A 57164-nucleotide genomic window follows, 5' to 3' on the forward strand; every position below is an offset into this window, starting at 1 on the left:
ATCCGCATGTGAACAGGTATCGATTCAGAGAGGAATGGTGGGCTTAACCGATGACGTATGAAGACGATCTCTATTCGTTTTTCATTCTCAATAACTCGATAAGCAATCCGATATTCCGCATTTCCATAGTTGAAGTGGTATGATCTGATACCTTTCAAAGGCCCCTTTAGCTCCTCATACCTATAAGGATCTTCTGATAGTTTCTTTGCCTCCTCTTTAACCTTACGTTGCAAATGCGTATCGAACTTTTTATATCTCCTATGCGCAGATGGAGCCATTAAAATCTGGTATCGTTCACCACTCATCAATGGGTATACCTTTCCTTTCCTCCAGTTCCATCAGGGACTTCTTTATATCCTCACAAGCCTCTTCATCCAGGAGGAGTTCCAAGGTCTCAAGCTCTGTTGCACTTAGCCCCTTCAATATATGCGCAAGCCTTTCAAGATTAATCAGTTCAATCCTATTCATCTCTTTTAATGAAATAGACATCTAATCACCTTCTTGTTCAAATTGCTGAAATTCTTATTATTTCCCCATACCCTCTCTTGGCAGGTTCATGATGCATATCTTTTCTGTTTGATAGTGCAAGCCAAGCCCATGCATCCACAAAAATAAACTTATCCATAGACATATTTATTGTGCTTCTCCGCCAGATGGACCTTCGCAAATCCCGATTGTTTTGGATAATGGGTCTTCCTTCAATTCAATGAAATCCACAATCTCTTCGAGACTATCTTCTGGCAAAGAATTTATTCTTTTCACGATATATTCTCTTTGTAACATTTATATCATTCATAATTTGTCTGATGTTTAAATAAACTTTCTATATCCTCGTCAATAAGTTTCTGCATCGCCTCTGCTTCGTCGTGTGTCAATGTTCCAGCTATCTCACGCAGGCCTTTTTTGACAGGACGCGGGGAAAGTATCGCCACCATCCTCTCATGTTCCTTAAGACCTTCTATGGGCTCAAGAGGTTTTAAAACGTTATCTTCGTATACAACTTCTATAGCTTTTGTCATACTATCATTCATTAATAATGAATGATTTCACATTAATCTATTGGTCTAAGAATCACTCATCCAGACATCTGAGCTTCTGAAGCCCCGCATCCCTCACGGCCAGCATCTCATACACAAGCAGGATCTCAGGCTTTGATGAACCATGGTTCTCTGTCCCCCCAAACAGCGCACCATACATATGCCAAATACCGCTCAAGAGCGGCGCTTCCCCGGGTCTGGGCGAAGCCCAGCGCTGGAAAATAATGCTATTTAACCAGTATCCTCATATATCTGCACCTGCTTGTTTTATCTCCCTCACATATGATCCTCACATCATACGGCCTGACATTTTCAACAAAACCTGTGAGCTTCATTCTTCGCGCTGCACGCTCAACAACATCCCTGTAGCCTACCCTCTGTACTTCGCCTCTTGCTATTATGACCGCCCTTTTCTGCATAGCTTTTGTTTATTGCTTTAACCGATAAAAAACTTTTTCTACTAAATTTGAGAGAACCAATATAATCGTTAATGCTGTTATTTCACTTACGTAAAATACGTCTGAAGTATTTTATCGTTTCTTCTAATCCATACTCCAGCGAAACCACTGGTTCCCAGCCAAGAAGCTTACGTGCTTTTGTGATATCAGGCCTTCTCTGCTTCGGATCATCAACAGGCAGTTCTTTAAAAGTGATTTTTGAGTTACTCCCCGTAACTTTAAGTATGATCTTGGCAAACTCAAGTATGGTGTGCTCCTCAGGGTTCCCGATATTCACAGGTAGAGTATAATCCGACATCATCAGGCGGTAGATACCCTCAACTTCATCGCTCACATAGCAGAAACTTCGTGTCTGGGAGCCGTCCCCGTACACGGTGAGATCCTCGCCCCGCAGTGCCTGCCCTATGAAGTTTGGCACAACCCTGCCATCATCCAGGCGCATCCTGGATCCGTATGTATTAAAAATCCTCACTATCCTTGTATCTAATTTATGGTTCCTGTGATATGCCATTGTAATGGCTTCGGCAAACCTCTTTGCCTCGTCGTACACACCCCGTGGGCCTACTGAGTTCACATTGCCCCAGTATTCCTCGCTCTGGGGATTTACAAGCGGGTCGCCGTAGATTTCGGAGGTTGATGCCAGCAAAAATCGCGCCCCTTTCTCCTTTGCAAGCCCGAGCATGTTATGGGTTCCAAGAGCCCCCACTTTTAATGTCTGTATGGGCAGATCCAGGTAATCTATTGGACTTGCCGGGCTGGCAAGATGGAAGAGGAAATCTATCTCTTCTTCTAAATATAGCGGTTTTGTCACATTATGATTAATATATGAGAACCTATCTGCTTTTATGTGGGCGATGTTCTGCATATTTCCTGTGATGAGGTTGTCCACACAGATCACTTCGTAATCTTTTGACAATAGCAGGTCGCATAGATGAGAACCGAGAAATCCAGCGCCGCCTGTTACTAATGCCTTCATATTTGTCTTAGAACTCTATAGATGATGAGTCCCCTATATTAAGGGAATTATGTTTCCCGTGCACACTGGCATCATCTCCTACTATGGATCTCTGGAGGTTAACCTTTGATATGTGTGAGCGTGAACCTATCACACTATCAGAGATGATACTGCTCTCAATATACGAGTCCCCTGCAATAGATGCATGCGGCCCGACCACTGAATTTATAATTGTAACGTTATTCCCGATAGTAACAGGCTGAATGATCACCGAGTCCTTTATCTGGCATACCGGGTCTATATCCTCCTTCTCATCCAGAAGCACACGGTTTGTTTCAAGCAGCGACTCATGATGCCCGCAGTCATACCAGCTTGAAACAGGGAACGGTTTAAGATGGTAGCCCCTGTTCACCATCTCCTGCAGTGCGTCTGTGAGCTGGTATTCTCCACGTGTACGCATGTTGCTCCCAAGCATCTCCTCAAGTATCGACAGAAGAGAAGGTATCTCCCTTATGAAATATACGCCTGCTATCCCGAGATTGGATTTTGGATTAGCGGGCTTCTCTTCCAGGTTTTTTATATATTTTCCATCAAGTTCGACAATACCGTATTTTTTCGGATCATCCACTTCACGCACACCGATTGACCCTGAGCAATCACCATTATTTAAGTGATGCATGTAGAACTCAAGATAACCTGCTTTGAATATCATATCTCCAAGCGCTATCATTATATCAGAGTCACCAATCTCATCCCTTGCAGTATAAATAGAATGGCCAAGACCGAGCTGCTCCCTCTGATCAACATATCGTATATTGAAAATATTAGAGTAATTCTTATCCACATACGACATGATCTGTTCTTTCTTATAACCAACGACCAGTATTATCTCCTCAGGCTTTATATCTCTCATTCTATCCAGTATATGACCTATTATGGGCTTGCCTGCGATATATACCATGGGCTTGGGCTTTGTGAAGGTATGAGGAAAAAGACGTTTACCTGCACCTGCTGCTGGAATAACTATCTTCATGCTGTTCACACCCTTCCGTACTCATCATCAAACCTGATGATATCATCCTCATCTACATTATCACCAAGCTGTACCTCTATGATCTCCAGTTGTAGCTTCCCTGGATTGGATAGCCTGTGTTTTATACCAGATCTTATAAAGGTACTTTCACCCGGTCTCAAAAAGAACTCCTTACCATCCACATGCACGCATGCCATACCCTTTACAACAACCCAGTGTTCACTTCTATGGTGGTGAAGTTGAAGGCTAAGTCTCTTGTCTGGCATAACAGTGATGTTCTTTATCTTATGCCTCTGTGAGTTCTCAAGAATAGTATATGAGCCCCATGGCCTGTAGACCGTTGTGTGAAGATACGCCCTCTCATCATCCTTGTTTTTAAGTGCTGCCACGATATCCTTTACTTTCTGACTGCTGCTTCTCGGGCATACGAGCAATGCATCCGGGGTATCAACTACAACCATCTCATTGACATCAATAAATGAAACAAGCTTGTTGGGTTTTGAGTATACCAGATTACCGGCAGAACCAATAAGAACGTTATCACAACCATACACAACATTTCCATACCCGTCTTTTTCAAACTCATCGTACATCGCATCGAAGTTGCCAAGGTCGCTCCATTTCTCATCAAGCCTTACGACAGCCACACGATTTGATTTCTCCATGATTCCATAATCTATGGAAACTGCAGGCACATTATTATAAACCTCATCAATATCATCCGATGCTTGAAATGCCCCAAAGACAGAAGGCTCATGAGCCTGAAGTTCTGCAAAGAATATATCTGTATCGAACATGAACATACCGCTGTTCCAGAGGCATCCCTCCTTCACGTATTTCTTAGCATTATCAAGTGCAGGCTTTTCTATGAACTCAGATACCCTGTATCCGGGTCCAAGTGCTTGTGCGGGCTTTATATATCCATAACCTGTATGCGGGGATCTGGGTACTATTCCAAAGGTTACAAGATTATCGCAGACCAGCGCCTCTGCACCTGCGATTGTTTCCATGGCGCTTCTATCAAGTATATGGTCGGATGAGAATACACCTACGGTGGACTTACCATATCTTTTTTCGATCTCTTGCATCCCAAAACAGATTGCTGGCAGTGTGTTATTCCCTTTTGGTTCGATCAGCAGGTTCTCCCTGGGAATATCGTATCCCAGTTCCTTTATCTGTCCTGATACGAAGAATTTTTGAGATCCATTTGTCACCACGAATACATCCCGGATGTCCGATATCTCAAGACATCTTTTAAATGTATTCTGGAATAGTGAGGTTTTACCAAGCTTCAAAAACTGTTTTGGATAATGCTCACGGCTCAGCGGCCAGAGACGTGTGCCTGAGCCACCTGCAAGTATTATTGATTTTATGTTTCCATCTCCTCGATTTTCTACCAGCACAGGCCTATATATTCAACATCCTTTCCCGGGGTGAGCATATGTCGTCCATCTATTATAAGCCTGCGCTTCATAACATCAAATTCTTTACCAAGCGATTTGAACTCATCCCATTCGGTCATTATCATGCAGGCATCTGCACCGCGCAGTGCGTCTGCTGCTGAGCTGTGGTATTCGATATCGCTAAAGAGCATCTTCATATTCTCATTTGCCATTGGATCATAAGCCGAAACTCTGGCTCCATTATCGAGCAGCTCTTTGATCACAGGTGTTGATCTTGATTCCCTGATATCATCGGTATCGTTCTTGAAAGCAAGCCCAAGAACCGCGATCTTTTTTTCTCTCAGGCTGCCGAGTCTATTTTTTAGTAACTGTACCATCCTGGTCGGCTGTGTCTCATTTAATTCAATTACCGATCTGAGCAGAACAGGCTCATACCCGATTTCTGAAGCCTTGCCGATAAGAGCCCTCACATCCTTTGGAAAACATGAGCCTCCAAAGCCTGCTCCAGAATTTAGAAAGTAAGGCCCTATCCTGAAATCACGGCCTACGGCTCTCATGACCTCGTATGTATCTATTCCAAGTCCTTTGCAGATGTTCCCTATCTCATTTGCAAATGATATCTTTGTTGCAAGACATGCATTATTTGCATATTTTATCATCTCAGCAGTGCGCGGGTTTGTCCTCGTTACCTCGCATTCAAGACCACTGTAAAGAGAGGCAACAATATCGCCTGATTTTTTATCAATAGAGCCAACTACGATTTTATCAGGATGCATGAAATCATAAACCGCCTTGCCTTCGCGCAGGAACTCAGGGTTCATGGCTATCCCGAAATCCTCAGCGAGTTTGTCAGAGTGTTTCTCTATTATGGGCAGTACTACCTTTTCCGTTGTACCGGGCACAACCGTACTTTTTACTACGATAACATGGTAGCCTTCTTTCTTTTTAAGCGAGTCCCCGAGGCTTGCACCTGCAGCTTTGACAATACCCAGATCAATGTTGCCATGAGAATCCGAAGGAGTCCCTACGCAAATAAAGGATATATCCGAGTTCATTACTGCAAAATCATAATCAGAGGTCGCATTCAATCTTCTGCCTGCATACTTTTCCAGAAGTTCAGAAAGCCCCTCCTCATAGATTGGCGGTATTCCAGCATTTATTCTGTCGATTTTTGATTGGTCAACATCGACACATATCACTTCATGGCCAAGCTCTGCAAAACATGCAGCGCTAACAGCACCTACATACCCTGTCCCTATTATGGAGATTTTCATAAGTTTTTCTCCTCTCAAGCTTTTAACCTCGCTGAGGATATAAATTTTTTTGTTTGATTGATTAATTTGTATAGTCCTTAAAATTAATGGTTCTTATAGTTCTCTTTTATCATCCATTAATAACCGCATCAGGTTGTATCCTTCCACAAACCCGAAGATGCCTTCTTTTGCCGCAAACTCATCAAACCTGTCCACACCATCCGCTTTTTTAGCAGAAGAATAGATAGCAAAAGGAACAGGCTCTGCTGTATGCGTTCTCACGGAGATAGGCGTGTAGTGATCTGGCAGAACCAGTACCCTGTAATCCCCATACTCTCCGAGCTCATCCAGCATCCTTCCTACCACTTTCTTATCAAAATCCTCTATCGCCTTGATCTTGGCCTCTATACTTCCCATGTGAGCCGCCTCATCAGGTGCCTCTACATGGACAAGGACAAAATCCCGCATCTTAAGGGAATCAAGCGCATATGCTGCCTTTCCTGAGAAATTGGTATCCAGATACCCGGTTGCACCGGGAACATCTATTATATCCAGGCCTGCGTACTTTCCAATACCTTTCAGTAGATCCACTGCCGATATAACCGAGCCTGAAACAGAGTATAATTCTTTAAAAGATGGCATTGAAGGCGCTTTTCCCTGTCCCCAGGGCCATATAAGGTTTGCCGTGTTCTTTCCATCCTGTCTCCGTCTCTTATTTATACCATGGTTCTCAAGAACAGCCTTTGAGGCAATTATGAGATCTATAAGGGTATTCGAGCCATCACCATGCGGCATGACATCATTCACAGGCTGCCCGACCACATCGTGTGGTGGTGTACATACAGCTCTTTCTCCCTGCTTCATTACCAGTAGATGCCTGTAACTCACACCGGCATGGAATTTACAGTTAGCTCCAAGTTTACTATCCACGGCATCGATCAAACTGCGGGATTCCTCGCTTGAGATATGTCCTGCGCTGTAATCCACGATCAATCCATCCCTCTGTGTGATAAGGTTGCACCTGAAAGCAATATCATCCTTATCAAGAGCAACACCAATGCTTGCTGCCTCAAGGGGACCACGTCCTGAATAATACTGCGCAGGGTCGTAACCCAGAATAGAGAGATTTGCTACATCACTTCCAGGAGGCATGAAATCAGGCACCGTTTTAGCAAGGCCGCATCTGCCGTGCTCTGCAATAAAATCCATATTAGGGGTATCTGCGACCTGAAGAGGTGTCAGGTCCCCAAGTTCAGGAACGGAATAATCTGCCATCCCATCTCCAACAAGTACAATCGATTTCATACACACACTAAAGAAATACTAATACAATAAAATATCGGTCAAATAGAGTAGATAATTATGACCTGATAAATAATGCCAGTAATAAGATCAGGATAACTGCAAACTGCGGCATTATATACCACTTTACCGTCGCCTGGATCCCATCTACACGGTTATTCAACTCACATAGCTCCTCTACGAGCTTCTTCACAGGCTCATTATCCACAGGTTCATCAACCTCAGGCAAAGGAATAGATCTCTCAGGCTCGATCATGTCAGGTTTAAGGACAACCTTCACTGCCTGCGCGGTCTGCGGCTTTGCCTGCTGCTGGCCTGGCTTAGCAACATGGTTGGCAGAGCATGTTTTTTTTGGTTTGGATATTACTGGTCTCGCCTTTTCTATCGGCTTAAAATTCGGATCTCTTCCTCTCCCTAACGTCTGGAATATTTGGTCTTCTGTTACATCAAGAATCGACATAATGTACCCTCGACAATACGAATATTGTTTTACTCTTATATAATTCTTTTTACATAAAATATCTGATTAATAATGATAATTTCCATACTTTACGCTCTGGGAAGGTTTTGTAAGTATTTGGGTATTGTTTGGGAAAAACAATTTAAATAGTTAAAATAATGTAACCCTTGCAGAAAAAAAGAAAAGAGAGGGTCCTAGGTGGATTAGGGATGGTGGTGGTTTCTTCTCTTCTGCTGGGGACGGTGGAGGTTTTTTCCTGCAAGGGCTAAATCTATTTGAGATTAATGATATAAAAGCTTTTTGGATATTATCTCCTTGCTGTTTAATTCTTGATTGAACTCATTTAAGTTCGCTTCTATAGTCTTTGAAGGAAAATATACTGTGGTGTATCCATTGCTCTTCTCTTTTGTGATTATTCCATTTTTTACTAAAACATCCAGATGATGTCTGACGGTCTTATAATCCATATTCAGGGCATCTGCTAATTGATTTGCATTATGAGGTTTGTCGATAAGATGTTTCAGGATCAATGCACGGGTATTTCCTCCGCGCGTTCCTACGATCAGATACCACAGGAGCTTCAGTTGTTTATTGGATTCCTTTAATTCCTGTTTCAATCTCTTATTCTCAGTTACATCCCTCCCTGTGCCGTGGATTCCTGTTATCCTGTCGCCTTCTTTGATAAGCCGTATGGTATACTCAACCCATTTGCGCTCTCCATTTATACAGATCATTTCAATCATTGTTGGTTTTGTTATGACCTCACCTGATAATGATCTTGTTAGAATTTCCTGACATTTTTTATGGCTATCTGGAGCGATCCATTTGGAGAAATGAGATCCTGTTACTTCATCCATTGTACAGCCAATTATCTTAAGGCCGGCATTGTTCATTGTCAGTATGCGCCCTTCAAGATCCTGGGTAAATATAGCATCAATGGCGTTCTCAAAAAGTTCTCTGTATCTTGCCTCGGATTCTTTTAGACTTATCTCAAGTTTCTTTTTTTCCGATATATCCAGAATACTGGCTATAACTTTCTTCTTTCCTCTGATCTCTGTCAGTGAGGTAGATACATGTAGACATCTTATTTCACCAGATCCAGTCTTTATTTTAACCTCATGAAGTCCTCCAGGATCATTTAGATTTTGAATACTTTGCCAGTGTCCCAGTATTAATTCCTTCGTATCTTCAGGGATTACTTTCATGAAATACTGGCCAATTAGTTCATCTCTTGTCCAGCCGATAATATTAAAAAAGGAATCGTTCCCAAACTCAAATATGCCCTGGTCATTCACAACAGCTATACCATCGAGGGATGAATCGATTACCGCCCTGAGATACCTCTCAGAATCAAATAATTCCGTATGTGCCTCATGTATTTTCTCCTCAAGATGTTCTTTATATTCTTTAAGTTCCTGAATATTATTCTTTAGTCTGCAGCATATCCTGGCGTTCTGAACCACTGAGGTTGCCTGGGATGCGGCAATAGTTACAAAATCAATTTCTTCGTCTGGGAATTCATGTGTGTCCGTCCAATAAATATTTAACAGTCCAATGACCTTAAGTCCTCTTTTCATGGGGGTGAATATAATGGATGAGAATCCAAGTTCCTTTGATAGATGCAACCAGATCTTACCTTTGGGCTCTTTATAAACATCCTGTACAATGTAATATTTACCTGTCTTTAAGACTGTGCCTGAGGGACTTGATGTTAGTGGTACGCCCGCTTTTTTTGCTGCTTCATGTACTCTTTCAGCATAGTCCTGTCCCAGTCTGTATGATGCTACTATCCTGAGGTCATTACTGCTCTCATCAGCCAGCATAATGGTTCCATAATTTGCATTCATTGTTTCACATGTGATCTCCAGGATATTTTGTAGTATTTTATCAAATTCAAGAGTAATATCTATCGATGCGATATCCGATAATGCCCTGAGTTTTGATCTTTCACTCTTATGCATCTTAAACCCCTACCTTAAAATACTGAATAATAGACATTTTTCAAAGCGAAAACTCGCTATCCTAATATAAAACCATTCATTTTACAATCTCTCTTTATGTAAGCAGCCTGAAAGGAATGCTTAAATTATATTAAAACCAATTACTGTGTATGATTCATATCCTGGAAGATATCGATAGGTGGACGTGTGAATATAAAGAGTGCAAAGCAAAATGCTGCACTCCTGGTATACCGCTTACAATCGCTGATATAAAAAGGATAACAGCGCTTGGATATTCACTGGATGATTTCTTAGAATTGGATGAAATAAATAAGGCATTCAGGATAAAAGGAAGAGAAGGTAGATGTTTTTTCCTGGGTAATGAGCTTGAATGTACGATACGTGAAAACGAGCCTCTTGTCTGCCGTCTATTGCCTTTTAAGATTGCAGATGTCTCATATTCAGATGAGCCCATACTGAGGCTAAAACCTGTAGTGAACTGCCCCGGTGAAGGCCGAGGGAAAAAAATCGATAATAGAAGGATTGAAACCGATGCAATCTCATTCCTTCATGAAAATCAAAAACTTATCAGAGATATCAAGAAAAAAGGCACAAAGGGCCTGCTTGAGGAGTTCTCAGGTTAATCCTTAAACCTCACATCCTTTACAGCCCTTGTATTCACCAGATCCTCTTTCTCAATCCAGGCGCGCCTTGCCACATTAATCCCGAACTCCATAAATCCAAGCTGCTCTGTGCTGTGGGAATCTGTGTCTATCGTTAACCTTACTCCTCTACTTTTTGCCTTCCTTGCGTTAACATCGCTCAGATCCAGCCTGCTTGGATAAGCGTTGATCTCAAGAACTGTATCTGTATTAGCTGCTGTGGTTAGCAGTGCATCCATGTCCACGTCATAGCCCTCTCGCTCCCCGATTATTCTTCCTGTGGGATGTGCTATTATATCAACATGCTCGTTCTCCATGGCAGCTATCAGTCTTCCCGTGATCTCTCTTCGTGTCTGCCTCTGTCCAACATGCAGCGCTGCTACAACAACATCACACTGCCTGAGAATACTGTCTGGAAAATCAATGCTTGCATCAGCTTTTATATCCACTTCAGTGCCAGAAAAGATATGAAAGTCCTCAAGCTTACCATTTAATCTTTCTATCTCCTCCATTTGCTTGCGCAATCTCTCCTCGTTCAGGCCATGGGCAACACCCAGGGATTTGGAGTGATCTGTTATTGCAATATACTCATACCCCATATATTTTGCAGCCAGGGCCATATCCTCAAGCGTATTTGTGCCTTCGCTCCAGTTTGTGTGGGTGTGAAAATCACCTTTTATTTCCCCGAGTTCAACCAGCTCTGGAAGCTTTCCCTGAAGTGCAGCCTCTATCTCGCCTGTATCCTCTCTTATCTCAGCAGGAATCGGAGGAAGTCCAAGCTTGATATAGACCTCATCATCACTGCTACAGTATATCTTCTTACCCGTCAGGACATCTTCCAGATTATACTCTGAGAGCTTAAGTCCCTTCTGCCTTGCAAGATCTCGCAGTTTTATATTATGTTCTTTTGAGCCCGTGAAGTACTGAAGGGATGTCCCGAAGGATCTATCCTCCACTATTCTCAGGTCGATCTGTATAGCATCTCTTGTAACAATAGTGGCCTTTGTTGAGCCCTTTCCGAGTATAGTTTTCACTACAGGTAAGTGCACAAAGGCCTCTATAGCAGTCAGAGGGTCCTTTGAAGTTGCCTGCAGATCGATATCACCCACGGTCTCCTTTTTCCTGCGCAGGCTTCCTGCAGGTTCTATCCTGTCTGTAACCCCGTATTTTTTCAATGTCTCTATTATCCCCCTGGCAAGGGGAAGTGCTGTACCTAAAGGAATCCTGGTACTCCTCTGCCTGTATCTCTCAATCGCCCTTATTATATTCTCTTCCTTTTTTGCTCCGAATCCTTCAAGTCTTCTCACCCTGTGCTGCCTTGCAGCCTTTTCAAGTTCATCTATGCTTTTTACCCCGAGTTTTTTATAAAGTACCTGTGCAGTTTTAGGCCCTATGCCAGGGATTCTCATCAGATCATGAAGTTGCGCTGGTACCTGCTTCAATAAGTCCCCATAAAGCTCGATTTTGCCAGTGATCAGGTACTCCTCGATCTTTTCTGCAATGGATGCTCCTACTCCAGGGATCTCCCTCAGTCTTTTCTGGGCTGCCATCTCTTCGATATCCTCGGTCATGCCTTCAATGGCCCTTGCAGCCTTTACATATGCCCTTACTTTAAATGGATTCTCCCCTTTAAGTTCAAGAAGCTCACTGATGCTGTACAAAAGTGCAGCTATCTCAGAATTTCTCATCAATTTATAATTGGGGCAGGGAATTAAAAGACTTTGCAGCTTATATGGATATCCGTCACGGTAATTATCTGCACGATACCGTAACGGTAATTTAGCCCAATAATACCGTTACGGTAAGTTAGTATTCAGATACCGTAACGGAAATACTATACCCGGCCCTAAAATATGTATTCTCTAGCATAATGATTTAATTTACAGCGTATCCAGCGGGCTCTTTATCTTCTTTATCTCCTCAGAGGAGACCTGTGTATATATCTGGGTGGTCTGCAGATTAGAATGCCCAAGAAGCTTCTGTATTTTTCTTATATCCACGCCATTTTCAAGCAGATGCGTGGCGAAAGAATGCCTCAGTGTATGCACATGCACGTCTTTCTCTATGCCTGCGCGCTCTGCTGAGATTTTTATAGCGTGCTGGATGCCGCGTGTGGACATTCTCCTGCCATTCACTGAGAATATATTTTCTTTTCCATTGCAGTTGTTCTTTTCTTTGTATTCCAGTAGATCCTTTTTAAACATCTCCGAAATAATAAAAATCCTGTCCTTAGAACCCTTCCCCATCCGCACCCAGCCTATGCCTTCGTTTAGGTCAAGATCTGAGTATTTTAGATTAATGCATTCAGAAAGCCGCAAGCCCGTAGAATAAAGAAGTTCAATAATGAGCTTATGTTTGATGTTTTCTGTTTTATCTAATAGGCTCTTTATCTCGTTACGAGTAAGGATGATAGGAAGCTTTTTTGATTTTCTTGGGGTTTTTATTTGTGATATATTTTTTCCAAGTATCTCAGTATAAAAGAACTTCAGAGCAGCTTTTATAAGTGCTATTGAAGCATTTGAGAGTGATTTATCTGAGAATTTATAAGCTAGAAAATCCTTTATATCATCTTCAGTAATATCTTCTGGTTTCTTTTTTGTATAATCGAGCAATTTCTGATTGTAAAACAAATACATTTTTGCAGTATGGGGTGAGAAGCCTCTTAATTTTATCTCGGTGGAAAGTTTTTTGAGATGCTCATTAATTATCATAAAATCAACTTGTATTCACTATTTTTATTAAAAGCATATAAAACTACTTATAATTATAACCTGCAAAGAAATAATAAATATTTTAGTTAATATATTAAACTTGTGTTTATTATGTCCACTGTATTGTATTAGGCATGATTAAGCCTTCTTCTTCCACATCGACTGCACGTTATGTAATTCTTTCTTATGTATTTTTTATTGTTCATGTTTGTTAAAATAGAGATTGAATAGTATATAGATTATGATATAATGTGATACAAAACTGCGTATAACAAATATTATACGCAGTTTTTTCGCTTGTTTTAACACGTTGTAATGTTGCTTGCAGGATAGAAGACCAGGGGAAGGTATTGAAGTCGTCTCATAAATTAAAATAAGAGTTTCAAATAAAAATAATCCTGCTTTATTCATAATCAGCACTGAACTGGTATGATTTAGTACTATAGCATGATTCCTGAATTCCATAATATACGACCGCAGATGGTTGTTATATTCGCTGTTAGTCCGTTGTTAATTCCTCCTGCACTTCGCTGACACATAAAGTAATATCGCAGCGCGCCGGGTTTGCAGAAAGCGCTGGAAATTAATTTAGTAAAATTTATAAATAAGTTCAGTTAATTCCGTTACGGATTTAATTATTTAAAATTCCGTCACGGGATTGGTTGCTATAAATTTGCTATAATCCCGTAACGCAAATTGGCATTGCTCTCAGTACTCTAAAAAATCCCCTCAGATGCAGTCATCCGCTGCTGAAAAACTGTAATCGTCCCTTTATTACCGATATTTTCATATCCAACCTCTGCTTTTATTACTCAAAAATGACAGCACGTTCGATTGATATTGCACTCACGCAGGCCGAGGCTGGTGATGGCATAGAGGTGGTTTATGATAATATGTGTACATTATCAACAGAACCTGAGCTGTGTTTTAATTATGCGACAACGGCTGATCTGAAGAGATGGGGCTTCTCTGAAGGATGTTTTAGCTGTTTTTTGCAGGATAAAAGAGATGTAATAATACAGGCAATTACAACATACGAGAACAGAGAAGGTGCATATCGTGCATACCATGCAGATATTGACTATCTAAAAAAGAACGGTTACGGAAGACCAATAGAAGCAAAAAATTTAGGCGAGTCATCTATTCTATTTAAGAAAAAACAGAGTGATGGGATTACCTATAATCTGCTATTTCTAAAATGCACTGTTTTTGCTACAATTAGCGCCAAATACAAAAAAGATAGACCCGACAATGTACATCATATTATTGGACTTGCCGAAAAAATAGAGAAGAAGATCACGAGATAGCTTAGTCTGGCTTATAAAAGAAGCAGATCTGGCATATGGTGCGTCCTTCTACTCGGATAATTCAACGTAGTCAATTGCATGCTTTAACACTACTACAGGTTTATGGGATACAGTGATCACCAATTCGTATGTTGATACTGATTCCAACCTGCCTGTAAGCTTAGTCCCGTTCCTGAGTGAAAGATTTACCTCCTTACCCAAAAAAGCACTCAGCATATCCTTTGTACCTTTAAATTCGGGATTTTGTTCCGGTTTATATGATTTCATAAGCACCTCCTTTTTTAATTAATAAGGAAAGCCAATGAAATTAATTTATCTATTCTCTTCGACCCGCGCCGGGCATCGGGTAAGGGGCAGGCGGCAGGAGCGCGCTGAGAGCGAGAGGGGCGCAGGATTAGAGTACGAAGGCAGCCGGGATTTTAAGATCTCTCCATCTCTCGGAATTGATGAGACTGTAGAATTTCTTGTTGGTATTTTTCACGAGAAGCAGCCCAGTAAAAGATATAATTTTATATTTGATAGAGTTAGTATAAACAATATTATGAATTCAACCGTCTGCATACCTCAAAGTGAATATAATGAATTATTACAAAAAGCAAGCCTTCTGGATAGTATCATAGATTCGGAGAGCCTGACAACCGAGGAGCTTGAAAGACTAAAAAAAGCACGGATGGGTCCCAGTATAACCGAACAAGAGTTTTTAAACAGGCATCCAGAGCTTAAATAATAGACATAAATGTACGAACTTATAATAAAAGAACAGTTCGACAAATCTTTCTCTGAAATAAAGGATGTTAAAACCAAAAGACAGGTCTGGAACAAGATACTTGAACTCAAAACAAGGGCACCGATAGATAAAAAATTAGTAGGAAATCCTTACTGGTCGATTCATATTGGAAAATTTAGAGTGATTTATGTTTTTCACAAGCATATCCAGGAGATTGAAATTGTCGATATATTGAACCGAAAGCATGGTTACAGGGAGATTTAATCGGAATTTCGGCTGATTTGGGGAAGGTATCTTAGGGATGACACAAATCTCATTTACTTGATCTGCTCGACCAGCGCCGGGCATCGGGTGATGGGCAGGCGGCGGGAGCGCGGGGAAGGGGCATGGGGTTGGCGGAGGGAGGCAGCCGAGGTTTAGTTTATCGGAGATTGATAAATCGGAAACTATGGATTGGTGGAGTTGGTTGAAATTGTATTTAATAGAACCTAAGCTCCCATAGTTTTAGGCACTTAAATTCACTTTACAAAAATTCCTTTTGGACTTAGTTTCTTCTTTTCACTATCGGTAGTAACGTTTATATTGCCTAATTCTCATATAGTAGATCCACTTAGGTTAGGGATTAGCTGTGCCTATTTAGGCACATAGAAATTTAACATATTAGGACAATATAACTATTGGTTACGAAAAGTAAGAACTGTGAATTAACCAACAGAATCAAGTTGCACCGACACTAATTCAACAATCAATCTATGATTACGGAAAGACTTCCTACAGAACAATTCTAAATCTAATGGGATACATGTGCCTATAAGAATGGGAGGTCAGGATAGAACACTCCACTATAGTTTTATTCATTCTTATTATTGTATTAAGCTTAATTTTAATTTATATTAGAAAGTTCATATGGTGAGTAGGAGATAACCACTATTTGTATTTTTAATATTATATAATGATTATAATATTAACGTGGCCTTTGCCTTAAAACAAACTGTACTAAGATAACAACTATTGCACCTATAATTCCACTTGCAAGCGCTTGGTACGACGTTATCCATTTATATATACTTGAAAACAAACTAAAATAATACATAGCTAAAAGCATCAATGTAAAAAAAATTGTACCTAATACATATTTGTTAGTTAACCACTCAACTTTTTCAATCCTACTTCCACGCCTTTTACCAAATAGTTCATTATCAAACGATCGAAAAACCGTATTCATTTCTTCAAAATTATCTAATTTAACTTCTTTTATGTTTTTACAAACATTGGAAAGGCAATACCTAAGTAATATATTTTTTTTAATTGTTTCATCATTAATAAGCAATCGATCAAAATATTTCTGAAAAAATCCAAAAGTTAGCGTAGCGTTTTCAACATTGATATGTGTGAAAAGATAATATCTTACGAGTTTATTGTACATTGGTGGTTCGATAGGCTCAAAATCATAGGATGAAAAAATTATTGATTTATGCTTCTCAGATTTTTCTCTATCATAAAAATTTAAGTTGAAAAATTGATTTAACATATGTAATATATATTCATACATTACATTATTTTTTATATCAGCATCCAACTTAAATGTAATAGTATTTTCTTCACTAAACTTGATGGTATTAAATCTAGAAAAAAGATACCCAATCATTTTATCCGCTACACTATTAAAAACAACGAAAACCAGTAAGTTATAAAAGAGATAAAAAAATACCAATACGAATAAGGACGTTATTGCATTCACATTTAAACTAAACAAACCTTTCTGAAAGATCATACTAGAAATCATAACGAAAGTGGGAGAAAAAAGAGAAAAAATTATATGCTCTTTTCTATAACTGGTAAACTCAGAATTTATAAAAAGAACAAATCCTAAACCGAAACTATTAAATAAAGTTAGGAACCCAAAAGAAATTGATTTTTCAAGAGGTGAATCACCTACCAGTAATGTAAAAATGAGAAATTCGATTATAGTGATTATAACTAAAGCTGGTCTCAGATTTGCCATAATACCAGCAGAAATTTTCTTTTTACCACCAATTTTATTTCCAATTTTTTTATAATCATCTATTGAAATTTTATCAAACTCTTGGTTGGTTATGTATTGACCAATTTTGGATAGGGTGTCTTTATCGAGTTCGTTATCGATCATCTAAGCTTACATTATGAACATTAATATTAAAATATTTTGGTTAATAATAACATTCATTCTCCACACTACATACCTACACATATCGATTGGTTTTCAATTTTTGGAAAAAAAATCAATTTGCGCTAAAGGGGTATGCAAAATGTGGATAACATATCATTTTGGCTAAATATGTTAACCCACCCCCATCTCCCCCAGCCTCTGCGGCAAATACGTATCCGTCACAAAATCCAGCCCCTTCCCCGCAAACGCCTGCTGCTCTGACTTCTTCCCCATCTTCAGCATCAGGTTTATCTGGTCCTTCCAGTACTCTGTATCAAACCTGGGATCAGTAAGTTCGCTATGCAGCGCCTTGATATCCTGATCATTGAGCTTATCAGTAGAGAGCTGGTACTCAATGATATCCGATGACTGAACACCAATGAACTTTGCAGCAGGTGTGGCCATGAACTCCGAGAGATGCGCGCTCTTGATCGCGCCGTAGGCCACGCTTGCGAATATACGGAAGCTCCAGGGGTCGCCGTCCGTGAACACCACCACAGGGAGCTTGAGTTCATCGTTCATGCGCTTGATGATGCGGCGCGTGCTGCGTGCGGGCTGGCCTTTCAGGTGCACCAGGATGGCACCAAAATCCTCATCAAACCCGTTCTCGATTAACCGATCATACATACCGCCTGTCTCTACTGCTATAATGAACTTCGCATCGTGCTCCAGGAACTTTACCGTCTCCACGTTATAGGGTATCTGGTATCCTGCCTCGCCAACATCCTCCTGGCAGTGCATCGTGCGCTCTCCGCGCTTGGTGGTCTCCTTGATCCTGATAGGCCCGAAAAGCGTGGCGCCGTTCTCCTCAGGGCGCACATGGAAATCCTCGCGCTGCAGTCCTGTAATGATCTCAAGGTCTTCAACTAGCCTGTCGCTCTCGGACTGCTCATGGAACCTGGCTATATCCCAGTTCTCGCTGATGTAATACAGTTCTCTTAAGGTCGAGCTCTTGTCCTGGTCAAGATGGCCTTTGATCAAAAGCTCAACAACATATGCTGTCTTAAGGAGCTGGGTTGCGCCTTTTACAGTTTTTGCACTTCGAAGGCTCTCGCTGTCGCCATATACCCATACATCGCTATCTTCCTTGAGCTCGATGTTTTTCTTGGTGCGTGAAGGCAGCACGATATGCGGGATGGTCTCGCTCTCGAACTGCTCATAAAAATCCTGTATGAGTTTCTTAAGAGTTGTCTTTGCCTGTGAATCATGAATCTCTTTATTGCTCCCCTCAATCATACATTCACAACCTTTGCCCCTGTAATAAGCTCTTCATCAATGCCTTCCACCACCAGTTGCGGAAGTTTTGAGGCTTCCTCAGGTTCGATATCCAGCCTGTAGATAATTGCCTTCTGCTCACCAGGCTTCAGGGAGATCCTCCAGAGGTAATCGCTCTGCTTCCCGAGCGGGATCTTTCTGGGTTCAGGACTTGGCGATTTAATATCATAGGGTATTGTCTCATGAAGAGAGAAATGATGCACTGAATCACCGTGGTTTTTGAGCTGTATCTCCACATCGCATCCTTCTCCGTTCTGCTTTACCACCCTGTGGACAAAGACATTGCCCATGATCCTGGCAACAATAGGGGTGATATCAGGCGTCGGTCTCTCAAGTATCTCACCCACTTTCTTTGCAATACGCGGGAGTATCTTCTGTATTATCTCTTCCTTCTCCCTTCTTCGCAAAAGGTTATTCTTCCTGGATAGATAGAGGTTGAGCCTGCGTCCCACATCTTTTAGCGCAAGCCCTATCTCTTCAACTATTTCAGGAACATCTGCTATTGCCTCTTTTGATTCGGATGTGAAGGGGATATGCGTTGATGCCACATGAACCAGAATGATAGCAGGACCTGTGGGGACTCCTCCGCCTGGCTGATCGAGCGAATAATTTCTCCATTTAATATTCTCGATAGCATGTGTTATAGCACATGCGCCCTGCTGGTAGAGAAGTGGTACCCTGTTCGCAAACCGCAGTATCTCCACCTTATCTTCCTTCGGGAGATTCCCCCCGTAGGCTATACCAGCTTCCACCTGGAAAGGATGCCCGTTATGTACCGATGGCGGGCGAGTGGTGGTCTCAATAAAATCAATGGTATGCTCTTTCTCAAGCCCTTTGCGGATAAGCTCCTCGGTTATAGGGGAGAGGCAATCCGTAGGCGGGGACGATATCTTTACCTTTCCAAATGCCTCGTGCAGCCTCCTTGCTTCATCCAGCGTCAGCGCCTTCGGGTCTTTCTCAGGATCAGCACCTGCTCTTTTGCATATTTCCCCGGCAATCTGAGGACCTATCCGTGAGAATGAGTGGCGTAAAAAAGAGGCAAGTTTATTCTCCTCAGAATACCTCAGCATCTTCATCAGGGTACCGAGCTCAATGCCTGCAGGATGAGGCAGTATCTCAGATGGCTGTACAGGCAGTTTATCTGTCGCCCTTTCGAATATGACCTGGTTATTATCAGGTTCAACCAGGGTTATACGCGCATGTGGATTTACGATTGCAGTATCCTTCATGTATTCGTACACCGACTGTCTCCTGCCCTTGATATACGATGCTTCCATCTCAAGTTCGATACGCGTTCCCCGCAGTCTGTCCCAGTCGATCACCCTGTCCACAAGGATCTCAGGTTCGTTGTTCTGGGTATTAATAAGCAGCTCAAAATAATGTGCAGGAGCGTTCTTATCTATTTTAGATATGATCTTCGCCGGGGAGCCTGATGTGAGCTGTGAATACAGGACGGCTGCTGAGATCCCGATACCCTGCTGGCCCCTGCTTTGCTTCATTGAATGAAAGCGTGAGCCATACAGAAGTTTTGCAAAGACCTTCGGGATTTGCTCTTTTACGATACCCGGCCCGTTGTCCTCTGCAATAAGAGTGAGGTTATTTTTAGATCTTGTTTCGATCTTAATAAATAGATCAGGCAATATACCTGCTTCCTCACATGCATCCAGAGAATTATCTACTGCCTCTTTTACAGAAGTTAAGAGGCTGCGGGGGATTGAATCAAAACCCAGTATTTGCCTGTTCTTCTCAAAAAATTCAGCGATACTGATTGCTTTTTGCTTTTTCGCAAGCTCTTCGGCGATTGCCATTGGATCCGGTATCCTTTTAATCCTCTTAAAGCTCAGCTCCCACTATTGTCTGTGTAGATGTAACATATTCGCTCTCTCGAATTGTATCCACAAGCTTATTCAGGGCGCTTAAGCCCTCAACATTACTTATCACTACAAAATCAAATTCTCCAAAAACATGGTATACATCTTTAATTCCTTTTACATTAAGAAGCTCATTATATGCTGCTTTTTCCTGTCCTGGCACTACATTCACAAGTGTAACTCCGATTACCAAGGTTAAATCACCAGCCTTATATCTGTTATGTCCATACTTGACCCATCATAGGTCTTAGGTAACGATATACTTTAATACTAATAAACTTCGCCTTTTTGGACTGCACCCCCAAAAGTGGACAGGTAGTTAAGAAACATTCTTAACAAGGCGCAAAGGTAAATTTTTAAATTATGGTAACAGGATATGTTTATGGTTAATATGAGCGCTCTTAAGGTTATAGTGGTTTTGATTTCTCTGATTTTTACAGCATTTTTTTTATTGATCATCCTGTTTAGAGGTGAAATTAACGAAACTGCTACCGCAACTACTGAAAGGTATGGTCTTGTGGCTATATTTTTGGGAGTTTTTTTGCTTGAATTAGTTCCTCAATACATCTCTCCGCATCTGCTGGTTATAAACGCGATAATTTTGGGTTTCCAGATAGTTCCAATTATTTTGATATCTATTTTAGGCCACATTTTTGCCTCATTGCTGGGTTTTCATCTTGGAAAAGTTTATGGATTCAAATTAGTCAAAAAACTTTATAGTGATAAGACTGTTTCAAAAATAAGTTCCGGAATGGACAGATACGGGCGTTGGGTTGTTCTTTTGTCGGCTTTTCTTCCTTTCCCATATATCCCTATTATCTTTGGTTCACTTGACCTTACCTGGAAAAATTTCTGGATTTTTGGAATCATCCCAAGAGCGATTAGTTTTGCCTTGTTGGGATTCGGGCTTTCTTTTTTCTAAACTCCCAAATGCTCGAGTGTATTGAGCACCTCTTCTTCGTTCCCAAAAACAACTCTTTTTTCAATACTAACAATCTCATTAAAAAAATAATGATGTAATTTTTGTTAAAGCTTTGAAGCAAATAGTTTTATACTAAAAAAGCTTTGTTAACATGGTGGGAGATTGAGATTTCAATAGAATCCGATAGAGCGTCAAAATGAAAGTATTCTTAGCAAGCTTAAGGAAAATCTCATATATAATAAATGCATTGTTCGTTAAAAAAATAATAATGGGTTATGGTTATGGTTATGAAGTCAACGAAATCGTTGTGCCCTGAATGTCTCGCTGTAATAGATGCCTCTATATTTGAGGAGAACGGGAGAATCATGATCGAAAAGACATGCAGCGAGCATGGGTCTTTCAAGGATATCTACTGGTCGAGCGCAGAGCAGTTTAAGCGGTTTGATCACTACTGGCATGATGGAGATGGAGTAACTAATCCCAATGTACAGGCTGCTGGAGACTGCCCTAACCTGTGCGGATTATGCCCATCCCATAGAACAACTACCATTCTGGCGAATATCGATGTGACAAATAGATGTAACCAGGCGTGTCCGGTGTGCTTTGCGAATGCATCATCTACTGGCTACCTCTACGAGCCATCAATAGAGCAGATCAGGGCAATGATGAAGATGCTCAGAGATGAGAAGCCTGTACCCTGCCCTGCTATTCAGTTCGCTGGCGGTGAACCCACGATGCGCGAGGATATAGTCCAGATTGTTAAAATGGCCAGTGAGTTTGAATTCACCCAGGTTCAGATGGCAACCAATGGTATTAAACTTGCTAAAAGTTTGAAGCTCTGCAAGGATCTTGTTGATGCTGGCCTCCATACTGTTTATTTGCAGTTTGACGGGGTAATAGAGGAACCCTACAAGACTACAAGAGGATACAATGCCCTCAAGTTAAAACTCCAGGCCATAGAGAACTGCAGAACAACAGGCTTAAGGAGTGTTTCTCTTGTACCCACGCTTGCAAAAGGCGTAAACGACAGCCAGGTAGGGGACATAATAAGGTTTGCAGTTAATAATATTGATACAGTCAAAGGCATTAATTTTCAGCCTGTTTCTTTTACAGGGAGGATAAATAAAGAAGAGAGGATGGAAAAGAGAGTAACTATTCCCTATCTATTTGATTTGATCCAGGAACAGACAGGCGGGGCTATTACAGCAGAGGACTTCTATCCCGTACCTTTTGTCGTGCCCATTTCCCATTTTGTTAATGCAGAAGAGGGAATTCCTAATGTCGAATTCACAGTTCACCCGCACTGCGGTACAGGGACGTATATCTATGTAGAGAACGGCAAGATGATACCAATAACCCGGTTTATCGATGTAGAGGGACTCCTTGAGCATATCAACGAACTGGCGTCTGAGGATAATAAATGGATCGGCAAATCCCTGGGTAAAATAAAAAGAATCGGCAGTCTTATTTCTGCTCTGCCCCAGTATATCGATACAGCAAAAGCGCCAAAATCTGTAGATGTGAAAAAACTTTTCATTGATGTCCTGAAGGACGGGACAGGGGAGGCTATTAAAGAATTCCACCGTCACACACTTTTCGTAGGGGCAATGCATTTTATGGATCTTTATAATATAGATCTTAATAGAATACAGCGATGCGGAGTCCACTATGCTACCCCTGATGGCAGGATTATACCTTTCTGCACGTATAACACGATACACAGGGCTGAGATAGAAAGAAAGTTCGCAACACCTCTGATAAAGGCGAAGGTACAGATCTGAAATAATTTTAATAGATATGTTTTTCTAGTATCAGTCTGAATTTAATAGAGGAGTGTTTAAACAGAACATGCATATTCAATCCAGAGAACCGGTTTATCTCTCAAGATATCTTGATGTAACCAGGGATAAACTTCCTTCGCAATTTTTGATATCTCAGTCGGTGAACGTTGAATTTAGCAATGATTCATCCATAGATGAACTCTGGGATTTACACGATAGAGCGATGAAGTCTTACCGAGAGAAACTGGATAGAGTAAAATCGATAGAAGAACTACCCCGACGTGCAGGGTCTTCTCTTCTTGACCTGAAAGCCACAATTGCTGATAGAATACTCGAAGCATGCCATTTCTGTGAGAGGCGATGCGGAGCAAACCGCAGAAGAAGAGAGACAGGCTACTGCAGATGCGATGCGGTCTCACACTATTCTGCCGAGTTCCTTCATTACGGCGAAGAGCCTGAGCTTGTGCCATCGCATACGGTATTCTTTACAGGGTGTAATTTCTCCTGCGTGTACTGCCAGAACTGGGAGATCTCCACGGCCCCACAGAGGGGTACCTCCATACTGCCGCAAGAATTTGCAAGGATAATCGCACTGCGCCGCGCATACGGCTCCAGAAATGTGAATTTTGTGACGCCAACCCCGCATACCCATATCATCCTGAAGATCCTGAATGCGCTGAAGATGAATATACCGGTCGTGTGGAACTCGAATATGTATTATTCACATGAGATTGCAAGATTGCTTGAGGGAGTTGTTGATGTGTATCTCGGGGATTTCAGGTATGGAAATGATGAGTGCGCAAAGAAATATTCAAACGTGCGTAATTACTGGTCGGTTGTGACCAGGAATTTCATGTTAGCCTACACAGGTGGGGAAATTCTCCTGCGGCATCTCGTTCTTCCGGGGCATCTTGAGTGCTGCACAAAGCCGATAGTACAGTGGACAAAGGAGAATATCCCAAAGGTAAGGTTTAACCTGATGTTCCAGTACAATCCTGCCTACAGGGCTTATGAGTATCCGGATATAAACCGTACCCTTACGCCGGAGGAAATTCAGAGGGCGCTTCAGATTGTAAAAGAGGCCGGGCTTGAGGATGTACTGGTCTAAAGCTTATGCTTTGCAAGATTGAATAGAACCATGCTCAGAATAATGCATATAGAGAGTGCATAGACCCATGTATCTGAACTCAGGAGCTGGAAGCCATTATTCGAGATGAAGCGCATTCCGCCAATAGCTGCCGTGATTATAAATGAGAAAATAGCTGATGCTATCGCGCCGCCCAAAAGTGACCATGGGTAGATCGCACCTCTTTCTTTTTCAAAGAACACCGAGAATAGAACGAACCCGATAGAGAATATAAAAAGGATGTAGTATGGCTCAATCGGAAATATAATAGAATCATCTTCAAACATGTAAGTGATCCCGTATGCAACCGAGACCATTATGAAAGCCATTCCTGCAACTATTGCCAGTACTTTTACAAAGTCATTGGATTTAAGTTTAATACCCATGTCTCTCTGATCAAAATACAAGTAAAAGTATTTAAATTTTTGCAATATATACTTGTGAGTTTCTGAGGGTTGCACACAAAAACCAGAAGATAATAAAAAGTTTCTGATTTGATGCACAGGGTTCTATTTTTCTTATTGAGTATGCTGTTCCAGGAACTTAACGATCTCCGATCTGATCATTTCATGTTGTCCCATGAGTATATGACCACCACTTTCCAGCGTGATTACTTTTGCATCAGGAATGTTCCGGGCAGCGTACTGACTGTGAGATGGATTAACCAGGGTATCATCTCTGGCATGGACTACCAGTGTCGGCACAGTAATTTGATCTAAAGGGTAATCAAGGGATGCGGAGTTAGTCCTATCGTTAACCATACCTGGTTGCCGCTGGCTAATTGGATGCATCGCCGGAATAATGGTATTAGAAATCCAGTATTTCTCCTCTGGAGTTAGTTTTGCCTGTACTTCTGGAGTCACGCCCAAAAATGAAATCAGGTCAGACTCAAAATACTTTGTAATTAACCAGAAGATGAAATCCGAATTAAATATCACATAATGGACTATTTTATCCATGAAATTCATCGGTTCTTCCCTGTGGACAACCGCTGAGACCAAAACCATGGATGAAATCCGATCAGGATAGCGCAGGGCAAACTCAAGAGAGGAAGGCCCTCCAGCAGAGATTCCCACGACAGCTACCTCACTAACATTCAGATCATTCAGCAGATCTGCGAACGCATCGGCCTGAGCAGCAGGTGAAGCATTGGCTGGCAGTGGAGTGCGCAAAAAACCAAACCGTGAGGGAGCTATCACGCGGAAATCATCATTCAAGAATATTTCAGATAGAATAAGACCCTGATCATAACCACCTCCGGCTCCATGTATCACCAGCACGGGATAACCATCCCCGATGTCGGCATATTCGATCGGGCCAGATGCAGTCTCGATGACCTGGCTGCCGATTAATAACCGCTCTCGTGTAGATTGCATTTCATGTTGAAAGCGCATGTATGTCTGTGTTGTGAGTACTACAGCTATGATAAATTTCAATATAACCATTTATTATATTCGAGCACATCGGCGGCAATGCGCGAACTTGATATACTTATATACTTTCTATGAATATTGAAGCATGAGATGTTCCTATGCAAAAAACAAAGATACTTTTAGATGAAAATGATATCCCGAAGAGATGGTACAACATACTTCCTGATATGCCTACGCCTCTTTCTCCTCCTTTGAACCCTCAAACCAGAGAACCTGTGGAGCCCAAAGACCTCTCACCCATTTTCCCCATAGAATTGATAAAGCAGGAAGTCAGCCAGGAAAAATTTATACCAATACCTGATGAAGTTCGGGATATCTACGCATTATGGCGCCCCTCTCCCCTATACAGGGCGCATCGTCTAGAAGCCGAGTTGAAAACACCTGCAAGGATTTATTATAAGTACGAAGGTGTAAGCCCTGCAGGCAGTCATAAACCCAATACAGCCATTGCTCAGGCGTATTATAATATGAAAGAGGGTATGGAGCGGCTGACCACAGAGACCGGTGCCGGACAGTGGGGAAGCGCTCTGTCACTTGCAACCAGCTATTTCGATCTCAAGTGCACGGTATATATGGTAAAGATAAGCTACCAGCAAAAGCCATACCGCAAATCACTGATGCAATTGTGGGGAGCGGATGTCATCCCTTCTCCGAGTAACACGACAAACGCAGGAAAGAAGATATTATCCAGTAACCCTGATTCGCCTGGCAGTCTTGGAATTGCGATAAGCGAGGCAATCGAAGATGCAGCAACCCATGATAACGCGCACTATTCTCTCGGGAGCGTGCTGAATCATGTAATGCTTCACCAGACCGTGATAGGTCAGGAGGCGAAGGAGCAGCTTGCCCAGGACGATGAATACCCTGACTATATTATCGGCTGCGTTGGAGGAGGGAGCAATTTCTCAGGAATAAGCTTCCCTTTCATTATGGACAAGCTAACTGGCTCAAAGGATGTGAATGTGATTGCTGTTGAACCAACAGCATGTCTCAGCCTGACCAGAGGCGAGTTCAGGTATGATTTTGGCGATACCATTGGATTAACGCCTCTTTTGAAGATGTACACCATGGGGCATGAATATATCCCGCCTGCAATCCACGCAGGAGGACTTCGATATCATGGCGATTCACCTATCGTAAGCCAGTTGTATGCTGATAAAGTGATAGATGCGGTCGCTTATAACCAGACTGAGGTATTTAAAGCCGGAGTGACATTCGCAAGAACAGAAGGGATAGTTCCTGCGCCAGAATCTGCGCATGCCATAAAATGTGCGATTGATAAAGCGCTTGAATGCAGGAAGAGCGATGAGAAGAAGACAATTCTCTTTAACCTGAGCGGACACGGGCACTTTGACATGAGCGCATACGACAGTTATTTTAGCGGAAACATGACGGATATTAAATGAGCCTGATTGGCTAACTCTTTGTCCTGCCATACCACCCTCAAACCTTCCATTTCTAACTGTTGATAGAAATCTTAAAAAATGAGGGAATAGAAAAGGATATAATAGAAGTCATAAATAATGAGGTAAAAAACGAAAATTACGATTATATGAACCTTGAGTATCTCGGAGCGTTCAGGTTCTTTGGACCTCCAAACGCCCTCCCGACTTTTGTATTGGGAGGGCACTTCTAATCACAAGAACTGCTGAATATGTATGAATTAAGTGTATAAAATAGGTTAAAATGAAAACACTATGGATTACTAACGTCGGTTCCCACGCATGGTTAATGAACAGACCTGATAGTGACATCGATATTTTTACAGCGTTCATAGTTCCATCAAGAGATATATTGAGTGGAAGAAATCATGGTGGAGTTTCTCATTGTTCAGGTAACACTATCAACAGAGTACTTCTATTCGGAATAAATCTTTTAAATGGAAATGGTTATGAATTTAAACCTGTAACGAATCAGACTCCTGATGATGTTAAGGCTTTGTTAGAAGAATTCGATAAATCCACAGCAACGAGTAAATTACCAGAAAAAACCAATCCAGAACCATTCAGAGAATATTTGTTAGACCTAAGAATGAGAGAACTCAATGAGACTTTATGACGACTTGTAAGAGATGTTAAAGCCTCTTTTTATATGTGATTCGATGAGACATATGATAAATACCAAAATAAAACCTGTACAGGGTTATCAGATTTGCCCTTTTTGCGGTGGAGGTGTAGAATACTCCGGCATCAGCAGCGGTCATATATTCCCCGCTATACACACAGGACAGATGTACGTATGCAGGGAATGCGGTTATCAGGGGAGTTTCATAATCGAAGTTGATGATCCTGATGAAGTAGATAAGATAAAGGAGGCTTTAAACACATACGATGAAAATATTAAAGCTCCTGCATTCAATTTTCCTGATAAGTGGCGGTGGTTCTGGAGGATAATGCTGGTTCTGATAGTAGCTGGATTGGTGTTTGAGGTTATTGGAATGATCTCAGGCTACTGAGCCCTTTTCAATTCTCTTCTTTATCATGTACATCTGCACTTTCTTGGCTTTCGCCAGGTTCAAAACCCTTTCAAGTTTCATCATTTTCTCATCTGAGCCAGTATCTGCTCCAGTGCCGCCTGGTCAGGAGCAACAAATGGTTCGGATGCAGGGACGGCCGCAAGCAGCTTCAGGAACTGTTCCATCTTGCTTCGAGCTGGCGGCAGGTGTGTTGATAATATACTCCTCGGGGCCATTTGACGAATTCTGTCAAGCTCCTGGTTAAACTTGCTCGGTTCCACCGTATGAACCCACGGGGAATCCACGCTGGCCCAGCCGATCATGCCCTGAGCCAGATCTACCTCTTGGACTTCATCGGCATCCTGCACCGGGGATGATATGATAGCACCAAAGCAATCGGAAGAGAAGAAGGTTTCAGATTTCTCGTCGTAGATGCCGATCGTGGTTGGATTATCGAACAATGGCGGCCTGACGGCGGTCAGCTTACGGTCACCCACGCTGATGCTATCGCCAGAATTTAGCCAGCAGGCCCTATCCATGGGCACCTGCCATGTCGTGCTCATCCTCAGCATCGCCAGGGCGTTCACTGCAAGACGAGCCGTCGGTGCTGCCTCCAGAACCTTCCGAATACTGCCAGTATGGTCTGCGTCATCATGGGTGAGCCACACCCACTTCAAATCCTGAGGGTCGATGACCGACTCGAGCGCCTTCATGAACTCCTCACTGTCCATTCCCATTCCTGTATCAACGAGGACCGGCTCTGCGGCCTTAATAACGAAGGCATTGACCGGAAGAAATCCCATGTCAAGGATCGGAAAGTGTGCAGGAAGGACGTCAATGTCCGGCGCCACCTGATGAGGCTTATCCATTGAAAGCACCTCCTTTTTCAAACACAATTTGCGGTGGTTCCTGTGCTATCGCAGGTTTCTTAGTCTGCTCGAAAAAAATAATTATCACGGCTATGATGGAGACTAACAACATCGATTTTATATACATATAGTAACCCCATTTTATAGTGGTTGAACATAACACATAAAGCTACCTATTCAAAACGTGCGGCTTTAGCCAGCTCCATCACTACACTCTTTATCTCCTCCATCCCTGCATCAGTTTTGAAAGATACCCCTGAGAAATGCGTGCGTGAAGCCTGAAAGCCCCTCTCTCTCAAAGCTAAAACAAGCTCATCCGTCGGCATTGCAGTAATGCCAAGGGATTTGCAGATTTTATGGTAATCGTAATGCATTGGGATATCAAGTTCATCCCTGCATGCTGTAACAAGCTTCTCGCCCTCCCTGAACCCGCGTTCCCTGCTCTCAAGTATTACTCCATCACAGAAATTCCGGTCGTGCAGCCTGCCGAGCCAGAGCGGCCCTGCAAGTGATGTGGTGTGCCCGCACAGGGGGCATTTCTCTTCAATATGGACTGCCAGCCCGTATCTCCATTCCCTTGCACCGCAATTAAAGCAGTGCGACAGGAAGCCCATGTTCTTTAAGCAATCATCCGCTGCTTCAACACTCTTTTTCACGGCTGCAAATACCCTGAAATAATGCTGTGATGCATAGGAGAGCAAAGGAAACATGGCTTTATCGTATTTTGCAAGCGTCCTGGCAATCGCGCCTATGAGAACCCTGACCCCCATCTCAGGGTAATATTCGGTCTTTAAGGGCACGGCTGCATATCTCCTGATGCCCGCTTTTTTATGCGCGCCGCACAGCGGTGCTGTGTCAGTTGCAGTGATGCACAGAAGTCGCTTTGTTGATAAAGATGCGGCATCAAGAAAAGGCGCCGGGCTTCCGAAAGGGTCAAGATCAATTATATCAAAGCTGCTATCCAGCATCGCAACATTGGCGTTCCTTTTTATCGCTGTGCAGTTTGAGAGATTATTGAGCGCTATATTTTTCTTTATCAGAGTAAAAGCGGTCTCGTCCCAGTCGCTCATTGTGGTGCTGAGGCCGACCTCTTTTGCGATTCTTAGACCACGTATTCCTGATGCTGATAGTGCATCAAGGTACGTGTAATCAGGATTGGCTTTTGCAAAACATGCGATTACCGCCACGGAAACATCCCTGTTAATTCGCATGGCAGGATTATAGAAGACTGCTGCCGCTGATGGAGGAAAAGTTGAGCGTTCATCCAGGACAGGTACTTCCACCCGTGTCGTTCCTTCGGTGATGATCTGTGTAAGCATCGAGTGCACTATTTAACTGTAATAGTTTTTAATGTATCTGTTTTACCCGCTATCTCATAGACCAGCCTCTCCCTGTTCTCCCGCGTCGCAGTATAAACCCGAAACTCCCTCCGTATCCTCTCTGCAAGTGGATGGCTGGACTTCTGGTGCAGCACAACAAGCATATTCTTATCTGAATCAAGCGCCTCTTCAACCGCTCTAATAAATTCTGGTGATTTGAACTCCATCGGCGCTATCTCATCGATGACCACCAGCTCAGAGTTCAGCGCATTTCTGATAGCAGCCACCCCGATATTGTTCAGGTCAGCAAGATTGACATGATAACTGCCCACGCGCGGTCCTGTGCCCTCCTTATGGGCAAGTATCCCCTGCCTTCCTGTGGCGATATCCCTTATCTCAAACCCCACACGCTCTCCTTTTACCCTGATATCTGCGCTCACCATTCCACCGTAAGTGCAGGTTAACTGTTTTAGAACATTGCGGCAGACGGTGGATTTGCCCACGCCCGGACTGCCTGTTATTGCTATCCTTAACATGATGAAAAATAATCATGCAAAGACTTAAAGCTATATGGGATTAAATCGATTTTAAAGCATGAACTTCCAGATTCTTGACGCAGATTACACATACAGCAGCGATAGGCCGGTGGTAAGGCTCTATGGGAGAGATGAATCTGGGAACAGTATCTGCTGCCTGGTACCCGGTTTTGAGCCGTATTTTTATGTAAAGGCAGGGCCCGAGAGCAAGGAGACCTTAAAGAAAGAGTTCAGGGAGCATATAAAAGATATCGAGGTAGTTTCGCGGTTTGAACCTATCGGGTATTTTAAAAACCCGATCCCCATGCTTAAGATCATTCTTTATGACCCCAAAGGTGTACCTGTTATCCGTGATGATGTCAGGGAGATGGTGGATGAGATATACGAGTCGGATATACTGTTTCGGAACAGGTACCTCATAGATAACGGGCTTGGGGGAATGGGCTGGGCCAGGGCAGAGCCGGTCCAGGACTCAATTGAGACACATGTTACAAGCGATATCAGAATAACAGCACGAAAAGTAGAGCCCCTTGATATCCTGCTAAATGCGCCTCTTCGGCATCTTGCATTTGATATAGAGTGCCTTCCCTTAAACGGCGCCATGCCTGTGCCCGATACATCGCCCATTATTCTTATAAGTCTTGCTTTTGCTCCTGATTTTAAAGATAAAAAGACACTCGTCCTTGTAGGTAAACATACGGATATGGACGGGAACATCGAGAGCTGCGGCAGCGAAGAGGCAATGCTCAGGCGGTTTTTTGAGATCATAAGGGAGTACGATCCAGATATTCTGGTGGGCTATAACTCAAACAGTTTTGATATCCCTTATATCGTGGACAGGATAAAGGCCCTTAATAAGAAAGGGGCCAGGATAGACCCGGTTATGGGCAGGGATGGGAAACCTGTTTATTACAGGAAAATGGGCAATGTAACGCGAATAAGCGCGGTCGGGCGTGTCGTTGCTGATGCGCTCCCTCTGGTGCGCAGAGGATTCAGCCTGAAACAGTACACGCTTAAAAACGCAGCTAAGGAACTGCTTGGTGTAGAGAAGCTTGATATCCCATTCCTTGAGATGGAAACATACTGGAGGGATGATGGGGAAAAACTTACAAAATTCATAGAGTATGCAAGGCGAGATGCGGAGCTGGCGCTGGGATTCGTTCTGAAACTCAGGCTTATTGATAAATATATCGCTCTTGCCAGGACAAGCGGTACCCTGCTTCAGGATATCCTTGACGGCGGCCAGACCCAGATGGTAGAGAACCTCCTTCTTCGTGAGTACAGAAGACACGAGCGGGTGATGCCTGCAAAGCCCTCAGAAGAGACGTCTGATGAGCGGTTTGATGAAGGTGAGGAACTCGCAGGTGGCGAGGTGCTTGAGCCTAAAAAGGGGCTTCTTGAGAATATCGTGATACTCGATTACAAATCACTCTACCCTACTATCATGATGGCCCATAACCTGTGCTATACAACGGTTGTAGTAAAGGACAGGCCTGATGATGTAATAAAAACCCCCTCAGGCGGTGTTTTTGCCTCTCATAAGATTGTAAAAGGCACAGTGCCCTCTATACTTGAGGAACTCCTTGACCGCAGGCAGGCAACACGAGAAAAAATGAAGACTGCGGATGACGAAGAATACAGGGTGCTTGATGCTACGCAGCTTGCGCTCAAAATTCTCCTCAATAGCTTTTATGGCTATTCAGGATATGCAAGAGCGCGGCTCTACAGCTTAACCCTTGCCAGCGCTGTCACAAGTTTCGGACGCCAGAATATCCTGCGTACAAAGACCCTTATCGAGGATGAGATAAAGGAAATAATACTAAAGGACGGGGAGGCATTCACAAAAGATGAGGCAAAAGAGGGAAGGATCATTGGTCTATCAGTGGTATACGGGGATACTGACAGCGTTTTTGTGAATCTCATTGGTGAGGGGATCACTCATAATGATGCTGAACTTATCGGGCGCAAGATAGCTAAAACAGTAACTTCCTCACTTGAGAAGCCGATGGAGCTTGTTTTTGACTCATTTGCCAGACGCGCCATATTCATAGCTAAAAAGCGGTACGCAGTCCTGCTGTGGGAAAAATCCCCCGAAGGGATAAAACAGAAGATCAAGGTCAAGGGTATGGAGACCGTTCGACGCGACTGGTGCGAGCTTACCACGAAGACTGTAGAGCGGGTTCTTGAACTTGTGCTGAAAGAGGGGAAGGTAGATGATGCGATCGAGCTTGTAGAGAATACCATAGACAGCATCAGGGAAGTAGATGCCAGGAAAAACCCCGAATTATTTGATGAGCTGATCTTAACAAGGCAATATACAAAAAAAGTAGAGAACTACAAGAGCAGGCAGCCGCATATAACGGTCGTGGAGAAATTAAAAAGCCGGGGGATAGTCCCTAACGTTGGGGATAGAATACCTTTTATCATCCTTGCAGGGAACGGTCTGTTCGTGGAGCGGGCAGAGGACCCTGAGTATGCAAGGGAGAAAAATCTACCTCTGGATGTTGATTATTATGTCAATAAACAGATACTTCCACCTGTTGAGCGCATCCTGGCAGATCTGGGGGAGCATGGGGAAAAGTTAAGAATGATGAGGGAAAAAAAGACTCAAAAAGGGCAGCGCTCATTATTTGATTTTTAGAAAAAAAGGAGAGAGAAGATTGAAGATACATCCAAGATGTGCACCGTGTTTATTATCAAGAGTCCAGTTTGAGGCAGAGCTATCAACAAAAGACCTATCTTTACAAAATAAAGCTGTGCTTGCAGGGATTGAGGTGCTCAGGAAATACCTGGTTGATGGTACGCCTGCGACGCATCTTTCCACGAAGATCCACAGGGAAGCGTACAGGGTACTGGGCGATATCGACCCATATAGAGTGAAAAAACAGCAGAGCAACGAGGCTGCGAAAAAGCTCCTGCCCATTGCAAGGGATTTTGTATCCGAGAAGGATTCATTCAGGCGCGCTGTGCTTGTATCGATCGCGGGCAATTCATTTGATTTCGGGGTACTGGGATTTGATGCAGATAAAGAAATAGCAAAAGAAACGATAATTAGACAATTCCAGCATGGGCTTGATGTGGATGATTCAGACAGGATGAAGGCGATGCTTGAGAACGTGGTGTACCTTGCTGATAACTGCGGTGAGATCATATTTGATACACTGCTGTTTGAGGAGATACGAAAGTCTGGAGGTAGAATCACCCTGGTAGTAAGGGGCGCGCCCATACTCAACGATGTCACCATGAAAGAGGTAAAAGAGCTTGGTCTTGATAAAAAGGTGGACAGGGTGCTCACGACAGGCTCAAACGCCATAGGGTTATGCCTTAAGGAAGCTCCTCCTGAGCTTGTTGAGGCGCTCGGGAGCGCATCGCTAATAATCAGCAAGGGCATGGCGAACTACGAGACCATGTCTGAATATAATTTCAGGCCCATAGCATATCTTCTGAAGACCAAATGCGAATCTGTGGCAGAGGCGATGGGTCTTCAGAAGAACATGAATGTGGCAAGGATAGAGGAATAAGGTCAGCCCGAGGGCTGATCTGCTTTAGATGCGAGGGATGGGATTTGAACCCACGAACTCCTGCGAGAATAGGCCCTGAACCTATCGCCTTTGACCGAACTTGGCAACCCTCGCAAAATATATGCTGAATTTACAGACTTATTTCTGTGCCTTTTTCATATTCTGATATTATAAATCTTGTGCTGTGCTTCGATATAACTCAGAAGTTATCGCCTATTTATGTTACAACACTATAAGGCTTATGCCACACTGCTATGAATTAGTATGATGGACAGGTTGGGAGGGGGGAGTTAAGCTATTTAAAAAAGAATGGCCTGCCCATCGGTTCGGAGTTAACATAACCATTGTATTTAAAATTAACGAAATTTTTCCACTCCCATTTCGATTCCTCTCGATCCCTCTCAATCAAGCTCAAACTCTTCAAGATATCTTCCTAAGAATCGCTCTCCTCTGTATCCACTTCTCTTTGCGAGCTTCTCAAGTGCCGAATAGATCCCGCTGCTGTACTGTGCCGCTCTTTTTTCTTTCAAGACAAGCTCATCAGGAAGGAGCTTCCCGGCAGATAATCTGAGTATGTATTTCCTCTGATTATTATGTATTTTAAGCTCCGGGGCAATAGCAAGGGCCAGTTCCACAACTTCCCTGTCAAGGTACGGCACCCGAAGCTCAACTGCATTTACCATAGTAGCAGCATCATCCCTTTCAAGGTTATTCTCTGCTATTTTATCAAGATCGCACCTTAGCGCATCTTCAAGTTCATCATGGCTCATTGATTCATATCGTTTATATCCGGCAAACAGCTCATCCGCACCCTGGCCTGAGAGCATGACACGAATGCCGTTATCGTGTGCATCTTTTGATGCTAAGAACAGCGGCATGGCAATACTTACTTTTAATGGATCTGCCGACTCAACCGCTCTTATTACATAAGGGATCGCAGACTCTACCTCTTCTATCGTGAGTTCATGCAGGTGCAGTTTATCCTCAGAGCCAAGGAGCTGTGCTGCTTTTTTTGCCTGTCGTATATCGTGCGAGCCTGCCACTCCCACTGAATACAATTCTGCCTCAGGACACAGCGCAGCAATCAGAGAGCTATCAAGGCCGCCTGAGAATGCGATCGCTGATGGTGTGTAGCTGCGCTTTTTCACCGCCCGCTCTATTGTATGGAATAGCTTTTCTGATGCTATGTTCTCATCGGTAATCCTCTCACCCTGTACGAATCCGGTCACTTTTTCCTTTACGAGCTTGCCGCTGCTGTAAGAGAGCATGTGTCCTGGCCTGAGTGTATGAATCTCTCTCATTCCGATTGCAGATAATGCTTTTTTCTCTGAGGCAAAGGCAAATAATGCACCAGTGCTGCTATAATAAAGCGGCTTCACACCCGCAGGGTCGCGCGCAAGCTGTAGTCTCTCATCAGATACACAGGCGAATGCGTAGTCACCATCCAGTTCTTTGATTGCAGCCTCAACACCAATCGATTCGATTAAGTTAAAAAGCGCCTCAGTATCTGAGTCTGTTATCATGCGAAGCTTTTCTGCTATCTCTGTGAAATTATAGATCTCCCCGTTATATGTGAGCGCGCCCTTGTTGTGGATTGGCTGGCCTCTGCTACCTGTAATTTTGAGCAGGACGTTGCCGAGTGTTATATCATCAAAAGAATATGTACCGCAGCCATCTGGTCCCCTGTGCTTTATTGCTTCTAGCATTTTACTGGTCAATACTCCTGAGTCATCTCCTGCCGAACCTGCTATGCCGCACATGGTGGCTCTAATTTTCACTGGCACTAACACTGACTGTGAGCACGCTGGGTACTGTCCTTAAACTGGGCCTTGTCAGAGCTAAACGGTAATTACCTGTTGTAGTGAAAGTATAGTTTGCTCTAGAAGTTAGGGTAATATTGCCTATTTTATTATCTAATTCAACAAGAGTGTATATTTCGTCCTCTCGATTGAGCCAGACGATCTCATCACCTGCGTTTATTTGTACCTGATTAACACCGAATTTATCGGGAGAAACTATTCTAACATCTACATATACCCCGGTTGGAGTGGCTACTACAACTGGTTCAGGTGTGGGAGTAGGAGCCGGTGTGTGGGTTACAATTGGAGTTATGGTTAGTGCAGGTGTTAGAGCAGGAGTCGGGGTGGGTGTGAATTCCCTGGGCTCACCTGAGTGAAGTGTTAACTTAAGTGCCTTTGCATCTACCTTCTGGTCATTGACTGATAAGATGATAGTGATCTCATATGTGCCTGCAAGTCCTCTTCCCTGCATCTCCTTCTGTGTCCGGAAGACAGCACTTATTGGTTTAGCGGTGCCAGGCTGGATCTCCTCATTGAAGTCCATTGTAAAAGTCCTTGTTTTCTCTTCATCACTCATGATCTTCAGGTAAAGATTTGTAAGGAAACTCTCCAGTGATTTTACTTTAGCTTTTATCTCAATAGTCTCGCTATTAATTACTTCTGTACCTGTATTTACTATAATAAGTTCTGCAGTGATTGTTTCACCTGCTATCATATAATCCCTGTCAAATTTCACATCAGCGATCCGTCCATCAAGGTCGGGATTCGCACGTTCGAATTTTTGTACTTCCATCAGAGCGTTATCGGTCGAGGAATCAGAGCCTATACAGCCGGATAGGGCTGTAATTAGGATTAATAAGATAAGAGGAGTTTTATACATCAGGTCACCTGTACTATGTACGGTAATCATTGCTTAAAATACTTATTGTCTTATAGTAATAATTATTATGATATAGTTATAGAAATAAGAATTATATACTTAAACAGTTAATATGCTGTAGGGCTGAATGTGCGTTTTCCAAAAATAAATTACTGTTTGGAAGACTTTATAAATGAATAAGCCCTAACACGGGGGCGAAAGGAAGTATATTGATGGAATTCCACAGACCCAGAGGTACGCGTGATTTCCTGCCTGATGAGATGGCAAAGCGAAAGTATGTTGAGAACAGGTTACGTGAGGTTGCCATACGATGGGGATACGGGGAGATAAAGACACCTACCTTTGAGCATATAGAGCTTTTTACAATAAAATCGGGTGAGGGAATCCTGGGTGAGATCTATAACTTTAAAGATAAGGGAGGCCGTGAGATCACGCTGCGCCCTGAACTCACAGCACCGGTCGTAAGGATGTATATTGAGGAGCTCCAGAGGTCTCCAAAACCCCTGAAATTCTATTATTTTGATAATTGTTTCAGGTACGAGCGCCCCCAGAAAGGGCGCTTTCGGGAATTTTTCCAGTTCGGCATAGAGATCATAGGAAGCGCCCGCCCTGAATCAGATGCCGAGGTTATCGCACTGTCGGTTGAAATGCTAAACAGCGTTGGTGTCAGGGGGGATCTGCATGTGGGGCATCTCGGGATCGTGCGCGCCCTGCTGAAGGATATCCCGCCAGGGCATCAGAGCAAGATCATGCGGCTGGTTGATAAAAAGGATGATAAAGGGCTTGAGGATTTTCTTGATGAAATCAGAGCGCCTGATGAGATCAAGGGTAAGCTGTTCCGCCTGATCGGGCTCAGGGGCATCAATGCAATGCCAGAGGCGCGGGAGCTGGTGGGGAATATTGAGGTAATCTCACAATTCGAGACCCTGCTTTCGCTTCTGGATGTTTACGGGCTTGAGTACCAGGTGGATCTTGGGATCGCAAGGGGTCTTGATTATTATACCGGCATGGTGTTTGAGATATACTGTGAGGGCCTTGGAGCGCAGAACCAGGTATGCGGCGGAGGCTCATACCGACTTGCCCAGTTGTTCGGAGGAGAGGATACGCCCTCAACAGGTTATGCTATCGGGTTTGACAGGATCATGGAGATATGCGAGGTAAAACCCGCAGAGGCAAAACGCATTGTGGTAGTCTCTTTTGAGGACACGCGCAAAGAGGCGATTGTCATCGCAAAAAGGCTCAGGGAGCATGTGGCGACGTATGTTGATGTTATGGGGCGGAAGTTCAAAGACCAGATGTCGTATGCCAATACAATAGGTGCCAGCCATGTTGTGATCGTGGGAAGGAATGAGCTTGAAGCTGGAAAGGTTGCACTTAAGGATATGAAGACCGGGGAGCAGGTGCTGCTTACTGTAGAGGAAGTGGCAGGAAAAATGTGAAAACTACAGACACTGTACCCCCCCAATTTAAGTTAAATAATCTAAATAAAAAAGATATTATGGAGATTATGGTGGTCACAAAAGAGAATATGGCACATATAGTTAAAATTGCACTGGGGTTAAAATGGGATAAAAATTTTGAAAAGAAATACCTGGACAAATTACTATTAACCGGGGTTGTTAAAACTATTTACGATGACAATAAGTTTATGGGCTATCTCTGGTTCGATGAGAGAGAAGATAAAAATGACATCTTCATCAATTCAATGCAGTTGAAAAAAGAATATCAGGGTAAAGGAATAGGGACGCAAGTTTTGAAATGGTTAGAGAGTTTTGCCCTGAAACGTAACAAACAATATCTAAGTCTGTTGGTCCAAGTAAATAATCATAGAGCCATTAGTATCTATAAACGATTCGGATTCTGTGAGATAACAAGAGAGCAAGGATCAATATATATGGTAAAAAATCTAATTATATAAAAACCTGGCTATATGATTGAGGATTGGAGAGAAATAGCAACAGCTGTTGCTATTTCTCCCCGATAATGTCCCACTCCTTTGGTTAAATAGGATTTTACTAATTCTCAGAGATCAACGATACAACCCTTTCCTCATTGACCTTGTATGCCCAGCCACTGAAACTGTTTATATATAATATATTTTCATCATGTCTCTCCTCGACAATTTGGACTTCCCCTTCCTGTATCTCATCCGATCCAACTTTGAATCTTACAATGTCTCCTATGGAGTATGTCATACACTCACCGCCTTTCTCTTTACTATAGATCTTCTACCTTGTGTAGAAAAACCTGTCTATTTTTAGACAAGTTTTATTACTATAATTATTAATACTTAAACCTTTCTATAATTAGAGAAACTGATAAAAAATAAAATAGGGTTTACGGTTATAGAACAATAGTTAGAAAATTTAGACAGCATAGAAAACCGACAGGCTCAATAGGGTAACCATGCGAACTACTTGCGCTTTTCGGGCTGGAGCTTCCTGCTTAATCATATAATGTCAGGCTACTTCTCATCCTGCAGTGCACTCAGATTATTATAAAATTCTATAATTAGCTTCGCCACAGGGTTTTCTTCGTTTATGGTAAATGTCCTGATCTGTTTACCCATTCTCTTTTCAATTACAAGATCACTTTCAACAAGTGGCTCTATTACTCTTGCTACACTTGAGTGAGAGAGCCCTGTCTCCCTGGCAATCCCTGATAAATAGGTGAACTCACCTTTTTTATTTATGAGATTCTCAAGTACAAGCGTCTGGGCACTTCTTCCAAATATTTTTTCAAGATAGCTCATTTCCTTATTATTCATATCATTGTAATATTATTATTATTCTTCTTAATTATGTATAACCTTTTCTTTTTTTATACGAGTTTCACTAAAAATTAACTGTGTTATATATAGATAACTTTAACCCCGGCGCAAATCAATAGTAAATGCTAAGTAGAAGTTAGTTTAAACTGGAAATGTGGCAATGCAAGGTTTAGATGTGGTAAGGCAAAGTTTAATTGATAATCAGATACTTGAACTTATTAAACAGAGGCCAGATATCACTGATACTGAGATTGCATCGCAACTCGGTTTAAAGATAGACGAGGTAATCGACAGGATAGAAAGTTTATCAGATACGCGGGTCAAAATATTGATTGTTGATGATGAGAAAGATGTAGTTGTCCCGCTTAAGATGTCCCTTGAAGCAGATAACTACAGTGTAATCGAAGCTTATGCTGGCTACGGGGCAATAGAAAAAGCACGCTCTGAGATTCCAGATTTAATCATATTAGATCTCATGCTTCCAGATATGGATGGCTATGAGGTATGTAACAGGCTGAGAGAAGATCCACTGACCGAATTGATCCCGATTATTATGCTGACAGGGAAGGACGATATAAGCAATAAAATAGAAGGTCTGGAGAGGGGAGCAGATGACTATATTACAAAGCCATTTAACCTCAGTGAGCTCAAGGCAAGGATTCGTACTGTCCTGAGGCGCTCCAGGGTTTAATCAGGTGACATAGTGATGGAAATAGCCAGGACATATGGAGAACTTCTGCTTGAAATCCAGAAACTTCGCTCCCGGCTTCTTGAGGCAGAAGAAACGTTGCACGCAATCGGAAGTGGCGAAGTAGATGCACTGGTGATCTCAGGTAACCAGGGAGAGCAGGTTTTTACGCTCAAAGGTGCTGATCAGACCTACCGTATCCTTATTGAGGAAATGAAGGAGGGAGCTGTTACGCTGGCAGCAGATGATACAGTACTCTATTGCAATCGTGGCTTTGCCAGGATGCTTGGAATGCCGCTTGAGAGAGTGATGGGTACAAGGATTCAGAAACTCATCCTGCCAGATGATCAGGCTATGTTCGATGAGATGCTTCGGCAGGGCCGGGCCGGGTGCAGCAGGGGAGAGAGCACTTTTCTGACAGGGGATGGGGCACACGTGCCTGCATATCTCTCCATAAACACATTGCAGATGGATGAAGTATCGGCTCTCTATATAGTTGTTATGGATCTGACCGAGCGCAAGCGGGCTGAGGAACAGATACGAGAACAAGCTGCCCTTCTGGACAGAGCACATGATGCTATCGGAGCCCGGGATTTAGAACACAGAATCACATACTGGAATAAAGGAGCAGAGCACCTGTATGGCTGGACAGCAGAAGAGGCTACAGGCAAAAAAGCTGATGAGCTTCTTTATACAGAAGAATCACCATATCTCACTGAAGCAAAGCAGGAAGTTATCAAGGAGGGTGAGTGGGCAGGTGAGCTGCAGCAGGTAACAAAAGATGGAAGGGAAATCACAGTAGAGAGCCGCTGGACCCTGGTACGCGATAGTGAAGGGAATCCAAAATCTATACTGGTCATCAATACTGATATCACTGAGAAAAAGAGGCTTGAGGTTCAGTTCCTTCGGGCTCAGCGAATGGAAAGTATAGGCACGCTCGCGGGAGGTATAGCGCACGATCTCAATAATATGCTGACGCCAATAATGATGTCAGTGCAAATATTGCGGGAAAAATTCAAGGATGAAGAGAGCCAGAGGCTGCTTAATATACTTGAGAGAAGTACAATGCGCGGAGCTAATTTAATAAACCAGGTCCTATCATTTGCGCGAGGGATTGAAGGTGAACGAAAACCTATCCAGGTAGCATATATCATATCTGAAATTAAGAAGATCGCAGAGGAGACATTCCCAAGATCTATCTATGTTAGGGCTAATACACCAAAAGACCTCTGGACCATATCTGGAGATGCAACACAACTGCATCAGGTCATGATGAACCTGTGCGTGAATGCCAGGGATGCAATGCCATCCGGCGGTACCCTGAGCATCCGTGCTGAGAATATTCTCATTGATGAAAACTACGTTCGTATGAATATCGAGGCCAGAGTTGGCCCTTATGTAATGATTTCGGTCTCTGATACAGGAGTGGGCATTCCACCCGAGATAATGGGCAGGATCTTTGAGCCATTTTTCACTACAAAAGAGCACGGCAAAGGCACAGGTCTTGGTCTTTCGACATCACTTACAGTCATCAGAAGTCACGGTGGATTCACAAATGTGTACAGTAAGGCTGGGAAAGGGACAACATTTGAATTCTATATACCTGCTGTTATAACAAACGAAACGCAAAAAGCAGAGGATCAGCCTCTATCGCCCAGGGGGCAGGGGGAAGTAATTCTAGTTGTCGATGATGAGGCCCCAATCCGTGAGATTACCAGTGCCACACTGGAAACAAATGGGTACAGAGTGCTAACAGCCAGTAACGGGGCTGAAGCAGTAGTATTATACGCGCAAAAAAAAGATGATATAAAAGTCGTTCTTATGGATATGATGATGCCAGTTATGGAAGGCCCGGAGTGTATCCGAACGCTGCGTAAGGTTAATCCTGGTGTCAGGGTCATCGCTATCAGTGGATTAACTGATAGGAATGATCTTGAGGTGTTCGCAGATAATGTATGTGCTTTTTTGCCAAAGCCTTACACTGCACAGAGATTGCTCCTGACCGTATATGAGGTCATAAGCGCAAAATAGAGCGGTTCATATTTCGTATCTCTTTGCCTTTCCTCTGTAGTACTCAAATAATTCATAGCCCCAGCGAACTGACATATCATCAGTACCGATCAGGTCATACGTTGTATCGTATACCCCGCTGGTTGTAAATAGCCCGAGTGAAATATGAGTATCGGTTACTGTAAGGGCAACTTTTAATTTTTCATCGGTGATCAATACCTCCAGGCGGTGGTTAGAGATTGCATTTTTAATATCTTCCAGGCCTATAATATTTTTCAGTTTATTAAATATATCCATATTTAATATAAGACAGGTATCAATGCTATTCTCAACCAGCACTTTGAATATAACCGTATAGTCCGGGGAATACACAGGAGAGACTCTTTTGATCCACTTTGCTGTTTTAATATAACCTGTATAAACATCACGCATTTTAATAATATCCAGTGGATCTATCTGTACCACATTTGAATCTTTCAACCATCCGATCTTTTCCATAAGATGCTCTGGAATCCCGCTCAGGTCGTGCCCGAGCCAGAATTTTTCGTGCTTTTTCAAAGCTTCTGCCGCATTGTTAAAATCTATTAGTTTCAGGGTTATAATCCTGCCAGTATTTGTAAGCATATAGTTTCTAAACCTATCCTGAAAAATAAGGTGGTTCCTCTCAAGCTCTCTTAATGCATGTATGATTGTTGAAGAGCTTGTTTTTAGATTATCTCTCAGATTGCCTGTAGATTTTTTTCCATCGATCAGGCTTATGAGTATATTTTTTCGCAAATTAGAGCAGATGGCCAGGTTGAGAACGTTTTTATTATCTGTGTTCATCTATGTTACATCCCTTCTTTCTTGCCTATATGTCTCATTATAATTATAATAACTTTACATATATGGTTTCAAGCTCTTTATATTGCTAAATTCAGGCAACTTTGCTTATATATGGGAAAACTTGATATATCTTCAAATCTTAACACAGAGTAGTAGGTCGAGCACAATTATTGCCTGCCAGTATGGAACAGGTGATGTTTTGTGCAGTATAAAGAGGGATTCAAGTCCGAACCTGCACTATGGCAGGGATTATAATTATGCAAACTGCTATTAAAAGAGGTGGATAGAATGAAAAACAGGAATACGGCTAGAGAACAACAAGCGGATAGATTAGCAGAGCCACACCAGAGAGCTGCTGAACTGGAGACATGCTATCGAAGTGTTGTTGAAAGCGCTCGGGATATTATTTTTACGATCTCCAGGGACAATATTGTTACATTCCTGAACCCGGCATTTGAGAGGATCACCGGCTGGCCGCGCATGCAGTGGCTTGACAAGAACTATGAGTCCCTCATTCATCCTGATGATCTGTCCTTTTTGATGGAGATGTATCAGTGCGTCCTGAATGGAGAACTACCTCCAGGCTTTGAATCGCGCATTCTTTCAAGATCAGGTGAATACGTAACTATGGAACTCTTAATAACACCGCAGCTTCACCATGGAGAAGTTATCGGAATCCTGAACATTGGCCGCAACATCACAGAGCGCAGGCAGGTTCTGGAGAAGACAATAGAGAGTGCAGGCACTGGAGGAACAGCACATGAACTCAACAATATACTGACGCCAATAATCCTATCTGTGCAAATATTAAAAGAGAAGTTCAAAGATGAAGAGAGCCAGAGACTGCTTGGTATACTTGAGAGAAACGCCAACCGAGGAGCAGATCTGGTAAAACAGATTAGATCATTTGCACGTGGACGTGCAGATAAAGTCTATCTATCATCTATTGCAATAACAGAAATGCAAAAATCAGAAGGACATTTTGAGCCTCCTGAAGGTCGTGGAGAATCGATTCTCATTGTTGACGATGAGACACCGATCCGTGAGATTACCAGTGCTACACTGAAGACAAGCGGGTACAGAGTGCTAACAGCCAGTGACGGGGCAGAGGCCTCAACACTGTATGCACAGAACAGAGAAGATATCATGGTTGTTCTTATGGATATGGCGATGCCTGTTATGGAAGGCCCGGAATGCATCCGGATATTGCATAAGGTTAATCCTGCTGTTAAGATCATCGCAGTCAGTGGATCAACTGATACGAGTGAGCTTGAAGACATAGCAGACTATGTACATGCCTTTCTGCCAAAGCCTTACACTGCACAGAGATTGCTGCACACCATACATGAGGTCATAAACCGATAATCCATAGATTTATTAAACTCTCCCACGTTTCGTACAGGCATGGAAATACTCGCAGATATAGGAGGAAGACCAGGGCTTGATTGCCGTGGTTTTTGCAGGTACTGTTATTTTAGAGGTGTAAAAGAAAAAGAAGTCCCTGCTTTTGGGTGCAAGTACTGTCTTCCGTTTCAGAGGGGCTGTAGTTACTGCACGAAGAATGTCAGGGAGGGCTATTCTGGTTTTAAGCCAGTCTCTGTTGTAGCACAGGAGATAAACCAGGCGCTTATTTTTAACAGGAACGTATCAAAATTTAATATAAGCGGGGGGGGTGATGTGAGCTGCTATCCTGAGCTTAGATCCCTTGTGAAATTCCTCTCCGGGTACAAAAGGCCGATACATATAGGTTATACAAGCGGGAAAGGTCTGAATAGAGAGGATGCACTGTTTTTCATCAACCACGGTGTGAGCGAGGTAACATTCACAGTTTTTGCTACAGATCCGGAACTGCGGCAAAGGTACATGAATGATAAGACACCGCAGGATTCATTAGAGGCGCTTCGCACCCTGGCAGGAGAGTGCGATGTATATGCTGCCACCGTACTTATTCCCGGTATTAATGATGGCGATGTACTTTTAAAAACATGCTCGGATCTTGAAGAGATGGGTATAAGAGGATTGATACTGATGCGTTTTGCTAATGCATCTGATCAGGGTCTGATCCTCGGGAATGCACCTATAATTGAAGGCGTTGTACCTCACACGCTCTCTGAATTCAAATCTATAGTTGATAATATAAACGAGAGATTCGAATTCCGTGTTTCTGGAACACCGTTATATGACCCGGAGACAGGCTCACCGTTTGCAATTCGAAACGAAAGCGAGGCACTCTCAAAACTGCCTGAGATCACAAAAGAAGCTACGATAATCACAGGTGAGGCTGCATCTTCGCCCCTGAGAGAGATCTTTGATAGACTCGGGGGGCTGGTGAACATCGTGTCTGTAAAAAAGGATATAGGCTGCCTGATCACCATTGAGGATATAAAGGCACTGTACCTGAGCCAGGTAAAAGAGACGGTCTTCTTTCCGGGCAGATCATTTGTTCATGATCCTGAGGTCAAGAAGATACTGTCAGGCGATGGGATAGACAGGCTGGTTCGCAGAGGGCCTGATATGCTGACTGTTGATGGAGAGATGAGCATTTCGATGACCAGGGATGAGGTTCTGGCTAAAGAAGTGGAGGCCTTCACTGAATTCATACAGATGATAAATTTACTTGGAACAAGGCCGATCTGACGATATATTTATATGATTTAAGATAACGTCTATTGATTGGTAATATCTATGGAAAATGCCAATATTGATCTTATTTTAAGAGAGATTAAGAAAATCAGGGAGGATCTAGATTACCTGAAACAGATTGTAGAAGCTGGTGCAGAAGATATAACTTTAACGGAAGATGAGGAAAAATTAATAAAAGATACTTTATCTCAGAAGAAAAGAGGAGAGCTTTTGACTTTAGAAGAAGTTTTCGGTGAATAGATGGCTTATTCCATCTTTTTTATAGTTTCACCCTTCTTCTCTCTCCTCAGGAATCCCGCATACCTCGCATTCATCTTTAAGCTTCTCAGAATCGATAGCCCTTGTACCTTCAGCAAGGACTGCTGCATTGGACAGAGAGCCTGCAATCAGTATGGCATCAAAGATCTCTTCCTTCGTTACGCCCAGCCGCCGGGCAACACGGATATGCATCTTCAGGCAGTGCTCACATCTCAGTGCAGCAGATACCCCGATTGATATCAATTCTATGGTTTTGAGGTCTAACCGTTTAAATTCCCGGAATATTGCATTATCATAAAGAATCTTGGTAACAAGTAATTCAGGCGATTGTTTCATAAAGTCAAGGATATACGGTATTTCACCGTAAGCTTTCTCTACTTCCTTCAATAGCTCTTCAGCAGCTTCATCAGGCTCTTTTTTTAAAATCTTTTCAATCCTCTGTAGATCCATGTTAATGGATTCTTCAATCCTATACTAATAAATATTTGTATTTTGCTTAAGATTCAAGATTTTACTCGATCCTCTCCCCGAAAGCAAAATGGGGTTTAACATCGCGGATCCTGATATTAAGCCTCTCTCCTTTTTTTGCATCTTTAACGAATATGACAAAATCGTTGATCCTGGCAATCCCGTCCCCGCTTGCCCCTATATCCTCTATGGTAACAGTGTACTCCTGATTTATTTTTATAAGACCTGGCAACAATCGCTTTCCAATAACATATATCTCAGCACTTTGCTTTCGAGTAGCCTGTGGAGAAAAAGCCTGGACTTTTACGAAATGATCACGCACTTTGTTCAGGAAATCAGGGAACATATCTCCCTGGAAAACCTTTACCACAAATCTTCCATCTGGTTTCAGTAGCTTCCTTGCGCACTCAAGAGCGGATTCGGCAAGATCTATAGAGCGGGCATGGTCATAACTCCAGCTCCCTGAAAGACTGGGCGCAGCATCGCAGATGACCACATCAGCACCTTCTTTTATCTTCTTTTTGATCTTCTCTACAGTGCTGTCAAGCCGGATATCACCTTTTATCGTCTCCACGCCCTCTATTTCCTCTATCGGCAGTATATCCACGCCAACTACCTTGGCACCAGAGAGTTCATGAGCTACCTGCAGCCATCCACCAGGTGCTGCGCCAAGATCAACAACAGTATCTCCTTTTCTAATGATGTTAAACCTCTCATTGATCTGCTTGAGCTTAAAAGCTGCACGGGAGCGGTACCCCTTCTCTTTAGCCTTCCTGTAATAATAATCTCTGCGGTCGCGTGGCATGGTAATACTGGTAATGTTAACTAATTTGACGATTTACTCCCCACATATACCCACTGATCATATATGCCTTTTCCATCTGTATTATCTATTATACTCCCTGTTATCCTGTTCATCTCAAGAGCGCACTTAAGTACCTCGATCTCTTCTCTTTTGTTCACTGTTAACAATATCATCCCGCCTGGTTTTAATACTTTTACTGCTTCGCTCATCATTCCCTCCCATATGCCTCTGTTAAAGGGATAGATCGTACCGAGCATAAAACCAGACACTGTATCGAATGTATTCTCATGGAAGAACTGAGAGAGGCTGGTGGCATCAAGAACAATCGTCCTCTCAGGCTCAAGCACACTGTGCTCAAGCCCCTGGCATACCTGGCACTTATCAAAGTCGATTGCTACAGGAGCGTATCCCATCTCATGGAGCGGCAGGGTGGACATGCCGTTTCCGCAGCATATCTCAAGCATATCTCCCCTGAGCTTATATCTATCCAGCAGTTCCTTAAGCCTGGATCTTCTACTCTCGATATAGATCATATCGTATGGCTCTTTTGATATATGGCAGTTCTCGCATAATTGCCTGTTTACCAGCGCCAGGGAGTAATACTCAATCACTGCGCGATTAAACTCCTTACAGGTAGTTCTGTGCAACCTGCTCAATCTCAAATTCCCTGCAATGTTAGAGAACCTCCTGCTGCTCTCATTTGGTGCGGGTTTTGATGACACGATATCTGTAAAGATAGACCAGAATCCAGGTGTATCCTCTGTCTCTGGATTGTAAATAACAAGCCCGATTACGCTCCCATTCTCATCCTCGATCCCGTAAATCTCATCTGGCGGGTCTTTGCTTATATTCTCTAAATAGTGTAATGATAGCGTATTATTCTTTAAGGATGCATAGCTATCCTCAACAAAATATATATTCTCCCTGTTCCCAAGACCCAGGATACCGTGAATAAGCATTATTCTCTAATCGCCTTCATCAGGTTCATCCTCACGGTAGCTTGTGTCACCGATCATGGCAGCACTGATTGAATCAATGCCATCAAGCCACTCAGCTACAAGCCCTTCAGGAACATCATCAAGAGCTTTTTCACTGATCTTCCCACCAGCAAGGATATTTGCACCGATCTCTGCTATATAACCAAGGGCAGCCCCCATATTATCCTCCTCTTCTGCCTTCACAGCGCTCTTTATCAGTTTATCAAGGGATTTCTTTTTCTCAAATGCCCCTTCTACATAGCATTCGCATGATGCAAAAACACCAATCAGTGATAACTGCACGGATTCTATCATCATGTCAATATCCTCGTTTATAGGATCAACCTTTTTTAGGACTATTTCCTTTACTTCGTTGAGGTATTTCAGTGCATCTTCACTGGAGAGCAGTTTATTATCATATTTTGCTATTATCTTCAGGCATGCCAGAACCACATCATCTTCCATATATACAAAAATCGCCCCTTTGTCCTGATCATCAAGCTTAAATCCGCTCTCTTTTACTTTATTTATCCAGTTCTGCCATCGTTCTTCAGTATAGAACGGGATTGTATACTTTGATTCCTGCATTGTCTCTCCATCTCTAATTTGTGTTTTGATTTTCGATCGTTTTAAACTCTGTTAGACCTGTTAATTTTCTCACTCTGTCTATTAATTCGTTCTTACCAAATGGTTTTGTTATGTAGTCATCCGCCTTCAATACATGTAACCCAAGCAGTTTATCTATATTCTGTGTTTTCGCAGTTAGAATAGCAACAGGGATGTCTGGATATTTATCTTTGATTCTCCTGAAGATCTCCCATCCATCCATATCAGGCATCATGATATCAAGAAGCACAAGATCGGGCTTTGAAGCTTCGATCATAACCAGTGCTTCTGTTCCACTTGTAGCCAGTAATGCTTTAAAGCCTCCGTTCTCAAGAACTAACTTAACAAGCTCAAGCGTGTCAGGCTCGTCATCCACTATAAGCACTTCTTTGGCAGGTATATCCTTATCCATTGTATCCCCTTTTAGGTAATAAAATATGAAAGGTGCTTCCTATATTTTTACTTTCCGCCCAGATTTTGCCCGAATGGGCTTCCACTATGTTTTTTGAGATCCAGAGACCCAATCCTGTTCCTCCATGGTTTGGTACATATGCTGATATTGAATCAAGCTGATAGAATCTGTCAAAGATCATATCAAGCTTATCCCGAGGGATGCCGATACCTGTGTCGTCTATTCTTATATGTATCCATTTATCCTCTTCTTCTGCTGTTATCTTTATTCTTCCTTTTATTGTATATTTGATTGCGTTATCCACTATACTTGAGAACACCTGTATCAACCTGTCCCTATCACCCTCAACTGCCAGATGCTGAGGAATATCGATATCTATGGGTATATCCTTGATTAATGCCATTGTTTTTATATCCTCTGGAACCTGGGTTATCAGGTCATAGATCGATAATGTCTGTATATCCAGTTGAAAGTCACTGGACTCGATGAGCGATGTATCGAGAAGTCCTCTTATTAATCTCGATAGGCGTTTTGAGTTTCTCAGGATTATCTCAAGCTTATGCTTCTGATCTGAGGTTATATCTTCCTCAAGCAAAAGCTCTGTAAATCCTATAATGGATGTAAGTGGTGTTCTGAGTTCATGCGACATATTTGAGAGAAAACTATCTTTTATCTTATAAAGCTCTTTGAGCTTTGAATAGGTTAACCTGAGTTCCTCATAGGAATCTTTAAGTTCTTCTTCAAGCCTTCTCTGATCTGATACGTCTCTCATTACTGTAATGATCTTCTCAACGTTCCCGTTTTTATCCTTGATTGGAATCCTGGATGTACTGGTATAGATTATGTCCCCGTTGTACTCTGTTTTATCCTCACTCTGGATGGTCTCTCCTGTGTTAATGATATACTCATATTCTTTGTCGATATGTTTTTCCCTGAGTTGCGGAAATACCTCAAAAAGATCTCTGTTCAGCATATCCTCCTCTTTGAGCCTTCCCCTGTTAAGATTAAGTAATTCCTTATTAACAGCAAGTATTTTCATATCTCTATCCACTACATGGATTGCAAGATTGATATTGTTGAGTATCTCTTCTTCAAGCATCTTTTGCAGCGTTATATCTCTTAGACTAATATTATATTTGTCCCTTGTCCTGATCTGGTTCTTTTCCTCATTTCTCTGATAGGATCACATAATCATTTATATTCTCTGATTAGCCATCCCCAGTATTTTACTGTTGCAATAAGGCTGAGAGTAAGTCCTGCTGCAAATAGCGCATACCCCAGAAGATACGAATATTCAAACTCTGCCAGTGATAATGCCCTTACAATGGAACCCGATAATACAAAGGAGATACCTGCATAATAAAGATAGTAATACCTCTTCATCCCCATAACTTCGCCCAATCGTCTGCTGAGAATGCTTAGAATATAAAGAATCAATGCAAATAAAAGATATGATACTGAATCAAGCAATTCCATACCTGTGTTCATTTTTCACCTACCATTATTCTATACAGGTAATAACTTGCTGTAAAAGAAGCTACAGAGCCCAGAAATCCTATCAATTCAGAGAAAGATGTACGATAAGAGATTATATGTAATGCAGCAGCGAGAAGAATGATTATAGGGATAGTATAGAAATAATAGAAGGTTCTTACACCGAATTTCTTCTGGTAGAATTCAGCTATTGAAGCTATAAAGATTACTATGAGAACAGCTACAATCCAGGCATATATTTCAATGATCCTCTGTATCAATATAGTGTCCCACATATTTATTATTTTTTAAAAGCCTCTACGAAAGCCTCAGGGAGCGTCTTTACCGGGCTGCCTGATAATAATCCTGAATATTCGCTGAATGGTAGTTTTATTTCAACTCCCTCTTTATTGATAATAATTTCCCTTATCTCCTTGTCATGATCGCTGCCTCTCATTTTAAGTACTGATATGGCTTTTCGCATCTCGCTTCTTATTTCCACGTATCTGAGTAATATTACAGTGTCCATAGTAGGGGAAATGCCTGTACCTGTAATCTGTGCTGTTCCTGTCAGGTTAGAAGCCTCGTTTGTATAGATGGCTGTAACATTTTTATTTTTCATATTGCTGATAATACCTGCCATATACTCCGGGAACTGGATATATCCCGGCATCATCCGATAAAGCTTTCCTGTGCCATCAAACAGCATGCGTCTGGCATTTATTTTACCGATTATCTCATTAATCTGGATCGCAAGCTCGTTGGCATCAAACTCAAGAGGGGATATTATTTTGAGCAGATTCTTATCCTCATATCCTTTTAAATTCCAGCCGAACATTTTATAATTCTCGCGTATCTGCATCGCATCCTCTTCAAATGAGACGATCACTCCAGGTTCGGCTCTTAATAGGCCGTTCATAATAAACTGTGTTCCGATTGTTGTTTTACCGGTTCCGCTTGAGCCTGAGATCAATATTGATGAGCCTCGAATGAAGCCTCCACCTGTCATCTGGTCAAATCCTTTTACTCCGGTGGATATACGCTCTTTTAAGATAGATGTCCTGTCTGTCAGAGGCAATCGCGGAAATATCGTGAATCCGTCTTTTGTAATTTTACATGAATGTTTTCCACTACAGAAATCCTGTCCCCTCATTTTGAGAATACTAACATGGCGTACGCTTCTCTCTAAAAAAGGCTCGTTGCTGATATAGATAATACCATCAACAAGATAACTAAGAGTGCTTTTAATAAGTGTGTCAGAAGTAAACTCACCTGTTAATAGAACAAGGGAATTCCATCCCTTCATAGCTGTAAAGAAATCATAGTAGAACTGACGCTGGGATTCCTCATCCAGCCCAAAAACAAGCACATTTGCAGGATCAATGACGATCCGATCAGGCTTGACCAGCTCTATGTTCCTCTCCATCTCATTTATAACAGCTTTTGAGCCTTTGCGGATTATATTGATATCAATAGGCACATACTTGACATTACCTTTTCCAAGTAATGAAATATTATAAAAAGAGAACTTGGACATGAAATTATTGATCATGGCTATAGGCTCAGAGAGCGCGGTGATATACATGCAAACCTCTTCATTCTTTGCTGCGTTAAAGAGAGATTGCATAACGAAAGTTGTTTTTCCAGTTCCCGCTGTGCCTGCTATCAATACTGCTGATGGTCTGAGAAAACCTCCGTCCAGCACATTATCAAGACCATTTACCCCTGTAGCAACCTGTTTCATATTATTACTCCAAAATCTCTTTTATCTTCTGGGATGCTTTGGCTACTTCAACCAGGATTAATCCAAGGCCTGCATTCGGTCTGGCCATAACCAGAAGCAATGCCTTTGATCCCGCTCCGGTTGCGATTAATTTTCCGTTTTTTGATTCCACTATAATCCTGTCTGGAACGCCTTTTCCAAGCTCTGCGGTTGCGGTTTCTGCCGCTCCCAGCATCGTAGCCGACATTGCTGCAAACGTCTCTGCCTGGAGTTTTCGGGATACATTTGAGCATATAAGTAAACCATCCCTGCTTGCCACAGCCGAGGCTTCAATACCTCCGATATGTTTTAGGTCGTCCAGAATCTCCTCAAGCATCTCTATTGTCGTCATGTTTATCTGTACTATATTGAATGTTTACTATCATTATAAACATAATACTTACCATTTCTAAGACATTTGTCTTAGTCATTCCCCAGATATAAATATGTATAGGCTATTTAATGTTACCTTGATCCGGGATAACCGGGAGGTCTGGATGATACTTCCCCGGTCAAAAACCTGTTAATTTATCCTTTACTCAATATATATTGCAGGCCTCATTGGAGATGCTAAACGGCTCTTTCCCTGTGGATCATATACAGGAGCATCTGCATTGTATATATCTATATCACATTCCACGGCACGGCTCAGGAATTCCCTGGCTTCGTTTAAAGCAGAGGTCTCATCAAAATCAACCTCGATCAGGGATCTCATCAATTCAGCATCCATTCCCTGTATATCAGTTATTATCTTTTGTGCAAATTTTGGGATCTCCCTGGCATGCACCCTCATAGCAGGATCAGCCATAGCTTCACTCATAATGGTTTTCATATCAAGGGCATCCTCTTTCTTCAGTAACAGGGCTTTTTTCAGGATCATCTTCTTCCATGATGCTGCAGTATACAGGATTATCCGCCTGGGTTTTATTTTTATCAATCTGATTATTTCCTCTATATCCCGAAGTGTACTTCCTATTATTTCTTCTGCAAGTTCAGCGCCTCTATCTATAAGAGCCGGGTCTGCTCCTGGGTATTGAGCCAGAGAAACGAAATCCCTGCCCATTTCTTCCCAGATCTCTTCGCAGATATGCGGTATAAATGGAGCCATTAACCGAACCCATGTGTCCAGGATTCGCTCCCGTACCGCGCTTCCACCCCGCCGCTCATACCATCTCATATCGTTCATGAGAAGATAGAAGGCATTCTGAACCGCCCTTCTTGTCTGTATTCTATCAAGTGCATCAGTAGTCTCCTGTATCCTGTACTGAAGCCTGCTTAATATCCATTTATCAATTAATTTTAATTCGCCCGTATCATCTGACCTGATTATGTCATACGCCATTCTATAGAATCTCTCAACCTGTTTTCCTGTGGCTTCGGCATCTGCAGCTCGCCAATCTGCATCCTGGGTATGCTCAGCCGCGCTCAGGATGTAGAGACGGGTCACATCAGCCCCGTGCTCTGCTATGGCTGATTTTAATGTGAGCAGAGGCCCTTTTGACTTGCTCATCTTCTCACCTTCCAGTGATACAAAGCCATTGATGGCTATAGCGCCGGGCCAGTATATCTGAGGGAATATTGCAACATGGTGGAAAAGGAAGAACAGGAGATGGTTGGGTATAAGATCCTTACCGGAGGAGCGAAGATCCACCGGGTACCAGTACGTAAAATCGCTGCGGACTTCATTAATCATATCAGGAGCTATCCCGGTCCCGTCTACGGTGTTCTCAGTCGTGCCCTGCCCGAGCAGTACATGGTTGAAGAACTCTTCTTTTAATTGCTCAGGTTCAATTCCAGGAAGATATTTTGCAATAATATAATAACTCATGTATATTGTTGAATCTCCAAGTGATTCGATTATCCATTCAGGGTCCCAGGGAAGCTTTGTACCGAGTCCTTTTCGTCGTGCGCATGCTTTATCTTTCAGCCAGTCGACCTTATTCTCAAAATCAACCCTGAGTTCAGGCGGTATGATCTTCATGTCGCCAAGGGATTTGTAGACCTGCTCTTTCCAGACAGGATCTGAGTAATTTAAGAACCACTGGTTCTCAACGATCTTTACAACGATGACAGAACCGCATCTGCATATCACAGGCTGTTCACTGAACTCATAGAACACATCGGCAATCCCCTGGTTGATGAGGTCATGCGTCAGGATGTCCTTTATCCTTGAGACCGCCATGCCTGCATATTTTCCTGTTGTCTCTGTCAGCACTCCGCTGTGGAATTCACGCCTGTACACAAGTTTTGTGGCCTCTTCTGCTTTTGGATCGCTCTGGTCCTTCACTTTCAGCTCATTGACCGCATCGACCGCGGGATGTTCTCCGTACCCCGGTACCCTGATCAAAGGAATAGGCGGTATAGAGGAAACATCCTCTGTTATGCCGTATCCTGTTAGATCAGCGCCCCTGAGATCACGAAGCGCAAGATAATCATAGGGCGCATGTGCGGGAACGCTCATCACTACACCACTACCGTTTCCAGGATCTACAAATGGTGCGGGCAATATCAATACATGAGAGCCTGTCAGGGGGTTTTCCACTTCTTTACCTATCAATTCCTCACCAGTGATCTCTCCCAGGAGTTCCAGTTTTTTATCTGTGAATATGAGTTTTTCATAGGCTTCTTCGCTCACGATCCATGTCTCGTCATTGACTTTAGTCCTTACATAATGTACCTTCGGGTTTACCCAGATGTTTGTAACACCGAACACTGTCTCAGGGCGCAGTGTGGCGCACGGCAGTATCTCGTTACCCAGTTTGAATTTGATCAGGGTGTACTCTATTATAGTGGCATCCTCACCACGCAGGATATCGTGATCCTCAACAGGATTCTCATCATTCGGGCACCATCTCACAGGATGTGCGCCTTTTACTACCTTGCTTTTTTCATGGAGAAGGTTGTACTGCCAGGTAATGAACTTTTTATAATGCGGGTCTGTGGTAGTGAATTTTCTTCTCCAGTCGATCGAGTATCCTATGCTCTTCATGGCAGCTTCAGCTTCTTTGCTAAAATACTCCACGATCTGCTCAGGAGTTTGAATAGAATACAGGATATCAAGCGGTACCCCGTGAAGCCTGTGGTAGACCCTTATTGTCTCAGGGTCCTTTTTCTGGATCAGTTCTGCCAGCCCGACTATCGGCGTTCCTGTGACATGGAAGCCCATGGGGAACAGCACATTGTAGCCCAGCATCCGTTTATACCTCGCGACCACGTCCCCGATGGTGAACGTCCTGGTATGGCCTGCATGAAGGTTGCCGTTTAAGTATGGATACGGGATCGTAATGAAGTATTTCTCTCGGTCATCCGGCTCAGCCTCGTATATCCTGGCCTCTGCCCATCTGCTCTGCCACTTTTCCTCTATTTCATGCGGGTTGTACCTTTCTTTCATTCTCACGTTTGCACTACCTATTAGCCTCTTAACAGATTGTTCTACTACTAAGTTCATCTATAATATGGTTGACGATTGTATGGAATCCACACCTAACAATAAATTCATTGATGATAAGTTTTACGAAACGTGGACAAAAAGCCTCCTGAGAGCAGTGGATGAAGGAAAAACCAGTCTATTTGCCAGATACGCCTTATTCTCAAATCAATAAAGTATATATTACTATCATTCATATTCTGACCAAGGTGATACTATGCAGGCTGAGGTTTCAACATTATTTGGACTGAACATTTACACAGAAAGAGGAATATATATAGGAAAAGTAAATGATGTGGTGCTTGAAGTGAATGAGAGAAAAGTGACGGGTCTTGCGGTCACACGATTAAATCATGATATGTTTGATACATCCAAATCAGGAGTTGTCATCCCGTACAGATGGGTTACTGCTGTCGCAGATATCGTTCTTATCAGGCATATCAAAGACCAGTTCAAGAAGCCTGAGGAAATCCCCGAGGATTATAATATATCCAATGAGGATTAACAGTACATCGTGAATAATGCTTTTCTAGAAAAAGAGATGAAGGACAGGGAGATCTATGCTGATCTCAGGGTATTCCCTCCCTTTGCTCTCAGGATCGATGGTAGAGGGTTCAGGCGTGTACTTGAACTACTTGGGTTTAAAAAACCATATGATGAGGTATTCGCACGGGCTATGGCGAATTCTACCGAATCTCTCTTTAAGGAGAGCGGCTTAAATCCTTTATTTGCCTTCACATTCTCAGATGAGATCAGCTTTTTTTTCTATGAAATCCCTTATAATAGCAGGATTGAAAAAATCAATTCAATAATCCCA

Annotated in this window: 64 protein-coding genes and 1 tRNA gene (1 of these 65 cut by a window edge); 22 read left to right on the plus strand and 43 right to left on the minus strand. The window is 42.7% G+C overall.

Features of this window, described 5'->3' with window-relative positions:
• The 14 genes from ANME2D_RS07120 to ANME2D_RS17330 form a co-directional block, all read right to left on the minus strand.
• A partial coding sequence (locus ANME2D_RS07120; protein WP_048090099.1) for a type II toxin-antitoxin system RelE family toxin occupies positions 1–305 on the minus strand: 305 nt, incomplete at its 3' end.
• Positions 295–489, minus strand: a complete 195-nt coding sequence (locus ANME2D_RS07125) for a hypothetical protein (RefSeq protein WP_048090100.1) — start codon at positions 487–489, stop codon at positions 295–297. The genes ANME2D_RS07125 and ANME2D_RS07120, both read right to left, overlap by 11 nt.
• A 16-nt stretch (positions 490–505) precedes the next feature.
• The gene (locus ANME2D_RS18820; RefSeq protein WP_277812912.1) at positions 506–631 is read right to left on the minus strand and encodes a hypothetical protein; all 126 of its coding nucleotides are present in this window, start codon (positions 629–631) and stop codon (positions 506–508) included.
• 2 nt (positions 632–633) lie between these two features.
• On the minus strand, positions 634–783 hold the full coding sequence (locus ANME2D_RS17920) for a hypothetical protein (protein WP_157834003.1): 150 nt from the start codon (positions 781–783) through the stop codon (positions 634–636).
• Between the two features lie 5 nt (positions 784–788).
• Complete coding sequence (locus ANME2D_RS07130) at positions 789–1019, minus strand: antitoxin family protein (protein ID WP_206741769.1); 231 nt, start codon at positions 1017–1019, stop codon at positions 789–791.
• 52 nt (positions 1020–1071) lie between these two features.
• Positions 1072–1215: a hypothetical protein gene (locus ANME2D_RS17925; protein WP_157834004.1), complete on the minus strand. Its 144-nt coding sequence runs from the start codon at positions 1213–1215 to the stop codon at positions 1072–1074.
• Between the two features lie 49 nt (positions 1216–1264).
• Positions 1265–1456, minus strand: coding sequence for an acylphosphatase (locus ANME2D_RS07135; protein WP_048090102.1), 192 nt, complete (start codon positions 1454–1456; stop codon positions 1265–1267).
• An 82-nt stretch (positions 1457–1538) separates the two neighbouring features.
• Positions 1539–2471 (minus strand): UDP-glucuronic acid decarboxylase family protein, encoded by a 933-nt coding sequence (locus ANME2D_RS07140; protein ID WP_048090103.1) that lies wholly within the window; start codon positions 2469–2471, stop codon positions 1539–1541.
• Positions 2472–2478: 7 nt separating this feature from the next.
• Positions 2479–3483, minus strand: a complete 1005-nt coding sequence (locus ANME2D_RS07145) for a sugar phosphate nucleotidyltransferase (RefSeq protein WP_048090104.1) — start codon at positions 3481–3483, stop codon at positions 2479–2481.
• Positions 3484–3488: 5 nt separating this feature from the next.
• Positions 3489–4886, minus strand: coding sequence for a mannose-1-phosphate guanylyltransferase/mannose-6-phosphate isomerase (locus ANME2D_RS07150; RefSeq protein ID WP_241763327.1), 1398 nt, complete (start codon positions 4884–4886; stop codon positions 3489–3491).
• Entirely contained in the window at positions 4877–6160 is a 1284-nt protein-coding gene (locus tag ANME2D_RS07155; RefSeq protein WP_048090105.1) for a UDP-glucose dehydrogenase family protein, read from the minus strand. Before ANME2D_RS07155 ends, ANME2D_RS07150 begins: the two co-directional genes overlap by 10 nt.
• A gap of 93 nt (positions 6161–6253) precedes the next feature.
• Positions 6254–7444 (minus strand): cofactor-independent phosphoglycerate mutase, encoded by a 1191-nt coding sequence (locus ANME2D_RS07160; protein ID WP_048090106.1) that lies wholly within the window; start codon positions 7442–7444, stop codon positions 6254–6256.
• A 55-nt stretch (positions 7445–7499) separates the two neighbouring features.
• Entirely contained in the window at positions 7500–7901 is a 402-nt protein-coding gene (locus ANME2D_RS07165; RefSeq protein WP_048090107.1) for a hypothetical protein, read from the minus strand.
• A gap of 281 nt (positions 7902–8182) precedes the next feature.
• The gene (locus ANME2D_RS17330; protein ID WP_081810183.1) at positions 8183–9862 is read right to left on the minus strand and encodes a PAS domain S-box protein; all 1680 of its coding nucleotides are present in this window, start codon (positions 9860–9862) and stop codon (positions 8183–8185) included.
• Positions 9863–10011: 149 nt separating this feature from the next.
• Between ANME2D_RS17330 and ANME2D_RS16820 the strand changes: the two genes are divergently transcribed.
• Positions 10012–10485 (plus strand): YkgJ family cysteine cluster protein, encoded by a 474-nt coding sequence (locus ANME2D_RS16820; RefSeq protein ID WP_052368640.1) that lies wholly within the window; start codon positions 10012–10014, stop codon positions 10483–10485.
• Here ANME2D_RS16820 and polX read toward each other — a convergent pair.
• Entirely contained in the window at positions 10482–12191 is a 1710-nt protein-coding gene (gene polX, locus ANME2D_RS07180; protein ID WP_048090108.1) for a DNA polymerase/3'-5' exonuclease PolX, read from the minus strand. The two genes, ANME2D_RS16820 and polX, sit on opposite strands and share 4 nt — an antisense overlap.
• Before the next feature lie 192 nt (positions 12192–12383).
• The gene (gene xerA / locus ANME2D_RS07185) at positions 12384–13214 is read right to left on the minus strand and encodes a site-specific tyrosine recombinase/integron integrase (protein WP_048090109.1); all 831 of its coding nucleotides are present in this window, start codon (positions 13212–13214) and stop codon (positions 12384–12386) included.
• A gap of 818 nt (positions 13215–14032) precedes the next feature.
• On the opposite strand from xerA, the gene ANME2D_RS07190 reads away from it, so the two are divergent.
• Positions 14033–14521 carry a hypothetical protein gene (locus ANME2D_RS07190; RefSeq protein ID WP_048090110.1) on the plus strand — a complete coding sequence of 163 codons (489 nt, stop codon included), beginning with the start codon at positions 14033–14035 and terminating at the stop codon, positions 14519–14521.
• 48 nt (positions 14522–14569) lie between these two features.
• Here ANME2D_RS07190 and ANME2D_RS07195 read toward each other — a convergent pair whose 3' ends face one another.
• Entirely contained in the window at positions 14570–14788 is a 219-nt protein-coding gene (locus ANME2D_RS07195; RefSeq protein ID WP_048090111.1) for an RNA chaperone Hfq, read from the minus strand.
• Between the two features lie 34 nt (positions 14789–14822).
• Between ANME2D_RS07195 and ANME2D_RS07200 the strand changes: the two genes are divergently transcribed.
• Positions 14823–15248 (plus strand): hypothetical protein, encoded by a 426-nt coding sequence (locus tag ANME2D_RS07200; protein ID WP_048090112.1) that lies wholly within the window; start codon positions 14823–14825, stop codon positions 15246–15248.
• A gap of 9 nt (positions 15249–15257) precedes the next feature.
• A complete protein-coding gene (locus ANME2D_RS07205) occupies positions 15258–15512 on the plus strand; it encodes a type II toxin-antitoxin system RelE family toxin (RefSeq protein WP_048090113.1) in 255 nt (84 codons plus the stop codon).
• A 700-nt stretch (positions 15513–16212) separates the two neighbouring features.
• Here ANME2D_RS07205 and ANME2D_RS07210 read toward each other — a convergent pair.
• The 4 genes from ANME2D_RS07210 to ANME2D_RS07225 form a co-directional block, all read right to left on the minus strand.
• Positions 16213–17397 (minus strand): hypothetical protein, encoded by a 1185-nt coding sequence (locus ANME2D_RS07210; protein WP_048090114.1) that lies wholly within the window; start codon positions 17395–17397, stop codon positions 16213–16215.
• 171 nt (positions 17398–17568) lie between these two features.
• The gene (locus ANME2D_RS07215; protein ID WP_048090115.1) at positions 17569–18672 is read right to left on the minus strand and encodes a DNA topoisomerase IV subunit A; all 1104 of its coding nucleotides are present in this window, start codon (positions 18670–18672) and stop codon (positions 17569–17571) included.
• Complete coding sequence (locus ANME2D_RS07220; protein WP_048090116.1) at positions 18669–20519, minus strand: DNA topoisomerase VI subunit B; 1851 nt, start codon at positions 20517–20519, stop codon at positions 18669–18671. Before ANME2D_RS07220 ends, ANME2D_RS07215 begins: the two co-directional genes overlap by 4 nt.
• A 25-nt stretch (positions 20520–20544) precedes the next feature.
• Positions 20545–20775 carry an Lrp/AsnC ligand binding domain-containing protein gene (locus ANME2D_RS07225; protein ID WP_048090117.1) on the minus strand — a complete coding sequence of 77 codons (231 nt, stop codon included), beginning with the start codon at positions 20773–20775 and terminating at the stop codon, positions 20545–20547.
• A 189-nt stretch (positions 20776–20964) separates the two neighbouring features.
• On the opposite strand from ANME2D_RS07225, the gene ANME2D_RS07230 reads away from it, so the two are divergent.
• The 3 genes from ANME2D_RS07230 (at position 20965) to ANME2D_RS07240 (ending at position 24393) form a co-directional block, all read left to right on the plus strand.
• The gene (locus tag ANME2D_RS07230; RefSeq protein ID WP_048090118.1) at positions 20965–21504 is read left to right on the plus strand and encodes a VTT domain-containing protein; all 540 of its coding nucleotides are present in this window, start codon (positions 20965–20967) and stop codon (positions 21502–21504) included.
• A 287-nt stretch (positions 21505–21791) separates the two neighbouring features.
• Entirely contained in the window at positions 21792–23285 is a 1494-nt protein-coding gene (gene tes / locus ANME2D_RS07235; protein ID WP_048090546.1) for a tetraether lipid synthase Tes, read from the plus strand.
• Between the two features lie 67 nt (positions 23286–23352).
• Positions 23353–24393, plus strand: a complete 1041-nt coding sequence (locus ANME2D_RS07240) for a radical SAM protein (protein WP_048090119.1) — start codon at positions 23353–23355, stop codon at positions 24391–24393.
• Here ANME2D_RS07240 and ANME2D_RS07245 read toward each other — a convergent pair.
• Together ANME2D_RS07245 and ANME2D_RS07250 are read right to left on the minus strand one after the other, a co-directional pair.
• Complete coding sequence (locus ANME2D_RS07245) at positions 24390–24797, minus strand: hypothetical protein (protein ID WP_048090120.1); 408 nt, start codon at positions 24795–24797, stop codon at positions 24390–24392. The genes ANME2D_RS07240 and ANME2D_RS07245 overlap by 4 nt on opposite strands.
• Before the next feature lie 132 nt (positions 24798–24929).
• Positions 24930–25856 carry an alpha/beta fold hydrolase gene (locus tag ANME2D_RS07250; protein WP_048090121.1) on the minus strand — a complete coding sequence of 309 codons (927 nt, stop codon included), beginning with the start codon at positions 25854–25856 and terminating at the stop codon, positions 24930–24932.
• Positions 25857–25942: 86 nt separating this feature from the next.
• Between ANME2D_RS07250 and ANME2D_RS07255 the strand changes: the two genes are divergently transcribed.
• The 4 genes from ANME2D_RS07255 to ANME2D_RS07265 all read left to right on the plus strand — a co-directional run bounded on the left by ANME2D_RS07255 (position 25943) and on the right by ANME2D_RS07265 (position 28299).
• Positions 25943–27250 carry a TrpB-like pyridoxal phosphate-dependent enzyme gene (locus tag ANME2D_RS07255; RefSeq protein ID WP_048090122.1) on the plus strand — a complete coding sequence of 436 codons (1308 nt, stop codon included), beginning with the start codon at positions 25943–25945 and terminating at the stop codon, positions 27248–27250.
• Positions 27251–27309: 59 nt separating this feature from the next.
• Entirely contained in the window at positions 27310–27480 is a 171-nt protein-coding gene (locus tag ANME2D_RS18545; protein ID WP_206741770.1) for a hypothetical protein, read from the plus strand.
• A 95-nt stretch (positions 27481–27575) separates the two neighbouring features.
• Entirely contained in the window at positions 27576–27902 is a 327-nt protein-coding gene (locus ANME2D_RS07260; RefSeq protein WP_157834006.1) for a hypothetical protein, read from the plus strand.
• Positions 27903–27954: 52 nt separating this feature from the next.
• On the plus strand, positions 27955–28299 hold the full coding sequence (locus ANME2D_RS07265; RefSeq protein WP_206741771.1) for a hypothetical protein: 345 nt from the start codon (positions 27955–27957) through the stop codon (positions 28297–28299).
• An 80-nt stretch (positions 28300–28379) separates the two neighbouring features.
• On the opposite strand, the gene ANME2D_RS07270 is transcribed toward ANME2D_RS07265, so the two are convergent.
• The 3 genes from ANME2D_RS07270 to ANME2D_RS07280 all read right to left on the minus strand — a co-directional run bounded on the left by ANME2D_RS07270 (position 28380) and on the right by ANME2D_RS07280 (position 31023).
• Positions 28380–29168 (minus strand): oxygen-binding di-iron domain-containing protein, encoded by a 789-nt coding sequence (locus tag ANME2D_RS07270; protein WP_048090125.1) that lies wholly within the window; start codon positions 29166–29168, stop codon positions 28380–28382.
• A 173-nt stretch (positions 29169–29341) separates the two neighbouring features.
• The gene (locus ANME2D_RS07275; RefSeq protein WP_048090126.1) at positions 29342–30487 is read right to left on the minus strand and encodes a tRNA (guanine(10)-N(2))-dimethyltransferase; all 1146 of its coding nucleotides are present in this window, start codon (positions 30485–30487) and stop codon (positions 29342–29344) included.
• Between the two features lie 8 nt (positions 30488–30495).
• Positions 30496–31023: an NTPase gene (locus ANME2D_RS07280; protein ID WP_048090128.1), complete on the minus strand. Its 528-nt coding sequence runs from the start codon at positions 31021–31023 to the stop codon at positions 30496–30498.
• A 58-nt stretch (positions 31024–31081) separates the two neighbouring features.
• Between ANME2D_RS07280 and ANME2D_RS07285 the strand changes: the two genes are divergently transcribed.
• Both ANME2D_RS07285 and ANME2D_RS07290 read left to right on the plus strand, forming a co-directional pair.
• Complete coding sequence (locus tag ANME2D_RS07285; protein WP_048090130.1) at positions 31082–33664, plus strand: DNA-directed DNA polymerase; 2583 nt, start codon at positions 31082–31084, stop codon at positions 33662–33664.
• Between the two features lie 19 nt (positions 33665–33683).
• Positions 33684–34544, plus strand: coding sequence for a damage-control phosphatase ARMT1 family protein (locus ANME2D_RS07290; RefSeq protein ID WP_048090548.1), 861 nt, complete (start codon positions 33684–33686; stop codon positions 34542–34544).
• Between the two features lie 29 nt (positions 34545–34573).
• Here ANME2D_RS07290 and ANME2D_RS07295 read toward each other — a convergent pair.
• The 3 genes from ANME2D_RS07295 to ANME2D_RS17930 form a co-directional block, all read right to left on the minus strand.
• Positions 34574–34658, minus strand: a tRNA-Leu gene (locus tag ANME2D_RS07295).
• A 287-nt stretch (positions 34659–34945) separates the two neighbouring features.
• Positions 34946–36322, minus strand: coding sequence for an asparagine synthetase B family protein (locus ANME2D_RS07300; RefSeq protein ID WP_157834008.1), 1377 nt, complete (start codon positions 36320–36322; stop codon positions 34946–34948).
• The gene (locus ANME2D_RS17930; RefSeq protein WP_198527369.1) at positions 36312–37253 is read right to left on the minus strand and encodes a cupredoxin domain-containing protein; all 942 of its coding nucleotides are present in this window, start codon (positions 37251–37253) and stop codon (positions 36312–36314) included. Before ANME2D_RS17930 ends, ANME2D_RS07300 begins: the two co-directional genes overlap by 11 nt.
• 182 nt (positions 37254–37435) lie before the next feature.
• Between ANME2D_RS17930 and hisS the strand changes: the two genes are divergently transcribed.
• Both hisS and ANME2D_RS16825 read left to right on the plus strand, forming a co-directional pair.
• A complete protein-coding gene (gene hisS, locus ANME2D_RS07310; RefSeq protein ID WP_048090140.1) occupies positions 37436–38662 on the plus strand; it encodes a histidine--tRNA ligase in 1227 nt (408 codons plus the stop codon).
• Positions 38659–39141, plus strand: coding sequence for a GNAT family N-acetyltransferase (locus ANME2D_RS16825; protein ID WP_052368642.1), 483 nt, complete (start codon positions 38659–38661; stop codon positions 39139–39141). The genes hisS and ANME2D_RS16825 overlap by 4 nt, the downstream gene beginning before the upstream one ends.
• A gap of 97 nt (positions 39142–39238) precedes the next feature.
• Here ANME2D_RS16825 and ANME2D_RS07320 read toward each other — a convergent pair whose 3' ends face one another.
• Together ANME2D_RS07320 and ANME2D_RS07325 are read right to left on the minus strand one after the other, a co-directional pair.
• On the minus strand, positions 39239–39418 hold the full coding sequence (locus tag ANME2D_RS07320) for a hypothetical protein (RefSeq protein ID WP_048090142.1): 180 nt from the start codon (positions 39416–39418) through the stop codon (positions 39239–39241).
• Positions 39419–39687: 269 nt separating this feature from the next.
• Positions 39688–39975, minus strand: coding sequence for a MarR family transcriptional regulator (locus ANME2D_RS07325; RefSeq protein ID WP_048090552.1), 288 nt, complete (start codon positions 39973–39975; stop codon positions 39688–39690).
• Positions 39976–40153: 178 nt separating this feature from the next.
• Between ANME2D_RS07325 and ANME2D_RS07330 the strand changes: the two genes are divergently transcribed.
• Positions 40154–40684: a response regulator gene (locus tag ANME2D_RS07330; protein ID WP_048090145.1), complete on the plus strand. Its 531-nt coding sequence runs from the start codon at positions 40154–40156 to the stop codon at positions 40682–40684.
• A gap of 15 nt (positions 40685–40699) precedes the next feature.
• Complete coding sequence (locus tag ANME2D_RS07335; protein ID WP_052368644.1) at positions 40700–42712, plus strand: hybrid sensor histidine kinase/response regulator; 2013 nt, start codon at positions 40700–40702, stop codon at positions 42710–42712.
• Positions 42713–42718: 6 nt separating this feature from the next.
• Here the strand turns inward: ANME2D_RS07335 and ANME2D_RS07340 are convergent, their stop codons facing one another.
• A complete protein-coding gene (locus tag ANME2D_RS07340) occupies positions 42719–43516 on the minus strand; it encodes a helix-turn-helix transcriptional regulator (RefSeq protein ID WP_048090146.1) in 798 nt (265 codons plus the stop codon).
• A 288-nt stretch (positions 43517–43804) separates the two neighbouring features.
• Between ANME2D_RS07340 and ANME2D_RS07345 the strand changes: the two genes are divergently transcribed.
• Genes ANME2D_RS07345 through ANME2D_RS07355 form a run of 3 tightly spaced genes read left to right on the plus strand, consistent with a single transcriptional unit; the run spans position 43805 to position 46399 of the window.
• Positions 43805–44881: an ATP-binding response regulator gene (locus ANME2D_RS07345; RefSeq protein ID WP_048090148.1), complete on the plus strand. Its 1077-nt coding sequence runs from the start codon at positions 43805–43807 to the stop codon at positions 44879–44881.
• Between the two features lie 39 nt (positions 44882–44920).
• Positions 44921–46153, plus strand: coding sequence for a methyl coenzyme M reductase-arginine methyltransferase Mmp10 (gene mmp10 / locus ANME2D_RS07350; RefSeq protein ID WP_048090150.1), 1233 nt, complete (start codon positions 44921–44923; stop codon positions 46151–46153).
• Positions 46154–46201: 48 nt separating this feature from the next.
• Complete coding sequence (locus ANME2D_RS07355) at positions 46202–46399, plus strand: hypothetical protein (RefSeq protein WP_048090157.1); 198 nt, start codon at positions 46202–46204, stop codon at positions 46397–46399.
• A gap of 27 nt (positions 46400–46426) precedes the next feature.
• On the opposite strand, the gene ANME2D_RS07360 is transcribed toward ANME2D_RS07355, so the two are convergent.
• The 11 genes from ANME2D_RS07360 to leuS form a co-directional block, all read right to left on the minus strand.
• Complete coding sequence (locus ANME2D_RS07360) at positions 46427–46867, minus strand: carboxymuconolactone decarboxylase family protein (RefSeq protein WP_048090159.1); 441 nt, start codon at positions 46865–46867, stop codon at positions 46427–46429.
• Positions 46868–46928: 61 nt separating this feature from the next.
• Positions 46929–47690 carry a 23S rRNA (uridine(2552)-2'-O)-methyltransferase gene (locus ANME2D_RS07365; RefSeq protein WP_048090161.1) on the minus strand — a complete coding sequence of 254 codons (762 nt, stop codon included), beginning with the start codon at positions 47688–47690 and terminating at the stop codon, positions 46929–46931.
• Between the two features lie 20 nt (positions 47691–47710).
• Positions 47711–48649, minus strand: coding sequence for a class I SAM-dependent methyltransferase (locus tag ANME2D_RS07370; protein ID WP_048090163.1), 939 nt, complete (start codon positions 48647–48649; stop codon positions 47711–47713).
• A 6-nt stretch (positions 48650–48655) separates the two neighbouring features.
• Positions 48656–49255 carry a DUF2150 family protein gene (locus ANME2D_RS07375; RefSeq protein WP_048090165.1) on the minus strand — a complete coding sequence of 200 codons (600 nt, stop codon included), beginning with the start codon at positions 49253–49255 and terminating at the stop codon, positions 48656–48658.
• A gap of 13 nt (positions 49256–49268) precedes the next feature.
• On the minus strand, positions 49269–49685 hold the full coding sequence (locus ANME2D_RS07380; protein ID WP_048090167.1) for a response regulator transcription factor: 417 nt from the start codon (positions 49683–49685) through the stop codon (positions 49269–49271).
• Positions 49678–50784: a PAS domain-containing sensor histidine kinase gene (locus tag ANME2D_RS07385; protein WP_052368646.1), complete on the minus strand. Its 1107-nt coding sequence runs from the start codon at positions 50782–50784 to the stop codon at positions 49678–49680. Before ANME2D_RS07385 ends, ANME2D_RS07380 begins: the two co-directional genes overlap by 8 nt.
• A gap of 92 nt (positions 50785–50876) precedes the next feature.
• Positions 50877–51173: a hypothetical protein gene (locus ANME2D_RS07390; RefSeq protein ID WP_048090169.1), complete on the minus strand. Its 297-nt coding sequence runs from the start codon at positions 51171–51173 to the stop codon at positions 50877–50879.
• Positions 51170–51454, minus strand: coding sequence for a hypothetical protein (locus tag ANME2D_RS07395; RefSeq protein WP_048090171.1), 285 nt, complete (start codon positions 51452–51454; stop codon positions 51170–51172). The genes ANME2D_RS07390 and ANME2D_RS07395 overlap by 4 nt, the downstream gene beginning before the upstream one ends.
• 5 nt (positions 51455–51459) lie before the next feature.
• Positions 51460–52902, minus strand: a complete 1443-nt coding sequence (locus ANME2D_RS07400) for an ATPase domain-containing protein (RefSeq protein WP_048090173.1) — start codon at positions 52900–52902, stop codon at positions 51460–51462.
• Between the two features lie 4 nt (positions 52903–52906).
• On the minus strand, positions 52907–53272 hold the full coding sequence (locus ANME2D_RS07405) for a roadblock/LC7 domain-containing protein (RefSeq protein WP_048090175.1): 366 nt from the start codon (positions 53270–53272) through the stop codon (positions 52907–52909).
• Positions 53273–53455: 183 nt separating this feature from the next.
• Positions 53456–56311, minus strand: coding sequence for a leucine--tRNA ligase (gene leuS / locus ANME2D_RS07410; protein ID WP_048090176.1), 2856 nt, complete (start codon positions 56309–56311; stop codon positions 53456–53458).
• Positions 56312–56564: 253 nt separating this feature from the next.
• On the opposite strand from leuS, the gene ANME2D_RS07415 reads away from it, so the two are divergent.
• Together ANME2D_RS07415 and ANME2D_RS07420 are read left to right on the plus strand one after the other, a co-directional pair.
• Entirely contained in the window at positions 56565–56852 is a 288-nt protein-coding gene (locus ANME2D_RS07415) for a PRC-barrel domain-containing protein (protein WP_048090178.1), read from the plus strand.
• Positions 56853–56861: 9 nt separating this feature from the next.
• On the plus strand, positions 56862–57164 hold the start of the coding sequence (locus ANME2D_RS07420; protein ID WP_320408811.1) for a tRNA(His) guanylyltransferase Thg1 family protein. It continues 450 nt past the right edge of the window; the window shows 303 of its 753 coding nt (coding positions 1–303); the start codon lies at positions 56862–56864; its stop codon lies beyond the right edge, outside the window.

It is taken from the genome of Candidatus Methanoperedens nitratireducens (genome assembly GCF_000685155.1).
GTDB lineage: Archaea > Halobacteriota > Methanosarcinia > Methanosarcinales > Methanoperedenaceae > Methanoperedens > Methanoperedens nitratireducens.

Bases quoted from the DNA above. Each gene is read 5' to 3' on its own strand.
- ANME2D_RS07370 (WP_048090163.1), bottom strand. From the start codon at position 48,649: ATGCTTATTCACGGTATCCTGGGTCTTGGGAACAGGGAGAATATATAT.
- ANME2D_RS07215 (WP_048090115.1), bottom strand. From the start codon at position 18,672: ATGATTGAGGGGAGCAATAAAGAGATTCATGATTCACAGGCAAAGACA.
- ANME2D_RS07265 (WP_206741771.1), top strand. From the start codon at position 27,955: ATGATAAATACCAAAATAAAACCTGTACAGGGTTATCAGATTTGCCCT.
- ANME2D_RS07385 (WP_052368646.1), bottom strand. From the start codon at position 50,784: ATGCTTGAAGAAGAGATACTCAACAATATCAATCTTGCAATCCATGTA.
- ANME2D_RS07360 (WP_048090159.1), bottom strand. From the start codon at position 46,867: ATGGATCTACAGAGGATTGAAAAGATTTTAAAAAAAGAGCCTGATGAA.
- ANME2D_RS07345 (WP_048090148.1), top strand. From the start codon at position 43,805: ATGAAAAACAGGAATACGGCTAGAGAACAACAAGCGGATAGATTAGCA.
- ANME2D_RS07260 (WP_157834006.1), top strand. From the start codon at position 27,576: ATGAACAGACCTGATAGTGACATCGATATTTTTACAGCGTTCATAGTT.
- ANME2D_RS07365 (WP_048090161.1), bottom strand. From the start codon at position 47,690: ATGCCACGCGACCGCAGAGATTATTATTACAGGAAGGCTAAAGAGAAG.
- ANME2D_RS07355 (WP_048090157.1), top strand. From the start codon at position 46,202: ATGGAAAATGCCAATATTGATCTTATTTTAAGAGAGATTAAGAAAATC.
- ANME2D_RS07400 (WP_048090173.1), bottom strand. From the start codon at position 52,902: ATGAAACAGGTTGCTACAGGGGTAAATGGTCTTGATAATGTGCTGGAC.
- ANME2D_RS07270 (WP_048090125.1), bottom strand. From the start codon at position 29,168: ATGGATAAGCCTCATCAGGTGGCGCCGGACATTGACGTCCTTCCTGCA.
- hisS (WP_048090140.1), top strand. From the start codon at position 37,436: ATGGAATTCCACAGACCCAGAGGTACGCGTGATTTCCTGCCTGATGAG.
- ANME2D_RS07250 (WP_048090121.1), bottom strand. From the start codon at position 25,856: ATGGTTATATTGAAATTTATCATAGCTGTAGTACTCACAACACAGACA.
- ANME2D_RS07395 (WP_048090171.1), bottom strand. From the start codon at position 51,454: ATGTGGGACACTATATTGATACAGAGGATCATTGAAATATATGCCTGG.
- ANME2D_RS16820 (WP_052368640.1), top strand. From the start codon at position 10,012: ATGATTCATATCCTGGAAGATATCGATAGGTGGACGTGTGAATATAAA.
- ANME2D_RS07200 (WP_048090112.1), top strand. From the start codon at position 14,823: ATGAAATTAATTTATCTATTCTCTTCGACCCGCGCCGGGCATCGGGTA.
- ANME2D_RS07375 (WP_048090165.1), bottom strand. From the start codon at position 49,255: ATGCAGGAATCAAAGTATACAATCCCGTTCTATACTGAAGAACGATGG.
- mmp10 (WP_048090150.1), top strand. From the start codon at position 44,921: ATGGAAATACTCGCAGATATAGGAGGAAGACCAGGGCTTGATTGCCGT.
- ANME2D_RS07160 (WP_048090106.1), bottom strand. From the start codon at position 7,444: ATGAAATCGATTGTACTTGTTGGAGATGGGATGGCAGATTATTCCGTT.
- ANME2D_RS07165 (WP_048090107.1), bottom strand. From the start codon at position 7,901: ATGTCGATTCTTGATGTAACAGAAGACCAAATATTCCAGACGTTAGGG.
- ANME2D_RS07230 (WP_048090118.1), top strand. From the start codon at position 20,965: ATGGTTAATATGAGCGCTCTTAAGGTTATAGTGGTTTTGATTTCTCTG.
- ANME2D_RS07220 (WP_048090116.1), bottom strand. From the start codon at position 20,519: ATGGCAATCGCCGAAGAGCTTGCGAAAAAGCAAAAAGCAATCAGTATC.
- ANME2D_RS07380 (WP_048090167.1), bottom strand. From the start codon at position 49,685: ATGGATAAGGATATACCTGCCAAAGAAGTGCTTATAGTGGATGACGAG.
- ANME2D_RS07145 (WP_048090104.1), bottom strand. From the start codon at position 3,483: ATGAAGATAGTTATTCCAGCAGCAGGTGCAGGTAAACGTCTTTTTCCT.
- ANME2D_RS07240 (WP_048090119.1), top strand. From the start codon at position 23,353: ATGCATATTCAATCCAGAGAACCGGTTTATCTCTCAAGATATCTTGAT.
- ANME2D_RS07335 (WP_052368644.1), top strand. From the start codon at position 40,700: ATGGAAATAGCCAGGACATATGGAGAACTTCTGCTTGAAATCCAGAAA.
- ANME2D_RS07340 (WP_048090146.1), bottom strand. From the start codon at position 43,516: ATGAACACAGATAATAAAAACGTTCTCAACCTGGCCATCTGCTCTAAT.
- xerA (WP_048090109.1), bottom strand. From the start codon at position 13,214: ATGATAATTAATGAGCATCTCAAAAAACTTTCCACCGAGATAAAATTA.
- ANME2D_RS07155 (WP_048090105.1), bottom strand. From the start codon at position 6,160: ATGAAAATCTCCATAATAGGGACAGGGTATGTAGGTGCTGTTAGCGCT.
- leuS (WP_048090176.1), bottom strand. From the start codon at position 56,311: ATGAAAGAAAGGTACAACCCGCATGAAATAGAGGAAAAGTGGCAGAGC.
- ANME2D_RS07390 (WP_048090169.1), bottom strand. From the start codon at position 51,173: ATGAACACAGGTATGGAATTGCTTGATTCAGTATCATATCTTTTATTT.
- ANME2D_RS07330 (WP_048090145.1), top strand. From the start codon at position 40,154: ATGCAAGGTTTAGATGTGGTAAGGCAAAGTTTAATTGATAATCAGATA.
- ANME2D_RS07135 (WP_048090102.1), bottom strand. From the start codon at position 1,456: ATGCAGAAAAGGGCGGTCATAATAGCAAGAGGCGAAGTACAGAGGGTA.
- ANME2D_RS17930 (WP_198527369.1), bottom strand. From the start codon at position 37,253: ATGATTACCGTACATAGTACAGGTGACCTGATGTATAAAACTCCTCTT.
- ANME2D_RS07125 (WP_048090100.1), bottom strand. From the start codon at position 489: ATGTCTATTTCATTAAAAGAGATGAATAGGATTGAACTGATTAATCTT.
- ANME2D_RS07325 (WP_048090552.1), bottom strand. From the start codon at position 39,975: ATGAGCTATCTTGAAAAAATATTTGGAAGAAGTGCCCAGACGCTTGTA.
- ANME2D_RS07415 (WP_048090178.1), top strand. From the start codon at position 56,565: ATGCAGGCTGAGGTTTCAACATTATTTGGACTGAACATTTACACAGAA.
- ANME2D_RS07280 (WP_048090128.1), bottom strand. From the start codon at position 31,023: ATGTTAAGGATAGCAATAACAGGCAGTCCGGGCGTGGGCAAATCCACC.
- ANME2D_RS07245 (WP_048090120.1), bottom strand. From the start codon at position 24,797: ATGGGTATTAAACTTAAATCCAATGACTTTGTAAAAGTACTGGCAATA.
- ANME2D_RS07205 (WP_048090113.1), top strand. From the start codon at position 15,258: ATGTACGAACTTATAATAAAAGAACAGTTCGACAAATCTTTCTCTGAA.
- tes (WP_048090546.1), top strand. From the start codon at position 21,792: ATGAAGTCAACGAAATCGTTGTGCCCTGAATGTCTCGCTGTAATAGAT.
- ANME2D_RS07320 (WP_048090142.1), bottom strand. From the start codon at position 39,418: ATGACATACTCCATAGGAGACATTGTAAGATTCAAAGTTGGATCGGAT.
- ANME2D_RS07190 (WP_048090110.1), top strand. From the start codon at position 14,033: ATGACAGCACGTTCGATTGATATTGCACTCACGCAGGCCGAGGCTGGT.
- ANME2D_RS07195 (WP_048090111.1), bottom strand. From the start codon at position 14,788: ATGAAATCATATAAACCGGAACAAAATCCCGAATTTAAAGGTACAAAG.
- ANME2D_RS07275 (WP_048090126.1), bottom strand. From the start codon at position 30,487: ATGCTTACACAGATCATCACCGAAGGAACGACACGGGTGGAAGTACCT.
- ANME2D_RS07140 (WP_048090103.1), bottom strand. From the start codon at position 2,471: ATGAAGGCATTAGTAACAGGCGGCGCTGGATTTCTCGGTTCTCATCTA.
- polX (WP_048090108.1), bottom strand. From the start codon at position 12,191: ATGAGAAATTCTGAGATAGCTGCACTTTTGTACAGCATCAGTGAGCTT.
- ANME2D_RS07130 (WP_206741769.1), bottom strand. From the start codon at position 1,019: ATGACAAAAGCTATAGAAGTTGTATACGAAGATAACGTTTTAAAACCT.
- ANME2D_RS07405 (WP_048090175.1), bottom strand. From the start codon at position 53,272: ATGACGACAATAGAGATGCTTGAGGAGATTCTGGACGACCTAAAACAT.
- ANME2D_RS07210 (WP_048090114.1), bottom strand. From the start codon at position 17,397: ATGATCGATAACGAACTCGATAAAGACACCCTATCCAAAATTGGTCAA.
- ANME2D_RS17330 (WP_081810183.1), bottom strand. From the start codon at position 9,862: ATGCATAAGAGTGAAAGATCAAAACTCAGGGCATTATCGGATATCGCA.
- ANME2D_RS07285 (WP_048090130.1), top strand. From the start codon at position 31,082: ATGAACTTCCAGATTCTTGACGCAGATTACACATACAGCAGCGATAGG.
- ANME2D_RS17920 (WP_157834003.1), bottom strand. From the start codon at position 783: ATGTTACAAAGAGAATATATCGTGAAAAGAATAAATTCTTTGCCAGAA.
- ANME2D_RS07255 (WP_048090122.1), top strand. From the start codon at position 25,943: ATGCAAAAAACAAAGATACTTTTAGATGAAAATGATATCCCGAAGAGA.
- ANME2D_RS18820 (WP_277812912.1), bottom strand. From the start codon at position 631: ATGTCTATGGATAAGTTTATTTTTGTGGATGCATGGGCTTGGCTTGCA.